Source organism: Mycobacterium sp. 852002-50816_SCH5313054-b, assembly GCF_001667185.1.
Lineage (GTDB): Bacteria > Actinomycetota > Actinomycetes > Mycobacteriales > Mycobacteriaceae > Mycobacterium.
Genome location: NZ_LZIC01000097.1, coordinates 1 through 57,671 on the forward strand (window position 1 = coordinate 1; position 57,671 = coordinate 57,671).

The 57,671-nt window shown below is 68.6% G+C and carries 43 protein-coding genes and 2 pseudogenes (1 of these 45 running past the window's edge); 26 read left to right on the forward strand and 19 right to left on the reverse strand.

What is annotated here, in order from left to right; all coding sequences use genetic code 11:
- Positions 1 to 343, forward strand: a pseudogene (locus tag A5787_RS18950) (hypothetical protein); the annotation flags it as partial.
- Positions 344 to 390: 47 nt separating this feature from the next.
- On the forward strand, positions 391 to 1,194 hold the full coding sequence (locus A5787_RS18955; RefSeq protein WP_066969758.1) for a hypothetical protein: 804 nt from the start codon (positions 391 to 393) through the stop codon (positions 1,192 to 1,194).
- A gap of 3 nt (positions 1,195 to 1,197) precedes the next feature.
- Here A5787_RS18955 and A5787_RS18960 read toward each other — a convergent pair whose 3' ends face one another.
- Together A5787_RS18960 and A5787_RS28290 are read right to left on the reverse strand one after the other, a co-directional pair.
- Positions 1,198 to 2,163 carry an SDR family NAD(P)-dependent oxidoreductase gene (locus tag A5787_RS18960; RefSeq protein WP_231994062.1) on the reverse strand — a complete coding sequence of 322 codons (966 nt, stop codon included), beginning with the start codon at positions 2,161 to 2,163 and terminating at the stop codon, positions 1,198 to 1,200.
- Positions 2,160 to 3,392, reverse strand: coding sequence for a cytochrome P450 (locus A5787_RS28290; RefSeq protein ID WP_066969762.1), 1,233 nt, complete (start codon positions 3,390 to 3,392; stop codon positions 2,160 to 2,162). The genes A5787_RS18960 and A5787_RS28290 overlap by 4 nt, the downstream gene beginning before the upstream one ends.
- A gap of 92 nt (positions 3,393 to 3,484) precedes the next feature.
- On the opposite strand from A5787_RS28290, the gene A5787_RS18970 reads away from it, so the two are divergent.
- Positions 3,485 to 4,114 carry a TetR/AcrR family transcriptional regulator gene (locus A5787_RS18970; protein WP_066969764.1) on the forward strand — a complete coding sequence of 210 codons (630 nt, stop codon included), beginning with the start codon at positions 3,485 to 3,487 and terminating at the stop codon, positions 4,112 to 4,114.
- Positions 4,115 to 4,120: 6 nt separating this feature from the next.
- Here A5787_RS18970 and A5787_RS18975 read toward each other — a convergent pair whose 3' ends face one another.
- From A5787_RS18975 to A5787_RS18985, 3 genes are all read right to left on the reverse strand, one after another.
- Complete coding sequence (locus A5787_RS18975; protein WP_082977319.1) at positions 4,121 to 4,924, reverse strand: mycofactocin-coupled SDR family oxidoreductase; 804 nt, start codon at positions 4,922 to 4,924, stop codon at positions 4,121 to 4,123.
- Positions 4,925 to 6,007 (reverse strand): dihydrodipicolinate reductase, encoded by a 1,083-nt coding sequence (locus A5787_RS18980; protein WP_066969768.1) that lies wholly within the window; start codon positions 6,005 to 6,007, stop codon positions 4,925 to 4,927. It abuts the gene before it with no gap.
- A gap of 65 nt (positions 6,008 to 6,072) precedes the next feature.
- Positions 6,073 to 6,861: an SDR family NAD(P)-dependent oxidoreductase gene (locus A5787_RS18985; RefSeq protein ID WP_066969770.1), complete on the reverse strand. Its 789-nt coding sequence runs from the start codon at positions 6,859 to 6,861 to the stop codon at positions 6,073 to 6,075.
- Positions 6,862 to 7,070: 209 nt separating this feature from the next.
- Here A5787_RS18985 and A5787_RS18990 point away from each other — a divergent pair, with 209 nt between their 5' ends.
- A complete protein-coding gene (locus A5787_RS18990; RefSeq protein ID WP_066969771.1) occupies positions 7,071 to 7,670 on the forward strand; it encodes a TetR/AcrR family transcriptional regulator in 600 nt (199 codons plus the stop codon).
- Positions 7,671 to 7,691: 21 nt separating this feature from the next.
- On the opposite strand, the gene A5787_RS18995 is transcribed toward A5787_RS18990, so the two are convergent.
- Entirely contained in the window at positions 7,692 to 8,792 is a 1,101-nt protein-coding gene (locus tag A5787_RS18995) for a dihydrodipicolinate reductase (protein WP_066969773.1), read from the reverse strand.
- A 394-nt stretch (positions 8,793 to 9,186) separates the two neighbouring features.
- Here A5787_RS18995 and A5787_RS19000 point away from each other — a divergent pair, with 394 nt between their 5' ends.
- From A5787_RS19000 to A5787_RS19045, 10 genes are all read left to right on the forward strand, one after another.
- Positions 9,187 to 9,834, forward strand: coding sequence for a hypothetical protein (locus A5787_RS19000; protein ID WP_156764026.1), 648 nt, complete (start codon positions 9,187 to 9,189; stop codon positions 9,832 to 9,834).
- A 188-nt stretch (positions 9,835 to 10,022) separates the two neighbouring features.
- On the forward strand, positions 10,023 to 11,564 hold the full coding sequence (locus A5787_RS19005) for a nitric oxide reductase activation protein NorD (RefSeq protein WP_066969777.1): 1,542 nt from the start codon (positions 10,023 to 10,025) through the stop codon (positions 11,562 to 11,564).
- 18 nt (positions 11,565 to 11,582) lie between these two features.
- Positions 11,583 to 12,371, forward strand: coding sequence for a CbbQ/NirQ/NorQ/GpvN family protein (locus A5787_RS19010; RefSeq protein WP_066969779.1), 789 nt, complete (start codon positions 11,583 to 11,585; stop codon positions 12,369 to 12,371).
- A 16-nt stretch (positions 12,372 to 12,387) separates the two neighbouring features.
- Positions 12,388 to 12,516: a hypothetical protein gene (locus tag A5787_RS28520; protein WP_255361729.1), complete on the forward strand. Its 129-nt coding sequence runs from the start codon at positions 12,388 to 12,390 to the stop codon at positions 12,514 to 12,516.
- A gap of 89 nt (positions 12,517 to 12,605) precedes the next feature.
- Positions 12,606 to 13,211, forward strand: coding sequence for a hypothetical protein (locus A5787_RS19015; RefSeq protein WP_231994066.1), 606 nt, complete (start codon positions 12,606 to 12,608; stop codon positions 13,209 to 13,211).
- A 13-nt stretch (positions 13,212 to 13,224) separates the two neighbouring features.
- Complete coding sequence (locus A5787_RS19020) at positions 13,225 to 13,668, forward strand: hypothetical protein (RefSeq protein ID WP_066969783.1); 444 nt, start codon at positions 13,225 to 13,227, stop codon at positions 13,666 to 13,668.
- The gene (locus tag A5787_RS19025; RefSeq protein WP_066969785.1) at positions 13,665 to 14,714 is read left to right on the forward strand and encodes a dihydrodipicolinate reductase; all 1,050 of its coding nucleotides are present in this window, start codon (positions 13,665 to 13,667) and stop codon (positions 14,712 to 14,714) included. The genes A5787_RS19020 and A5787_RS19025 overlap by 4 nt, the downstream gene beginning before the upstream one ends.
- Positions 14,711 to 15,133, forward strand: coding sequence for a hypothetical protein (locus A5787_RS19030; protein ID WP_066969787.1), 423 nt, complete (start codon positions 14,711 to 14,713; stop codon positions 15,131 to 15,133). The genes A5787_RS19025 and A5787_RS19030 overlap by 4 nt, the downstream gene beginning before the upstream one ends.
- Positions 15,134 to 15,347: 214 nt before the next feature.
- Positions 15,348 to 16,307 (forward strand): SDR family NAD(P)-dependent oxidoreductase, encoded by a 960-nt coding sequence (locus A5787_RS19040; protein ID WP_066969790.1) that lies wholly within the window; start codon positions 15,348 to 15,350, stop codon positions 16,305 to 16,307.
- Positions 16,308 to 16,351: 44 nt separating this feature from the next.
- Positions 16,352 to 17,578, forward strand: coding sequence for a cytochrome P450 (locus A5787_RS19045; protein WP_066969791.1), 1,227 nt, complete (start codon positions 16,352 to 16,354; stop codon positions 17,576 to 17,578).
- On the opposite strand, the gene A5787_RS19050 is transcribed toward A5787_RS19045, so the two are convergent.
- From A5787_RS19050 to A5787_RS19060, 3 genes are all read right to left on the reverse strand, one after another.
- Positions 17,575 to 20,166: a sugar epimerase family protein gene (locus tag A5787_RS19050; RefSeq protein ID WP_066969794.1), complete on the reverse strand. Its 2,592-nt coding sequence runs from the start codon at positions 20,164 to 20,166 to the stop codon at positions 17,575 to 17,577. The two genes, A5787_RS19045 and A5787_RS19050, sit on opposite strands and share 4 nt — an antisense overlap.
- Positions 20,167 to 20,169: 3 nt before the next feature.
- Entirely contained in the window at positions 20,170 to 32,649 is a 12,480-nt protein-coding gene (locus A5787_RS19055) for a type I polyketide synthase (RefSeq protein WP_066969795.1), read from the reverse strand.
- Positions 32,650 to 32,976: 327 nt separating this feature from the next.
- Positions 32,977 to 33,339: a hypothetical protein gene (locus A5787_RS19060; RefSeq protein ID WP_082977320.1), complete on the reverse strand. Its 363-nt coding sequence runs from the start codon at positions 33,337 to 33,339 to the stop codon at positions 32,977 to 32,979.
- Positions 33,340 to 33,500: 161 nt separating this feature from the next.
- Here A5787_RS19060 and rbpA point away from each other — a divergent pair, with 161 nt between their 5' ends.
- The gene (rbpA, locus tag A5787_RS19065; protein ID WP_066913172.1) at positions 33,501 to 33,836 is read left to right on the forward strand and encodes an RNA polymerase-binding protein RbpA; all 336 of its coding nucleotides are present in this window, start codon (positions 33,501 to 33,503) and stop codon (positions 33,834 to 33,836) included.
- 18 nt (positions 33,837 to 33,854) lie between these two features.
- Here rbpA and lnt read toward each other — a convergent pair.
- The 3 genes and pseudogenes from lnt to A5787_RS19085 form a co-directional block, all read right to left on the reverse strand.
- Positions 33,855 to 36,646: pseudogene (gene lnt / locus A5787_RS19075) on the reverse strand (apolipoprotein N-acyltransferase).
- Positions 36,639 to 38,171, reverse strand: coding sequence for an amidohydrolase (locus A5787_RS19080; RefSeq protein ID WP_066969889.1), 1,533 nt, complete (start codon positions 38,169 to 38,171; stop codon positions 36,639 to 36,641). The pseudogene lnt and the gene A5787_RS19080 overlap by 8 nt, the downstream one beginning before the upstream one ends.
- 128 nt (positions 38,172 to 38,299) lie before the next feature.
- Entirely contained in the window at positions 38,300 to 38,824 is a 525-nt protein-coding gene (locus tag A5787_RS19085; protein WP_066969801.1) for an FxsA family protein, read from the reverse strand.
- 73 nt (positions 38,825 to 38,897) lie between these two features.
- On the opposite strand from A5787_RS19085, the gene A5787_RS19090 reads away from it, so the two are divergent.
- Positions 38,898 to 39,605, forward strand: coding sequence for a dienelactone hydrolase family protein (locus tag A5787_RS19090; RefSeq protein WP_066969803.1), 708 nt, complete (start codon positions 38,898 to 38,900; stop codon positions 39,603 to 39,605).
- Between the two features lie 18 nt (positions 39,606 to 39,623).
- Positions 39,624 to 40,241, forward strand: coding sequence for a hypothetical protein (locus A5787_RS19095; protein WP_156764022.1), 618 nt, complete (start codon positions 39,624 to 39,626; stop codon positions 40,239 to 40,241).
- Positions 40,242 to 40,252: 11 nt separating this feature from the next.
- Here the strand turns inward: A5787_RS19095 and A5787_RS19100 are convergent, their stop codons facing one another.
- Together A5787_RS19100 and A5787_RS19105 are read right to left on the reverse strand one after the other, a co-directional pair.
- The gene (locus A5787_RS19100; protein ID WP_066969807.1) at positions 40,253 to 41,107 is read right to left on the reverse strand and encodes a type 1 glutamine amidotransferase domain-containing protein; all 855 of its coding nucleotides are present in this window, start codon (positions 41,105 to 41,107) and stop codon (positions 40,253 to 40,255) included.
- Between the two features lie 5 nt (positions 41,108 to 41,112).
- Positions 41,113 to 41,499, reverse strand: coding sequence for a PPOX class F420-dependent oxidoreductase (locus tag A5787_RS19105; protein ID WP_066969808.1), 387 nt, complete (start codon positions 41,497 to 41,499; stop codon positions 41,113 to 41,115).
- A 129-nt stretch (positions 41,500 to 41,628) separates the two neighbouring features.
- Between A5787_RS19105 and A5787_RS19110 the strand changes: the two genes are divergently transcribed.
- The 4 genes from A5787_RS19110 to A5787_RS19125 are packed head-to-tail and all read left to right on the forward strand — an operon-like array spanning position 41,629 to position 45,473.
- The gene (locus A5787_RS19110) at positions 41,629 to 42,852 is read left to right on the forward strand and encodes a hypothetical protein (protein WP_197507273.1); all 1,224 of its coding nucleotides are present in this window, start codon (positions 41,629 to 41,631) and stop codon (positions 42,850 to 42,852) included.
- Positions 42,849 to 43,994 (forward strand): sulfotransferase, encoded by a 1,146-nt coding sequence (locus tag A5787_RS19115; protein WP_066969812.1) that lies wholly within the window; start codon positions 42,849 to 42,851, stop codon positions 43,992 to 43,994. The genes A5787_RS19110 and A5787_RS19115 overlap by 4 nt, the downstream gene beginning before the upstream one ends.
- A 4-nt stretch (positions 43,995 to 43,998) precedes the next feature.
- On the forward strand, positions 43,999 to 44,637 hold the full coding sequence (locus tag A5787_RS19120) for a TetR/AcrR family transcriptional regulator (protein ID WP_369829143.1): 639 nt from the start codon (positions 43,999 to 44,001) through the stop codon (positions 44,635 to 44,637).
- Between the two features lie 32 nt (positions 44,638 to 44,669).
- Positions 44,670 to 45,473, forward strand: coding sequence for an SDR family NAD(P)-dependent oxidoreductase (locus A5787_RS19125; RefSeq protein WP_066969817.1), 804 nt, complete (start codon positions 44,670 to 44,672; stop codon positions 45,471 to 45,473).
- Here the strand turns inward: A5787_RS19125 and A5787_RS19130 are convergent.
- On the reverse strand, positions 45,466 to 46,032 hold the full coding sequence (locus tag A5787_RS19130; RefSeq protein ID WP_066969819.1) for a TetR/AcrR family transcriptional regulator: 567 nt from the start codon (positions 46,030 to 46,032) through the stop codon (positions 45,466 to 45,468). The two genes, A5787_RS19125 and A5787_RS19130, sit on opposite strands and share 8 nt — an antisense overlap.
- A gap of 114 nt (positions 46,033 to 46,146) precedes the next feature.
- Between A5787_RS19130 and A5787_RS19135 the strand changes: the two genes are divergently transcribed.
- Positions 46,147 to 46,608: a nitroreductase/quinone reductase family protein gene (locus A5787_RS19135; RefSeq protein WP_066969821.1), complete on the forward strand. Its 462-nt coding sequence runs from the start codon at positions 46,147 to 46,149 to the stop codon at positions 46,606 to 46,608.
- Between the two features lie 78 nt (positions 46,609 to 46,686).
- On the opposite strand, the gene cobN is transcribed toward A5787_RS19135, so the two are convergent.
- Together cobN and A5787_RS19145 are read right to left on the reverse strand one after the other, a co-directional pair.
- Entirely contained in the window at positions 46,687 to 50,262 is a 3,576-nt protein-coding gene (gene cobN / locus A5787_RS19140; protein ID WP_066969823.1) for a cobaltochelatase subunit CobN, read from the reverse strand.
- A 3-nt stretch (positions 50,263 to 50,265) separates the two neighbouring features.
- Positions 50,266 to 50,940, reverse strand: a complete 675-nt coding sequence (locus A5787_RS19145) for a S9 family peptidase (protein ID WP_066969891.1) — start codon at positions 50,938 to 50,940, stop codon at positions 50,266 to 50,268.
- Between the two features lie 110 nt (positions 50,941 to 51,050).
- Between A5787_RS19145 and A5787_RS19150 the strand changes: the two genes are divergently transcribed.
- Positions 51,051 to 51,872, forward strand: a complete 822-nt coding sequence (locus tag A5787_RS19150; protein WP_231994064.1) for an SDR family oxidoreductase — start codon at positions 51,051 to 51,053, stop codon at positions 51,870 to 51,872.
- Between the two features lie 3 nt (positions 51,873 to 51,875).
- Here A5787_RS19150 and A5787_RS19155 read toward each other — a convergent pair whose 3' ends face one another.
- Together A5787_RS19155 and A5787_RS19160 are read right to left on the reverse strand one after the other, a co-directional pair.
- A complete protein-coding gene (locus A5787_RS19155) occupies positions 51,876 to 53,333 on the reverse strand; it encodes an NAD(P)/FAD-dependent oxidoreductase (protein ID WP_066969831.1) in 1,458 nt (485 codons plus the stop codon).
- A 74-nt stretch (positions 53,334 to 53,407) separates the two neighbouring features.
- Entirely contained in the window at positions 53,408 to 55,189 is a 1,782-nt protein-coding gene (locus A5787_RS19160) for a nuclear transport factor 2 family protein (protein WP_066969833.1), read from the reverse strand.
- Between the two features lie 127 nt (positions 55,190 to 55,316).
- Here A5787_RS19160 and cobG point away from each other — a divergent pair, with 127 nt between their 5' ends.
- The 3 genes in view from cobG to A5787_RS19175 are tightly spaced (at most 4 nt apart) and all read left to right on the forward strand, a layout consistent with a single transcriptional unit that may run on beyond the window.
- Positions 55,317 to 56,438: a precorrin-3B synthase gene (gene cobG / locus A5787_RS19165; RefSeq protein ID WP_066969894.1), complete on the forward strand. Its 1,122-nt coding sequence runs from the start codon at positions 55,317 to 55,319 to the stop codon at positions 56,436 to 56,438.
- Positions 56,439 to 56,442: 4 nt separating this feature from the next.
- On the forward strand, positions 56,443 to 57,069 hold the full coding sequence (locus tag A5787_RS19170) for a precorrin-8X methylmutase (protein WP_066969835.1): 627 nt from the start codon (positions 56,443 to 56,445) through the stop codon (positions 57,067 to 57,069).
- On the forward strand, positions 57,066 to 57,671 hold the 5' portion of the coding sequence (locus A5787_RS19175; RefSeq protein WP_066969837.1) for a precorrin-2 C(20)-methyltransferase. The gene runs 876 nt beyond the window's last position; only the first 606 of its 1,482 coding nucleotides appear in the window; the start codon lies at positions 57,066 to 57,068; its stop codon lies off the right edge, out of view. Before A5787_RS19170 ends, A5787_RS19175 begins: the two co-directional genes overlap by 4 nt.

Below are 57,671 nucleotides of genomic sequence, written 5' to 3' on the forward strand. Positions count from 1 at the left end.
AACGACGGCGTGCCTGGTCACCCTCCCCACCCCCCCGCCGCCCCCGCACCCGCCCTCCGGCGACTGGAACGGCGGGTGGGCCGACTTCGCCGGCACCAACCTTCCGGGCGGGGCGGCGCGCGCCGACCCCGGTCCGTTCCTCAACGGCAACGGCCCCGAGCTGGCGAACGGGGATTCGCTGTCATTCGGCGACTACCGCTGCCGCGCCGATCAATCGGGCCTGTTCTGTGTGAACTACGCCCATCAGTCGGCGGTGCGGTTCGCACCCGCCGGCATCCAGCCGTTCGGTTGCCTGAAGCCGGTGCCGCCGCCCGACGGTGTCGGTACGGCTTTCAGCTGCTGAGCGGGCAATTTGCTGCACCCACGGTTTCGGCGTGGGACCATTTGCCGATGAACGCCGACGATGCCGAAAAGCGCATCGCTGACCTGGAACGTCAGCTCGCCGAGCAAAAGCGCATCGCCGAGCTGGAACGTCAACTGGCCGAGGCCAGGGCGGCCGCGGGACAGGATGCCGATTCCGACGATCGGGCACGCCAGTATGCACAGTCGTTGTGGGAGGGCTTGCGCTCCGGCGGTCCGGTGGGCCCCGGCGGGCCGTCCGCGCCCGAAATGGCGCAGCATCGCGAGGCTTTCATGCAAGCCGCGGCCCGGGCGGGCCTTTCGCAGGACCAGATCGACAACATCTTCAAGCACGGCAGGGCGACGTTCAAGGTGGGGCATTCGGTCGTGTATTCCGGGCAGGGCGCCATACCGGACGACGGCGCGGGCGCCGGCATCCGACAGCCACCCGGCTTTCCGCAACAGGTCGGCTCGAAGCGCCACGTCACGCGGGGCCGCCGGCGGCCGTGGGGCATGCGCGGGTGGCCGGACCGAATCGGGGCGATCATCGGGGCCCTCGGCATCTGCATCGGGGCCGCCGCGTCGTTGACCGCAACCATGCCGGCGAGCGCGATGTGGACGAGCCCCTTCGTGTGTGACAGCGGCTACCAGCTGGCGTACAACACCACCAACTACAGCTACCAGCCCGGCCAGTCGGGAACCAGTGTGAGCTTCGAATGCGTCGGCGCCACCGGCTCTTACGAGCCCAGCTGGATCGCGATCGACGCGCTGCAGACCATCCTGGCCACCGTGGTGCTGGGCGCCGCGGTGGGCCTCGGTTTCCTGATCTGGCGAAGCTTCCGCAGGCAGAGCTGACGATCAACCGGGCCGGTTGGCGACGGCGGCGAACAGCTCGCTCATTTCATCGGCGGGCCCGCGCGGAACGGTGTAACCGGCTTCGTCGCGAATCTCCCCGAGGTGATCGCGCACGTCCTCGATGGACAGCCCGGGACTGGAGAAACCCCTTGTCCTGCCGATGAAGAACCGTGCGACGTGCCCGGCGCCGGCCGTGTAGATCTCCCCGGAAACCGGACAGTCCCGATGGGTCAGGAAGGCGGCGACCGGAGCCACGAGTGCCGGATCGAGTTCCCGAAGGTATTGGCCGACAAGGTCGTCCAGCACCGCCCGCGCCGCCGCCGCACCAGGCCGCCCGGCGCCTTGCAGGGATTGCTCGAGCATCCGCGTATAGGCGATCGGGGCGATGGCATTGACCTTGATGTCGTGGGCGGCCCCTTCGGCGGCCAGCACCCGGGTGAAGCCGATCAGCCCGGTCTTGGCCGCCCCGTAGTTGCTCATGCGTTCGGCGCCAAGGATTCCCGCGGCCGAGCAGGTGTTGAGTATCCGGCCGTAGCGGCGCTCACGCATCACCGCCCACGCGGGCCGCGTCACGTAGAACGCGCCCCTGAGGTGCACATCGATGAGCGGGTCGAGCCGGTCGGCGGTCATGTCCTCGAAGGGTGCGTCGCCGACGATTCCGGCGTTGTTGATGACGATGTCCACCCGACCCCAGGTGCGCACGGCGGCGTCGACGATCGCCTCTCCGCCAGCGGGACTCGTCACGCTGTGCGTGTCGGCGACGGCCTGGCCGCCGCCTTGACGGATCTCATCGACGACGGCGCGCGCCGCGGCACCGTCGGAGCCGTCCCCGGTCACCGAACCGCCGATGTCGTTGACGACGACGCGCGCGCCCCTGGCCGCCAGCAGCAGCGCATACTGCCGGCCCAATCCCCCGCCGGCGCCGGTGATCACGGCAACCTGGTCGTCGAACCGCAGATCTTTGCTCACCAACTGACCGGCAACTCTTTCATGCCGTAGATGTTGGCGTCTTTGAAGCTCAGTTCGCCCGGCGTCACTGCTAACTTCAACCCGGGTAGCCGGCGCGCCAGAGTGGTGAACGCAACCTGCATTTCGACACGAGCCAGGTTCGCTCCGATGCATTGATGTACGCCGTACCCGAAGCCCAAGTGCCCGCGGGGGTTTCGGCCGGCCCGGAAGGATTCGGGATCGTCGACGAATTCGGGGTCCCAGTTTCCGGCGAGCAGGTTCATCATGACGAACTCCCCGGCGCGTATCAGCTGGCCAGCGATCAGCAGATCTTCGGTCGCCACGCGATCAACCTGGCTGTGCACGATGCTGAGGTAGCGCATCAGCTCTTCGACGATGTTCGCGACGACCACAGGGTCGTCGGTCTGTCCGAGCCGCTGGAACACCTCCGGATGTTCCAGCAGCGCAACGGTTCCCAAGGAAATCATGTTGGCGGTCGTTTCGTGGCCGGCCTGCATCATGATCACGCTGTTCATGGCCGCGGTGGCGTTGTCGAGTTGACCGATCGCCACATATTCGGTGACCAGGCGGCTGATCAAGTCGTCGCCGGGTTCGCGCGCCTTGCGTTCCACCAACTCCTCGATGTAAGCGTACATGGCCCCGAACGCCTGGCCCTTTTCCGCGTCGGTGGACTTCTGGTCAAGCCCCTTCGTCGTGTTGTGCTGGAAGAGCGCGAGGTCGTCGGGCGGCACCCCCAGCAGCAGCGCGATCACCATTGACGGCACCGGCAAGGCGAATTGACGCACCAAATCGGCCGGCGCACCGTTATCGATCATCTGGCCGAGATAGTGGTCGACCATCTCCTGGATGTGCGGCCGCATCGATTCGCAACGCCGGAAGGTGAAGTTGGTGGTCATCATCCGCCGCAACCGTTGATGCTCGGGATCGTCGGTCCGCGCGAACATCACCGGGACCCTGTTCTCGTCGTCCTTCGGCATGATCGAGTCCGGAATGGTCTTCGCGGACAAGCGCGGATCGACCAGCGCCGCTCTGATGTCGCGGTAGCGGCTGACCACCCAGACCGGGTTGCCCTGGAACATCGCCCTTCGCAGCCCCGGTTGGTCCCGCCACTGCACGAACTCGGCCGGGGGCGCGAGCGGGCATCGCCCCGGCCGCGGGAGGGGCAGCACCGGAAGATCGGCATCAGGGCGGGAGTCGGCGGTTCCGAACGATTTGGAAGTTGTTGACATAAACCGCGTTTCCCATTAAGTGGCAGATGTCTGACAGTTGTAGAGCCTAAAGCCGGTCCGGGTGGCAGTCAACTGTCGGTTAGGCTGTCGGCATGTCCGGGGTTGAAGACCGGCCATTGCGGGCGGACGCGGCGCGCAACGTCGAGCGCATACTGCGCGCGGCGCGGGACGTCTATGCCGAGTTCGGGCCCGACGCACCAGTGGAGGCCGTCGCGCGCCGGGCGGGCGTCGGTGAGCGAACCCTCTACCGCAGGTTTCCGGCGAAGGCCGACCTGGTTCGTGCCGCCCTCGATCAGAGCATCGCCGAGGACCTCACGCCGGTGATCGACAAAGCCCGGCGCGCCGAGGACCCGCTGCGCGGGCTCACCCAGCTGATCGAAGCGGCGATATCGCTGGGCGCCCGTGAACACAGCCTGCTGACCGCGGCCCGCCGGGCCGGGTCACTCACATCCGACATCTCGGTTTCGCTCAACGAGGCGCTCGGCGAGCTTGCCCGCGAGGGCCAGCGAGTCGGCAGCATCCGCGCAGACCTGGTCACCGACGACCTACCTCGCCTGATCGCGATGCTCTTCAGCGTGTTGGCGACCATGGATGCGGACTGCGACGGCTGGAGACGCTATGTCGCCCTCGTCGTCGATGCGGTATCGGTCAACGAGCGACAGCCGCTGCCTCCGGCCGCGCCGCTGCGCTATGAGGTCGGGCCGGATAGCTGGCCGCTGTAAGCGTTCTTAGTTGATGGTGACCCCGGCGTCGACCTTGAACTGCAGCCCCGTCACGTATCGGGACTCATCGGATAGCAAGAACAGCACCGCGCTGCTGACGTCGGCCGGCTCCACAGCCGGGGTGGGCATCGCGTTGACGAAGATGGGAATCAGGTCGGACCGTTGCTCACCCAGAAGAGGCCCGAACGACGGCGGAACCATCCCGGTGGGAACGCCGGTGGGAAGCACCGTGTTGACGCGCACGTTCTGGGCCGCCAATTCATTCGCCAAGGCCAGCGTCAACCCGACGACGCCGTACTTCGCCGAGGTGTAGGGCGTCTGCAGCGGGAAGCCTTTGATGGCACCGGCAGAGCTGACGTTGACCAGGCTGCCACCACCCTGGTCGAGCAGGTGCGGTATCGCGGCCGCGCAGGTGTTCCAAACGCCGATGAGGTTCACGTCGACCACCGTGCGCCACTGATCGGCGGTCGTGGTGTCCCAGGACGCCACCGTGAGCACACCGGCGTTGGCGACCGCCCCGTCGAGACCTCCCAGCTCGCCCGCGCCCTCATCGACCGCACAGCGCAGTCGCGCTTCGTCGCGAACATCGACGATGCGACTCACGCAGCGGCGGCCGAAATCCCGGACCAGTTCTGTCGTTTCGGCCAGGTCGCCTTCGGTGGCCAAGGGATACTCGATCTGCGGCAAGGATTGGCAGATGTCGACCAGGATGAGGTCCGCACCCTCCTCGGCTAGTCGTAGCGCATGACTGCGTCCCATGCCGCGGGCAGCACCGGTGATCAGAAAGCGTTTACCGGCAACGCGTCCCACCTACTGCTCGTTCCACATCAGGCCGCGCATCGTCGCGGACAGCGGGATGTCCTCCACGCCGATCAGTCCCTGGGGCGCGCGGCACACCCAGTCGACCGCGTTGACGACGCGACCCGCCGTGGAGATGCAGCCGGCGTCGGTGGCATCGAAAAGCGGGTGCGAAACATGGGTGTTGATTTCCACCCGCGGTTCACCCTCCACGACGACACGATGAACGCCGGTGTGGCCCACGGGCGGGAATTCCCAGTCGGGGGCCGCGGCCTGGGTGAGCCTCGTGACGTGCTCGAGGGTGATCACCGGCTTGCCGTCGCGGACGCCCTCGGTGGCGAACCGCACCGCGGCCATCCCTCCCGGCTGCACCGTCATCATGGTGCAGTCGATGCGCTCGGGTGTGAACCAGCGTTCGATGCGCTGGCGCACGTCCTCGAGCTTGATGTCGAGATGGTCCGCCAAGCTGCGGACCTGGCCACCCCACATCGCCACGATAACCCCGGGCAAGAACATCATCGGCGAGTCGTCGTCCGCCGTGGTTCCGAACCCCATTGCGGCGCCAGTGAATTCGGCGTCGTCGTAGTTTCCGTAGTCGAAAATCTCTTGCACGGTGATCGACTCGACCCGAGTGGTCAGGCTGGCCGCCGAGTGCACCAGCGTATCGCCGGAGAAACCGGGGTCGATGCCGTTGACGTACAGCGAGGTGTTGCCGGCCGCACAGGCGCGCTGCAGGGGCTCCCGCAACCAATCGTCGGCGTGGCGGGGCGTGACCAGCCAGACCATCGACGTACCGACGACGTTGCTGCCCGCCGCGAGGAACTTGGCCATCTGTTCGATGGCTTCCATCGGCCGGGTTTCCCCCTGAGATGTGTACACCACGCAGTCGGCGCCGAGGGCCACGAGGGCGTCGATGTCGTCCGTGGCGATGATGCCGGTCGGCCGCTTTAGCCCGCAGAGCTCGGCGGCATCCCGGCCGATCTTCCCGGCGCCGGCGGCGTGCACGCCGACCAGTTCGAGGTCCGGCCTGCCGATGATGGCCCGCAACGAATGCCTTCCAACGTTTCCGGTGGAGAATTGGATCACTCTGCGCATTGTTGCTCTCACCCTTTCAGCGATGACCGATGACCCATCATGACGCGTTCAATCGCAACGCAGGGTCAGTAGTCGGGAATGGGCAGCGGCGAATTGTTGGAGTCGATGCCCCCGTCGACGTGGAAGGTCGCGTTGGTCGCGTAACAATCGCGCGTGCACAGATACACCGCGAGCCGCCCGAGATCCTCCACGTCGCCGAGTCGATGCAGCGGCGTCGCCTCTTGCATCTTCTCCAGCGACCCCGGCATCAAGTCCAGGCTGCCCCGCAGACCGTCGGTGGCGAACGAACCCAGGGCGATGGCGTTGACGCGAATCTTCGGAGCGAGTTCCTGCGCCATGGCGCGGGTGAGCGCTTCGAGGCCGCCCTTGGCGACGCAATAGGCGGTCAGCGCCCGGATGCCGAATCGCGCCGAGCCCGACGAGATGTTGATGATGGAACCGTGTCCGGCACTGAGCATGTGCGGCGCCGTGAGCTGACTCATGATGAAGGCCGAGGTCACACACCAGTCGAACGTGTGCCGGAAGTCTTCGTCGGTGATGTCCAAAAATCGCGCGTAGGTCGACCCACCGACGTTGTTGACGAGAATATCGATGCGGCCGAAGCGATCCATGGCCGTGTTCACCACGCGTTCCCCGTCGGGACGCCTCATCGCGTCGGCGACGAGCGCCAGACCCTTGCCGCCCGCGGCCTCGATACCCTCAATCGTGTCAACGATATCCGCCTCGGTGCGCGCGGTCCCCACGATCGTGGCTCCAGCCTCCGCCAAGACCCGGGCGATGCCTGCCCCGACACCCTTCCCGGCGCCCGTGACGATCGCGACCTGTCCGTCCAACCGGAATTGCTCCAGTGCCATGCCGGGCTCCTTCGATCGCGTGCGGTATGCGCCGTTCAATCTAGGAATCTTGCTGACTAAAGTCAACGACTTTGCGGGATCAGGATCTCTGGCGACCGGTGTGAGACAACAATGATCAAGTTGTACAACCATTTCTGGCCGGAACACGGCATAATGGGCGGGTTAGCCTCGCAACTCTTACAAGAGTCGGGTCAACCGTGAGGAAAGAAATGGCTGTGACGGATCGGCTGTCGGCTCGAGAAGCCAAGCGCCTGCAGACGAGGGAGCGTTTGATGGGCGCCGCGATCGCGGAGTTCGCCCGCGCCGGGATGGCCGAGGCCGACGTCAGTGCCATCGTGGCCGCAGCGGGAGTCGCCCACGGCACATTCTTCTTCCACTTCCCTACCAAGGAGCATGTGCTGCTGGAGTTGGAGCACCGCGAAGAGGAACGCATAGCCAAGCAGTTCGCACATTTCCTGAAGTCCAAGCACGATCTTGCGTCCGCATTGAACGAGGCGGTCCGCCTGGTGGTGGGATTGGAACGCAGACTGGGCGATCTGCTCTTCAATGACTTTCTGGCGCTGCACTTCTCCCAAACCCGCCCGCAGACCGAAGACGGCAGGGATCACCCCTTGATCGTTTTGGTCGCCCAGGAAATCGCGCTTGCCCAAGAGCGCGGCGAGGCGGATACGCAAGTGATTCCCATGAACAGCGCCGTGTTCTTCCTGCTGGGTCTCTACGCCCTGTTGATCACCACCAACCACTGGCCGACCGGCCACGCCCTATTGGAAGACTACGTTGCAAGGACGTTGCGCAGTCTGAAGCCCTGATTCCGCAACGCCTCAACGCTACTAACGCACCACGCCACGCAACGGCACCAAGCCGAGTTCCTTATGGGTCAGGAACCCCGGCGCGGCCTCGCACACGGCGGGAACCGTGTTCGCCGGGCCCATCGCAGTCCACGTGTAGCCGGGCTTGGGGTAATTGCCCTGCGGATCCGCCGGCGCCTGCAGGATCAACTCGGTGGGCTCGTCGCCCTCGATCACGATGCGGTAGTGATAGTGGCCGCCCCAATCCGGCTGCGGCTCAATGGCATCGTATTCGTCCATGGTGTACATCTCGTGGAAGGTGATGAGGGGCTTGCCGTCGACCCACGTCGTCCATTTGTGATGCTGGGAGGCGACGGTGCCCTTCTTGATCGAGCCCTGGAAGCCCGGCATGTCGCTGGTCGGGCCGCCTTCGTACGGGATGTCGCGAATCGCCGTTCCCAGCTCGACGTCCGTCGTGTATCGGTCGACGGTCTTCCCGAGGCCGTCGACCACCATGGCCATCGATTGGGCGAACAGCGGCCAGGCGTTACCCAGCAGATTCGGCCCGGCCATGAACTCTTCCGGGGTGTTACCCATCCCCATCTCGTGCAAGTACTTCAACGTGTCCTTGCCGAAGTTCACCACCTCGTAGATGTGGATGGCGTCGATCCGGCTGACGATGCGGGCCAGCGTCAGGACGAGCAGGTCTCCGGCAAATCCAGGGTTGACGCCGCCCGCATGAAACGACGTTCCGCCCTCGTGGCAGGCCGCATCGATCTTGTCGATGTCCGCTTGGCTGTGCTCGGTTCGAAACCACCACGCGCCACCCGAGGCGACGACGTTCTTGCCTGCGCGCAGCAGGCGGCAGACCTCGTCGGGATCCGACCAGAGCGGCGCGTAGAACACGCAATCCGCGTCGAGCGCCTCGATCGCCGCCTTGTCGGTGGTGGCGAGCACCCCGATCGGCGCGACACCGACGAGCTCGCCGGCGTCCTTGCCCACCTTCTCCGGGCGATTGCACAGCACCCCGACCACCTCGAAAGCCGGGTTATGTGCGAAATGACGGAGCGCCACGGTCCCGACGTTGCCCACGCCCCACTGGATCACGCGATACTTCTTCTCGGCCGGCGATTTGAGCGTCATCGCTACTCCTTTGCATGCACCGACACGGCTGAGCGCCCGCTGAGCGTAGGCGCGCCTTGAACCGTGTGTCAACGATTAGCAGCCTGACTTCTGTCAGTAGGACGGTCTGTCCCGGGCGCACGCGGCAGGCGGCGTCACGTCCGAATCCTGCCGTTGTGCCCCGCAATAACACCATGAAGCTCCGGGAGCGGCAGCGGATCGCCACCAGCTCCGCAGCAACTCCGCCGACTCTTCTGCTGACTACAGTCAGCCTGTTATAGTGCACACGCCGATCTAATCAGCATGACGGGGAGAGTTCGTGAATCTGCCGAAGCTGCGCCAGCGTGCTGCCGGCATTGACACGGCAGCGGGATCAAGCGGCGCTGCCACACCGAGTTTGACGATCGACGAACACATGGAGCGGTCGCGGCTGGCGCAGCGTGAGGCCGACAAGTGGCTCATTTCCGGCAGCCTCCTGATCGGCACCGCCGCCCTCGGCGTCTTCGGCTTGCCGCTATTCCTGTGGGGGGCGCGGTTGCTGCGCCGGGCCCAACGGGATGGCCTCTCCGTCCGCCCGATGCTGGTCACGTTGCTCGGCTACCTGGTCATCATCGACGCCGCGATCAACACCGTCGGATGGGCGCTCGACCTGGTGGCAAATCACACGCTGCTGGCGCGCGTGCTGCTCAACGGGTGGGGCAACATGTTCGACGCCGGCTACTTCTGGCACTACAACGAACTGTGGGTCGGCGGGGCGGCCGGCCCCGGCGAAAAGGCCATGGAAGTCGGTCTGATCCTGACCGTCTTCACCATGCGCATCGCCGCCGCCATCGGCTTCCTGCAGATGAAACGCTGGGGCCACCAGTGGATGGTCATCACCTGCTGGATGGGCGTGGTGATCTGGATTACCTACGTCTTCAACATGACCATGTTCGCCGACGTGCGATTCGCCGGGGTCGTGCTGCCGGTCGTCGGCTGGTGGCTCTACGACATCTTCTACATCACGCCGTTCCTCGCCATTCCGTACCTGCACACCGTCAACCGCGAACTCTTCTCCGACTGAGATGGGCGAGCCGAAATTCATTACGTCACCAAGGAGGTCACATCGTGGGCTATCTGTGGGAGATCCTTCGCTACGTCGCAGCTTGGGGCGGCACCGGCCTGATCATCTGGTTCTGGTACTGGCTGTTCTCCAACATCGGTACGTTCTGAACCGCGGGCCGGGTAGGCGCAACATGCTGGATTCGGCCGATGGCTGAGTATTCCGATGCCCATGCGATGGCGCTGGAACGGAGTTGCGCCGTGACGGCGGTCGCGCTGAGCGAGCGACGTCGCGAAGGCGTCCGGCTCGTCACGGGCGAACGACGCGGATTCGGCTTGAACGCGGCGCTCACCTTCGTTCATATCCCCTACCCCGCCCCCGGGCTATCGCAGTCCGATTGGACACGCAGAACCCTGACATGCGGTGTGGCCCTCCAATGTTCGCCCTCGAAAGAACGCATCACCGAATATCGCCTGAACGAGCTATCCGCACGCGAGCTCCGCGCGCTCACGCTTGTCGAGGCCGGCGTCGCCCTCGGCTGGATCGCGTCGCGCTGGCCGGGGCTGCTGTCCGAGGTCCGACAAGCGCTACCGGAGCTCCACGCCGAAGCCGGTGACATGGACGCCGCGCGGATGCTGAACAGAGCCATGGCGTTGGCGGCCACCGGCCAGGCGTTGACGGTTCATCCGCTGCTGGGCACTTTGCCACGGGCCTACACGACGCCGCGCGGATTGGCCGACAGGTTGCGACGCAGCTTCGGCAGGATGCCGTGGACGACGATGCAGAAACGTCTTCCGCGGCCGTACTCGGTTCCCGTCGGCGGAGACGGGGGTGTCCGCAATCCCAACCTGCCGCCACCGAGCCGGCCGCAGGACAACGATCTCGACGTCACGCCGGACCACCGGCCCGGGATCCCCTATCCCGAATGGAACATGTGGACACAGCGATTCATGCACGACCATGTCGCGGTCATCGAGCATGCCGACGGTCGGCGCATCCGCCGTCCGGCGCCGGTGACCGTCGACGTACGCAAGTGGTTCGAAGAACACACCCATCGTGCGATGAAGAACCGCCTCGAAGACGGCTGCGACCTCGACGTCGACCAATACGTCAACCATTACATCGACCTGTCTACCGGCAAGGCGAAGGAGCCGAGGGTATTCCGTGACTTGCTGCCCAGCGGCCGCGACGTCACCACCGCACTGCTGCTCGACGGCAGTTCGTCGCTGGGGGTACACGGCGGTCGAGTTTTCCAGCTCGAACTGGCCTGTGCCGATGCACTTTCGCGCGCCATGACGCTGGCACGCGAGCCTCATGGTGTTTTCGTGTTCACCGGCAACACGCGTCATCGAGTCGACGTGCGGTGTCTGAAGGACTTCGAAGACCGCCATTTCGTACCGCCGAGTGGGCTCGGCCTGGCCGCGCGGGGATACACCAGACTCGGTGCGCCGCTTCGGCATTTGACCAGCCGACTGCTGGCGCAGCCCTCCGAGCGACGCCTGCTGATCGTCATCGGAGACGGGCTGATCTCCGATGAAGGCTACGAGGGCCGTTATGCCTGGGCTGATGCCGCGCACGCCGTCGAGGAGGCCAACGATGCCGGGGTGTCGATGTACTACGTGGGCGTGGGACCGACTCGAGTCGATCCACTTCCCGAGGTGTTCGGCCCTCGCCGGTCGCAACGGATCCGGCGCATCGAGGAGCTGCCCCGGGTGCTGGCCCATGTCCACCGTGAACTGGTCGCCGCGTGACCGCCGACTGAGGAAGAGATGACCACCGAGACATATTTCGCTAACGGCAACGAAATTCAGCTGTTCGAGCGGGCCTTCCACCGGCGCATTCCGGTAATGCTGACCGGTCCAACCGGATGCGGCAAGACCCGTTTCGTCGAACACATGGGCTCACTGTTGCAGCGACCCGTCGTCACCATCAGTTGCCACGACGATCTCACCAGCTCCGACCTCGTCGGCCGCTTCATGGTGACCGGAGGCGACGTCGTCTGGACCGATGGCCCGTTGACGCGGGCCGTAAAAGCCGGTGCGATCTGCTACCTCGATGAAGTCGTCGAAGCCCGGCACGACTCGTTGGCGATCCTGCATTCGCTCACCGACCACCGACGGTCGCTGTACCTCGACCGCGCCGGCGAAGTGGTGAAAGCACCGCAGGAGTTCATGCTGGTGTGTTCGTACAACCCGGCATACCGCAGCTCGCTCAAAGAGCTCAAACCGTCGTTCCGCCAGCGGTTCGTCACGCTGGCGATGCGGTACTTGCTGCCGGACCGCGAGGCCGAGGTGATCGTCGCCGAATCCGGCATTCCCGTGGCGACGGCCCAACGGCTGGTCGGATGCGCGGTCGCGATCCGCACTGCCGACGAAGTCTTTCACTTCGAGCCGCCGTCGACCAGGGTGCTGGTCACGGCCGCGCAGCTGATCGCCGCCGGTGCAACCGAATTGGATGCGGCCGACGCTTGCATACTCGCGCCGCTGAGCACCGACGGCGCGGTCACCGACGGTCTACGCGAAGTCGCGGCAGCCAGCCTGGCCACCAGTTCGTCTTAGGAAGGGAGCAACCGGCATGGACCGACAGGAGCAGAAGCGCAAGAGGGCGCTCATCGTCTTCCAGATATTCATCTACGGCTACTTGCTGGTGATGTTTGGAATCCAGCTCTACATGTCGTTTGCGCGGGGGTGGTGGGAGCTGTGAGTCTTCTTCCTACCCCGACGGGTTCCTCGGTCAGCCTCGAGGATCACCACGACGAATCCCGCCAGGCCCAGCGCCGCGCCGATAAGTGGATGATCGTCGGCGCCGCCCTGATGGGCATGTGGGCGCCGGGTCTGATCGGATTTCCCATTTTCATGCGTGGGGTGTGGCTGCAGCGCCAAGCGCTGCGCGCCGGCCTGTCGGTGCGGCCCATGATCGTGACTCTCATCGGTTATCTGGTCCTGATCGACGGAATGCTCAACAGTCTGGGCTGGGCCCTGGACCTGGTCGCCAACCACACCTTGATCAACCGGGTGCTGATGGTCGGGTGGGGCAACATGTTCGACGCCGGTTATTTCTGGCATTACAACGAACTCTGGGTCGGGGGCGCTGCGGGGCCGGGCGAGAAAGCCTATGTGGCGGGATTGATCCTGACGGTGTTCTCCATGCGGGTGGCCGCGGCGATCGGGTTTCTCCAGATGAAGCGGTGGGGCCACCAGTGGATGGTCGTCACCTGCTGGATGGGCGTGGTGATCTGGTCCGCCTACGTGTTCAACATGACCATGTTCGCCGACGTGCGCTATGCCGGTGTGGTTTTCCCGGTGATCGGCTGGTGGCTCTACGACATCTTCTACATCACCCCGTTCCTCGCCATTCCGTACCTGCACACCGTCAATCGCGAAATCTTCTCCGACTAGAAGGGGCAGTGCCATGACCAATCCTTCTGTACCGCCAACCGCCGAAGACAACGACCCGGCCACCACCGACCTGGAGCCTGGGACAACCCCCTACTACGCGCGAATGCACAAATGGATCAAGCGCGCCGTGTTGGTGTGCCTGGTGGCACTGGTGATCGAGGGCGCGTTCACGTTGCCGTTCATGGCGGTCTATTACGGCTACCCCACGCTGAGCCTCACCGAGATCTGCAGCGAGCTGCTCAAGATCCGCTACTCCAACGACACCTTGGAGTGCAAGTACCCGTACCCGCCGTTTGGACCACCGGAGGGCGCCGAGGGCAAGCCGACCGCGCAGGACGTGTGGGGCATCCAGCCGATCCCGAAGTACCACCGGCTTGGGTTCCGCGAACTCGTCAGGATCCACGACGAACGACTCGCCCGCCAGGCCGCCCAACAGCACGCGGCGCCGCACCCGTGACCTACCGGGTGGTTCAGTGGACGACCGGTAACGTCGGCAAGAGTTCGGTCCGGGCGATCGCCGCAAACCCGACGCTGGAGCTGATCGGGTGCTACGCCTGGTCGCCGGCGAAGGTCGGGCGCGATGTCGGCGAACTGTGCGGCATCGAAGCGCTCGATGTGAAGGCCACCAACGATATTGAGGCGCTGCTCGCGCTGAAGCCGGACTGTGTGGTCTACAACCCGATGTTCGCCAACGTCGGCGAGCTGGTCCGCATCCTCGAGGCGGGCGTCAACGTCGTGGGCACGGCCGGGTTCATCACCGGCCACTTCCTCGGTGCGGGCCGCGAGCGCATCGCACGGGCGTGCGAAGCGGGCGGATCGACGATCTTCGGCACCGGCATCAACCCCGGCTTCATCCAACTGCTGACCATCGTGTCGGCGGGGCTCTCGGATCGCGTGGACAAGGTGTCGGTGCTGGAATCCTTCGATACCACGATCTACGACTCGCCGGCGACCGAAATCCCCATGGGCTTCGGCTATCCCATCGGCCAGCAGGATCTGCCGGCGATCACCGAGAAGGGGTCCGGCGTCTTCCGGGACGCCGTGTTGCTGCTCGCCGATGCCCTCGGCGTCGAGCTCGACGACGTCCGTTGTGAAGCCGAGTACGCCCAGACCACCGAGGATCTGCCCCTGCCCGGAGACTGGACCATCGCGACGGGTTGCGTCGCGGGCGTCCACGTTCGCTGGAAAGGAATCTTGGCTGGCCGAGAGATCATCGAAATCGGTGGTCAATGGCGCAAAGGGCAAGCGCTGGAACCGGATTGGCCCCTGGACATGGGCTACACGGTCGAGGTGCAGGGCCGACCGACCATCAAGACCACGCTGAGCTTCCTTCCGCCGCCGGACTTTGAAGGCACGACGCTGGACGACTACATCATGTTGGGGCTCACCATCACCGCCGTGCCGGCGATCACCGCGATACCCGCCGTCGTCGCCGCACCGCCCGGCATCGTCACCTACAACGACCTGCCCCTACTGCTTCCTCGTGGAGTCCTGACAACATGACGGCAACACAACAGCCTTCGCTCCATCACGTCGTGTTCGCTGTGGCGCCGGAACGACATGCGGCCGCGGCACAGATGTTCAGCGATCTGGGGTTTGTCTTCGAGCCCCTGCAACTGGCCGAGCTCGGCCTGGACATCCATCTTGACTGGAATCGAGGCATCGAGCTGATCAGCCCCATACCCGGGTCGGCCGGGGAGGTCGCCGCTTCGGTGACCGAGTTCCTCGAGCGTCACGGTGACGGCGTGTTCACCGTGGTAATCGGGGTTCCGGAAGCGGCTTCGGCCGACGCCGTCGCCGAGCGCTACGGCGCCACAACGCGGTTCCGGCAGCGACTGGAAGGCGGGGGCACCTACCTCGACGAAAACGACGTGTCGATCCTGGGTCTGCCGCTGACCTTCCTGGCAACCAATATTCCGTGATCGGAGGCGGCGTGGCCGAGGCTGGTGACCCACGAGAAATTCCTGAGCTCGACTTGAACGATCTGCCGATGGCGCTCTACCGCGGCGTCGGTTCGCGTTTGGCGCGCACGGAGAACGTTGTTGCGACCGAATGGCCACGGCGCATACCCGATTTCGAGCTCGCGCCCGGGTATCGACCGCTGTTGCCGCTGCGGATCCCAGCGACGGCGGCATCATGAGCGAACTCCGATTCGACGGCAGGGTCGCGATTGTCACCGGCGCCGGGGGGCGGGAGCCGAGCCTTGGGCGCTCGCACGCCAAGCTGCTCGCCGAGCGGGGAGCCAAGGTCGTCGTCAACGACCTCGGTGTCGGCCCCGATGGGCGGAACCTGCTGCGGGCCAACGCCGAACAGGTAGCGGACGAGATCCGCGCGGCGGGCGGCGAGGCGGTCGCGGATACGCACAGCGTCGCCCACCCGGACAGCGCACGCCACGTCGTGCAGACCGCGCTCGATGTGTGGGGTCGCGTCGACATCCTGGTGAACAATGCCGGAATCTGCTTCATGACACAGTTCGACGAGATCTCCGACGCCGACATCCGCGACGTCATCGACGTGCACCTGATGGGGACCGTGTGGATGTCCCGGGCGGCATGGCCCCACATGCGGGAGGCCGGTTACGGCCGCATCGTGAACACCACATCCGGAGCGATGTTCGGAGTGGAATATCTGTCCATCTACGGTGCCGCCAAGGGCGGAATCTTCGGGCTGACCCGCGGTCTCGCCCTAGAAGGGGCTCCGCTCGGCATCAAGGTCAACGCGTTGGGGCCAGCAGCAAATACCAGTGCCGTGCGGCATTTCAACAACCCGTCCGCATTCACGAAACTGATGGAAGATCACTTTCCGGCCGGCCTGGTGTCACCGGCCGTGGCCTATTTGGTTCACGAGAGTTGTCCCGTGTCGGGCGCCAACCTCGAGGCGGGTGGCGGAAACGTGGGCATCCGGGTGTTCGGTCAGAACACTGGCCACTACGACGCCGACCTCACCATCGAGCGAGTGCGAGACAACTTCACCACAATCGTCGACACCTCGACGGCGCGGTTGATGCCCGATCTGCCGGATGCCGGCGAGCTGGCCCCGGGTGAGGCCATTTCGGCCCCGATCGAAGTTCTCCCGAAGCGCTATCAACCACGCTGATCGGGTGTGGCTCACACATGCAATGTGCAAAACAAGGAGACACGATGACCGTCGACACCGCAGCACCCAGCGTCTTCGACGCCGGACTTCCGGCGCTGCACTACGACATCACCGAGACCGTGCACGAGGTCGGCCCGCGGATCCACGAAGTGCGACAGCAATCGCCGATCGCAATCGGTCCGTTGGGACCGGAGGTGCTCGGCTACGAGCTTGCCCGCGGGATCCTGCGCGACCCCCGGTTCGTGTTCCCGCCCGGCCTGCACATGTCGGCTCGCGGAATAACGGATGGCCCGCTCCACGAACGGGTGCTGGGCACCATCCTCGGCATGGAAGGCGAGCAACACCGCCGGCTGCGTAGCCTCGTGTCCAAAGCCTTCACGCCGCGGGCGTCCGCCCGCATGGAGCACACCATCGAGACGGTGATCAACGAGCTGATCGATCAGGTCGCCGAGGCGGGCGGGTGCGACTTCGTCCGCGACATCGCCCGGCCGTACCCGATTCCGATCATCTGTGCGCTGCTGGGCGCACCCCCCGAGGACTGGGAGAAGTTTTCCGTGTGGGCGGAGGACATTTTCAAGATCGTGAGGCTGGACTCCAATCTGCTGGACGAGCAGGACATCGTCATCCGGGCGTGGGATGAATTCGATGCCTACATCGACGACATGATCGCCGAACGGCGCAGCCGGCTGACCGACGACCTGATCTCCGAACTGATCCGCGCCCAGGACGACGGCGACCGACTCAGTAACGCGGAGATGCGCATGCTGGCGTTCAGTATCCTCAGCGCCGGCACCGACACCACCCGCAATCAACTCGCCGCGTCCATGCACGCGCTGTGCGATCATCCCGACCAGCTGGTGATGCTCCGCGACAATCCCGACCTCGCCATGCGAGCCGTCGAGGAATGTATGCGGCATTCGCCGGCCGTGTGCGTCACCCTCCGCACGGTCCTCGAGGACGTGACGTTCGCCGACTACACATTTCCGGCCGGCACCTTCATCTCGGTGAATACCTTTGCGGCCAACTGCGATCCAGAGGTCTATCCGCATCCGGACCGGTTCGACATCTCCCGCGACGATCCGCCACCCATTCTGACCTTCGGCGGCGGAGCGCACTACTGCCTTGGAGCGAACCTCGCCCGAACCGAGCTTGCCGGAGCCCTCACAGTGCTCGCCCGGCGCATGACCAACCCGCGTCGTGTGGCGGCGGCACGCTGGAAACCGATGTTGGGATTGAGCGGGCCGTTGGACTTGGATATGGAGTTCGACTAGCTCGGCAGCGCGCCATCCGGGGCCAGTTCGAGCACGCGGATCTCTCCGGTCGTGCCGTCGACCTCGACGAGGGCGCCCGGCGGCAGGGACCGGGTGGCCCCCTGGACGTCCACCACGCAGGGGAACCCGAACTCGCGCGCCACGACCGCGGCGTGCGACATCGGGCCACCCAGCTCGGTCACCACCGCCGCGGCGTAGCAGAACGCGGCGGTGTAGCCGACGTCGGTGACCTCCGCGACGAGGATCTCACCGGGCTGCAGGTCGTCGATGGTCTCGGGCCGCACGATTCGCACCCGGCCACGTATTCGTCCGCCGCAGACGCCCACCCCGTGCAGGGTGTCCCCGCTGCTGAGAGCGGCCGCCGTCGTCATGGTTGGCTGCCAGGTGCCGCTGAACACCGGCGGTGGGACGACCGCGGCCAACCTGCGTCGTTCGGCCCGGCGCCGGGCCACCAGGCCCACGACATCTGCCGGGAGCGCATCCAGCTCGTCGACCAGCAGATAGAACACATCGTCGGCGGTCTGCAAGATTCCGGTTTCGACCAACCTGCGCCCGTACTCGCGCATCAGGTTGCGCAGCACCCAGTTGGCCCGCACCACTTTGTCGCGACGGACTTCGCGATCGCGCAGCTGGTGTCCCGCCAGGCGCGCAATCGGCCTGGCCCGCACCGGAATCCGGGTACGGTCTGGCTGCGGCGCGGAAGCTGCGCTCATCGCTTTGGTCACCATGCGTACGAGCAGCTCGGGATCGTCGGCGTAGCTGGTTGAGAGCATCTCGAGTTCGGCCGGGCCGCGATGTCCGATCAGCGCCAGCTCGGCCAGCACCGCGGCGTGAAACTCCGGCGCCTCGACGGCCAGCTTGCCCAGCCGCTCCCCCGGTTCAGCCAGCAGCGCCGTCACTTTCGGGTCGCGCTGTGCGGCGACCACCAACCGCTGCATAGCCTCGACCGATCGCGCGCTGACTAATTCCGGTCCCGCGGGCGCGGCGGTGTCTCGCCCACACAAACCCCGCAACAACACATTGAACGCGGCGCACAGCATGAACGACGCCGAGGCCAGCACCCAGCCCTGCACCACCTCGTCGCGCGCCAACGCGATCAGGCTCAACAGCCGGCGATCGTCGAGGCGAGTGACGTCGTCGCCGGCGAGGCGTTCCAGGCGATCGACATCGGCAACGAACTCGTGGGTGTCGCCGGCCGACCCGGCGGACAGCCCGATCAGGTTGACGCCGAATATCCCGATGTTGCGGACGGTCCGCAGTTGCCTTCGCAGACGGCTGGTTTCGGAGCGTGGACGCTCCGCACCGAAGATCGGCAACGACGCCATACTGGGGCCGAAGAATCCGCTGTTGCTGACGATCGTCGCGGGTTTGGCGAAGGGCACCGTTTCGGCCATGTAATGCGCCGAGGTGATGGCGCCATAGAGCCGGTTGGCGAACACCGCGACCGTGCGCATCGCGATTTCGCGCTGGATGATGCCGCCGGGCCGCAGCCGCTCGGCGATGGCCACGCCGCCGGCACGCAGCCCGCGCACGGTCACCGATGCCGACGCCGGCGAGAACGGGCCGGGCAGTGCCTCCGACAAATTGGTGGCCAGAAAAGTGGGAAAGCGCGGGTCGATAGGGGTGTCGAACTCCCCGTTATCCCCTGCCGGGCCAGCCCAATTGGGTTTCACGCCGTCCTCGCTCGGTGCGTCGACCGCGGGCAGGTCGCCGATGCTGGTCATCCGCCAGGGCAGCGATACCACCCGCTTGCCCACGGTGACTCGGCCGCGTACCACGACCGCGAAATCCTCGACACATTCAACCGAGCGCCATGCCGGCCGGAATTCCCACTGCTCGCGCAACCGCGCAGTATCCATGAAGGGAGCGCCCTGCAGCATTCGCAGCTCGGCCGGCCGTACGCCGAACCGCACGATCGGGCGCCCGAGCGCAGCGGCGACCCGCCGGAAGGTCAGTTCGCCCGGTGCGGCGAGATTGACCGGGCCGCTGCCGACTTCGCTGTCCACGATCGCACGGTTGAATAGCCGAAGCGCGTCGTCGACGTGGACGACCTGGACGCGACGATCGGCTGCCCCGCCGGGAAACGCCGGCAACGCCAACGCCCGGCGTACCCAGTTGTCGACACTCCGGCCGAGAATCAGCGCGGAGCGGACGACCACCCATTCCAGGTCCGAATCCTCCAGCATCTGCTCGACGCGGGCCTGGTGCCGGCCGTCGGCGCCGACGGGGGTTCTCGCGTCATGCTCGGTCTTGGGCGCGTCTCCCCCGCCGTAGACGTGCGCCGACGACGGGAAAACGATGCGCCGGGTTCCGGTTTCGGCGATCGCCTCGAGGACGTTGAGCGTTCCCCCGATATTGACCTGCTCGCTGCCGCGTGCCCACGCGCAGTGCGCGACGACGTCCGCACCGGCGATGGCGCGCCTGACCGCTTGCGCGTCACGGATGTCCGCCTCGACGAAGTCGGCCGCGGTCGGCCAACTTTCGGGCCGGTGCCGGGCGATGCCGGCAACATCGTGGCCCTCGCTGAGCAACCGGCCGGCGAGGCCGCGGCCGAGTACGCCGCTGGCCCCGGTAATCGCGATTCTCACTGGCTACTCGTCGTCCTCGTTCAGCAGGGCCGCGTTGACCAGCGCGTCGAGGTCCATGCCCGCGATGTCGGTTTCGGTGGTCGCCGCGGCGGGTGCCGGGCCGCCGCTGTCGGCCTCGTTCGCCAGCGCGAGCAGCAGTTCGAGCACTCCGGCCTGGCGCAGCCGCTTGACGGGGATGGACCCCACCACGCGCTGGATTTCAGCCTCTCCGGGCGCGGCGGCCGGGGCCTGCTGTTCCGACGAGCCGACGAGCTCGCGATACATGTAGCCGGCCAGCGCGGCCGAGTTCGGATAGTCGAAGATCAGCGTCGGCGAAAGCGCGAGTCCCGTCGCGGATTTCAGCCGGTTGCGCATTTCGACGGCGGTCAGCGAGTCGAAACCCAACTCCTGGAACGCCCGGTCCGGGTGGATGGATTCGGGACTCGAGTTGCCCAGCACCGTGGCGATGTTGGACCGCACCAAGTCCAGCAACACCTCCTGCTGCTCGTCTTCGGGCAGCCCTTCGAGGCGCTGCAGCAGAGCCGATTTCGACTTCGCCGCGGCCAGTGAGTCGTCAACCTGCCGTCGCGTCGGCGCGTTGATCAGGTCGACGAACATGGGCGGCAACGTGCCGTTGTCGAACTTGACCCGCAGTGCCGCGAGGTCGATGTGGGCGGGCAACATGAACGGCTCGTCGACGATCAGGGCGGTGTCCATCAAATCCAGCGCCTCATCGGAGGACATCGCGACGATGCCGTCCCGTCCGAACCGGGCACGGTCCGCGGTGCCCAGCGCGCCGGTCATGGCGCTGGTCTGATCCCACAGGCCCCAGGCCAGCGATATCGCCGGCAACCCCTGCCTCCGCCGGTGCACGGCCAACCCGTCGAGGAAGGAGTTGGCCGCGGCGTAGTTGGCCTGGCCGGACGCGCCCGCCAGCCCGGCCATCGACGAAAACAATACGAACGCAGACACATCGAGGTCGCGGGTGAGCTCGTGCAGGTTCCACCCCGCGTCGACCTTGGCGCGCAACACCGCGTCGACGCGTTCCGGCGTCAGCGACGAGATCACCGCGTCGTCGAGGACCCCGGCCGCGTGGATCACTCCGGACAGCGGTCGTTGCACCGGGATATCGGCGAGCACCTTCGCAACGGCCTCGCGGTCCGCCGCGTCGCAGGCGATCACCTGCACCTGGGCGCCGGCGGCGGTCAGCTCGGTCACCAGCTCCGCGGCGCCCGGCGCGTCCAGCCCGCGCCGGCTGATCAGCACCAGGTTGCGCGCGCCGTGCCGGGACACGACGTGGCGCGCCAACGCCGTACCCGCCATGCCGGTGGCACCGGTGATCAGGACCGTGCCCGCCGCCCAGGCGTCGGGCATGCTCATCACGACCTTGCCGACGTGGCGGGCCTGGCTCAGGTACCGCAGGGCCGCGGGTGCGCGGCGCACGTCAAACCTGGTGACCGGCAACGGTTGCAGCACGTCCTCGCCGAACAGCGCCGTCAACTCGTCGAGCAGCTGCGCGATGCGCTCCGGTCCGGCCTCGAAGAGATCGAAGGCGCGATAGCGCACACCGGCGTGGTCGCGGGCGACGGCCTCGGGCTCGCGGATGTCCGTCTTGCCCATCTCCAGGAACACCCCACCGGGGGCAACCAGCCGCAGTGAAGCGTCGACGAAATCGCCGGACAGCGAGTCGAGCACCAGGTCCACGCCTCGCCCACCGGTGACCGCGCGGAACTTTTCCTCGAATTCCAGGGTGCGGGAGTCCGCGATGTGGTCGTCGTCAAAGCCCATGGCCCGCAGCGTGTCCCACTTGCCACGGCTGGCCGTCGCGAAGACCTCCAGACCGAGATGGCGGGCCAGTTGCACGGCGGCCATCCCGACCCCACCGGCGGCGGCGTGCACCAACACCCGCTGGCCGGGCCGCGCGCCCGCCAGGTCGACCAGCGCGTAGCGGGCCGTGGCGAACACGACCGAGGCGGTCGCGGCAGCGGTGTCCGACCATCCGGCCGGCACCTTGGCGAGCAGTCGCTGGTCGGTGGTGGCGATCGTCCCGGTGCCGTCCGGGAAGAGGCCCATGACGCGGTCGCCCACCGCGAAACGCCCCTCAGCCGAGGTGATCTCGATGACGACGCCGGAGCCCTCGATGCCCATGACCGCCTCGGGGTCGGGATAGAGTCCGAGCGCGATCATGACATCGCGGAAGTTGGCGGCGATGGCCGACAAGGCAACCCGAACCTGACCGGGGGCCAGCGGCGCGTCGGCATCGGGGATCCGCTCCAGCCGCAGGTTCTCGATGGTGCCGTAACTGCTCATGCCGAGCCGCCACGGCCCGTCGTCGGGCGGCACCAACAGACCGCCGACCGCGCGGCTGCCGTGCACCCGCGCGGTGTAGACCGTCGCATTGCGCAGCACCACCTGCGGCTCGGCCGCCGCCAGCACCGCGGCGACCGCGTCGGCATCCAGCGGGGCATCGGTGTCGACGAGCACGATTCGGCCGGGATGCTCGGTCTGCGCCGACCGCACCAGACCCCACACCGCGGCGCCGGCCAGATCGGTGACGTCCTCCCCCGGCAACGCCATTGCGCCGCGGGTCGACACCACCAGCGTCCCCGCCCCGTCGCGGGCCAACCACGACTGCAGCACCGGCAGCACCGCGCGCGTGGCCGCGTATACCTCCGTCACGACGTCGCCGGCCACCGGCGCCGATTCGAACAGCACCGCCGCCCGTTCGGCCTCGGCGCTGTCCAATTCCGCTGTCCCCCAGGCTGACACCGAGACCGGCTGCACCGCGGACAGCGGCTGGGCCGACCAGGTGACCTCGAAGAGCCGGTCCGGCCCCGAGCTCGACACCGCGGCCAGCAGCTGCTGATCGGTCACCGGCCGGGCCACCATCGACGCCACCGACAGCACCGGCAGCCCCAACCCGTCGGCCAGCTCGATCGACACGGCCGACTGGCCCACCGGCACGATCCGCGCCCGCACCGCCGCCGCGCCGGCGGCATGCAACGACACCTGCTGCCAGGAGAACGGCACCAGCATCGAACCCGCTGCGAGCTCGCCATCGTCCGACGCCAGGATCACCGCGTGCAGCGCGGCGTCGAGCATCGCGGGGTGGACCCCGAACCCGGTCACCGACACCGCGGCGTCCTCGGGCAGCGCGACCTCGGCGAAGACTTCGTCGCCGCGGCGCCACATCGACGTCAGGCCGCGGAATGCGGGCCCGTACCTGTAGCCGCGCTCGGCCAGTTGCTCGTACCCGTCGCCGAGATCCACCGGGACGGCCCCCGCCGGCGGCCACGCCGACAGGTCCGCGCTCGGCTGCACCGACCCCGCACGCAGGACACCCTCGGCGTGCAGCGACCAGCCGGACCCCGCCTCGGCGCGTGAGAACACCGACACCGCGCGGGCACCCGCATCGTCCGGGCCGCCGACCAGGACCTGAACCGCGACCGAGCCACCGGCCGGCAACACCAGCGGCGCGGCCAAATTCAGCTCGTCGACGATTCCGCAGCCCACCTCGTCGCCGGCGCGGATCGCCAGCTCGACAAATCCCGCACCGGGGAACAGCACCACGCCACCGACGGCGTGATCGTTGAGCCAGCCCTGCGCGGTCGGGGACAATCGACCGGTCAGCACCACGCCGCCGGAGCCGGGCAGCTCCACCACCGCCCCCAGCAAGGCGTGTTCGCCGGCGGCCAGCCCCAGCCCGGCGGCGTCGGCCGGGGCGCCATCGCCGGCAAGCCAAAAGCGCCGCCGTTCAAAGGCGTACGTGGGCAACTCGACGAAGCTGCCGGTCCCCAGTGCGGCGCGCCAGTCCACGTCCATCCCGGCGACGAACCCTTGCGCGACGGCGTTGGTCAGGGTCGCCGGCTCCGGGCGGTCCCTGCGCAGCGCCGACATGATGGTGATCGGGGCATCCGGGAGCGACTCTTCGATCGCCGCCGTCAGCCCGCCGCTCGGGCCGACCTCGAGGAACCGGTTGGCACCGGCCGAGTGCACGAAGCGCACGCTGTCGGCGAATCGCACCGCCTCCCGGACGTGCCGCTTCCAGTACGCCGCCGAGGCGAAGTCGTCGCCCGCCAGCTGCCCGGTGACGTTCGAGACGATCGGGAGCGTGGGCTTGCCGACGGCCAGTCCGGCCGCGACGGTGCCGAATTCGTCGATCATCGGGTCCATCAATGGGGAGTGGAAGGCGTGGGACACGGCGAGTTGGTGCACGCGGCGCCCGTCGGCGCGGAGCCGATCGGCCACCGCGGCCACTGCTTCTTGCGCGCCCGAAATCACCACCGAAGCCGGCCCGTTGACCGCCGCGATACCCACGCTGGGGGTCAGCAGCGGCCGCACCTCCGCTTCGGCGGCCTGCACGGCGATCATCGCCCCACCCGCCGGCAGCGCCTGCATGAAGCGGCCCCGGGCGGCGACCAGGACCGCCGCGTTCTCTAGCGACAGCACGCCGGCGACGTGTGCGGCGGAGATCTCACCGATCGAGTGGCCCAGGACGAAGTCGGGCCGCACACCCCAGGATTCGAGCAGCCGGAACAGGGCGACTTCGATGGCGAACAAGGCCGGCTGCGCGTATTCGGTGGTGTGCAGCAGGTTTTCGTCCCCGCCCCACACGACGTCCCGCAGCGGCCGCAACAGGTGCTGGTCCAGCTCGCCCAGCACGGTGTCGAACGCCTCGGCGAATACCGGATATGCGGCGTGCAATTCCATTCCCATGCCGAGCAGCTGGGAGCCCTGGCCGGGGAAGACGAAGATAGTCTTGCCGGGCGTCGCCGTGCCCTGGACGACCGTGGCGGCCCGGCCGGCGGCCAACTCGTCGAGGCCGGACAGCAATTGGTCGCGGTCGGCACCGACGACCACGGCCCGATGCTCGAAGTGTGAGCGGCCCGCCAGCGAAAACGCGACGTCGGCCACGTCGAGCTCGCCGTGCTCGCGTAGGTGCCCGGCCAGCCGGGCGGCCTGAGAGCTCAACGCCGACAATGACTTCGCCGAGACCGGCCACGGCAGCACCGGTAGCCCGGGCCGTTCCGGGGCGGGCGCGGCCTCGACCGGGGCGGCCTCGATGATCACGTGGGCGTTGGTGCCGCTGATGCCGAACGACGACACGCCGGCGCGCCGCGCTCGGGTAGCCGGCCAGGGTTGGGCCTCGGTCAGCAACGACACCGAGCCCACCGACCAATCCACATGCGGGCTGGGCTCGTCGATATGCAATGTGGCGGGCATCAGTTCGTGGCGCATCGCCAGGACCATCTTGATCACCCCGGCGACGCCCGCGGCGGCCTGCGTGTGACCCATGTTCGACTTGATCGACCCCAGCCGAAGCGGCTCGCTGCGATCCTGACCGTAGGTCGCCAACAACGCCTGGGCCTCGATGGGATCGCCCAAAGTCGTTCCGGTGCCGTGGCCCTCGACCGCGTCGACCTCGGCCGCGGACAACCCGGCGTTGGCCAGCGCGGCGCGCACCACCCGCTGCTGCGAGGGGCCGTTGGGGGCGGTCAACCCGTTGGAGGCGCCGTCCTGGTTGATCGCCGAACCCCGCACCACCGCCAGCACGGGATGCCCGAGCCGCTGCGCGTCCGACAACCGCTCCACCACGAGCATGCCGCCGCCCTCGGAGAATCCGGTGCCGTCGGCCGCGCCCGCGTAGGCCTTGCAGCGGCCGTCCGCCGACAACCCGCGCATGCGGCTGAACTCCACGAAGATGTCCGGCGTGGCATTGACCGTGACGCCGCCGGCCAGGGCCAGGTCGCACTCGCCCGAACGGAGCGATTGGGCCGCCAGGTGCAACGCCACCAACGACGACGAGCACGCCGTGTCCACCGAGACGGCCGGGCCCTCCAGCCCCAGCGCGTAGGAAATACGCCCCGACGCGACGCTCGACGACTGCCCGGTGAGCCGGAAGCCCTCCGCGGCCGGCGCGGCGCCGATGCCATAGCCCTGGGTGTACACCCCGGCGAACACGCCGGTGGCGCTGCCGCGCAAGCCACCGGGCTCGATTCCGGTGCGCTCCAGGGCTTCCCAGGACAACTCGAGGAACAGCCGTTGCTGCGGATCCATCGCCAGCGCCTCGGTGGGCGTGATGCCGAAGAAGGCCGGGTCGAAATCGGCGACACCGTCCACGAAGCCGCCGGTGCGGGTGTAGCAGGTGCCCGGAACGTCGGGGTCGGGGTGGTACAGCCCGGCCAGGTTCCAGCCGCGATCGCTCGGGAATTCGGAGAGCACGTCGCGGCCCCCGGTGAGCATGTCCCACAGGTCGTCGGGGGAATTCACTCCGCCCGGATAGCGGCAGGACATGCCGACGATCGCGATGGGATCGTCGGCGGTGGCGCGAACGGCGGGGGCCTGTTTGATTTCCTGCGGCAGTCCGGCGAGTTCGCTGCGCATGTAGCTGGCCAGGCCGTTGGGCGTCGGGTAGTCGAAGATGAGCGTTGGCGAAAGGGCCAGCCCCGTCGCGCTTTTGAGCCGGTTACGCATTTCGACCGCCGTCAGCGAGTCGAAGCCCAACTCCTGGAACGCCTTGTCCGGGTCGATCGCCTCGGGGCTGGTGTTGCCCAGTACCGTGGCGATGTGCGAGCGCACCAGGTCCAGCAGCACGGCGTGCTGCTCGGCTTCCGGCAGCCCGTGCAGGCGGTGCGCGAGAGCCGATTTCGACTTCGCGGCGGCCAGGGTGTCGTCGACCCGGCGCCGGGTCGGGGCGTTGAGCAGATCGGCGAACATCGGGGGTACGGCGACGGCGTGGGCCCGCAGCGCACCGAGATCGATGCGGGCGGGTGCCAGGAAGGACTCGTCGACGATCAACGCGGTGTCGAACAACTCCATGGCCTCGGCCGACGACAGCGCCAGGATCCCGTCGCGACCCAGCCGAGCGAGGTCGGCGGCGTCCAGCCCACCGGTCATGGCGCTGGCTTGATCCCACAGCCCCCACGCCAGCGACATCGCGGGCAGCCCGTGCGCCCGCCGATGCGCGGCCAGCCCATCCAGGAAGGCGTTGGCCGCCGCGTAGTTGCCCTGACCCGACGAACCCACCAGTCCGGCCATCGACGAAAACATCACGAACGCCGACAGATTCAGATCGCGGGTCAATTCGTGCAGGTTCCACGCCGCGTCGACCTTGGCCCGCAACACCTCGTCGATGCGCTCCGGCGTCAGCGACGTGACCATCGCGTCGTCGAGCACGCCCGCCGCATGGATGACACCCGAGAGCGGCATATCGGCGATGACCGCCGCCAGCGCGTCGCGGTCGGCCGCATCGCATGCGACCGCCCGCACCCGGGCCCCGGCCGCCTCCAGCTCGACGATCAGTTCGGCGCAGCCGGGCGCGTCGGCGCCGCGACGGCTCAGCAGCGCCAGGTCCCGAACGCCGTGGTGCGCCACCAGATGACGGGCCAGTGTCGAACCCGCCATGCCGGTTCCGCCGGTGATCAGCACGGTGCCGGCAGCCAGCCCGGCGCCTGGCCCGGATGGCACGGTCATGACGACTTTGCCGATGTGGCGGGCCTGGCTCAGGTAGCGCAGCGCGGTGCGCGCGCGTCGCACGTCAAACGTCGTGACCGGCAACGGCTTGAGGATCCCGGCGTCGAACAACCCGGCGAGCTCCAGCATCCATTGCTGCATCCGGGGACGGCCGGGCTCGAACAGGTCGAAGGCGCGGTAGCGCACACCCGGGTATTCCCGGGCGACGGCACCGGGGTCGCGGATGTCGGTCTTGCCCATCTCCAAGAACATGCCGCCGGGGGCGACCAGCCGCAGTGAGGCATCGACGAATTCGCCGGCCAGGGAGTCCAGCACCACGTCCATGCCTCGGCCGCCGGTGACGACCCGGAACTTGTCCTCGAACTCCAGGCTGCGGGAGTCAGAGATGTGGTCGTCGTCAAAGCCCATGGCCCGCAACGTGTCCCACTTGCCGCGGCTGGCGGTGGCGAACACCTCCAGGCCCAGATGCCGGCCCAGTTGAACCGCGGCCATCCCCACGCCGCCGGCGGCGGCGTGCACCAGCACCCGCTGTCCCGGCTGAACCTCGGCCAGGTGGATAAACGCCATGTATGCGGTGGTGAAGACCGCCGAGATGCCGGCGGCTTGGGCGTAGGACCAGTCGTCCGGCATCGGCACCAGGAGGCGCACGTCGCCGGGCACCAACGTGCCGCTGCCGTCGGGGAAGAATCCGTACACCGAGTCGCCGACCGCGAACTCGGTGACGCCGGGCCCGACCTCGACCACCACACCGGCGCCTTCGCCGCCGAGCAGGGCGTCGTGGGTGAACATGCCCAGCGTGATCATGACGTCGCGGAAGTTGGTGGCGATGGCGCGCAGCGCCACCCGAACCTGGCCCGGCTCCAGCGGGGCGTCGGCGTTGGGAACCGGCTCCAGTTGCAGGTTTTCGAAGGTGCCCGCGCTGCTGATGCCGAGCCGCCAGGGCCCGTCCGCGGGCGGGGCCATGATGCCGTCGACCGCGCGGCTGCCCCGCACACGCGCGAGATAAGCGGTGCCGCCACGCAGCAACACCTGTGGCTCGCCGACCGCCAGCACGGTGACTATCGCGCCATCGTCCAGCGGCGCGTCGGAATCCACCAGCACGATGCGGCCGGGGTGCTCGGTCTGCGCCGACCGCACCAGCCCCCACACCGCCGCGCCGGCCAAATCGGTGACGTCCTCACCCGGCAACCCCACCGCCCCCCGGGTCGCCACGAGCAGCACGCCGGAGTCGTGCTCGGTCAACCACGATTGCACGGCGGCCAGCGCCTGGTGCGTGCGCTCATACGTCTGCGTTACCGGATCCCGACCGGTGGCAAGGGATTCCAACACTTCGTGGGCGGGCGGCTTGTCGTTGGAGACGATCGCTTTCGCCGGCGACCAGCTCACCTCGAACAGCCGGTCCGGGCCCGCGCCGGACACCGCGGCCCGCAGCTGCTGCTCGCTCACCGGACGGGCCGCCATCGCCCGCACCGACAGCACCGGCAGTCCGAGCCCGTCGGCGAGTTCGATGGACACCGCTGAAGCTCCCGCCGGCGCGATGCGCGCGCGCACCGCCGACGCGCCCGCGGCATGCAACGACACGCCCTCCCACGAGAACGGCAACACCACTTCGTCGGTCTGGCCCGCGATTTGGCGGCCCATCACCAGGGCATGCAGCGCTGCGTCGAGCAAAGCCGGGTGCACACCGAATCCGTTGACGTCCCCGGCGGCGTCCGGCAGCCGCACCTCGGCGAACACCTCGTCGCCGCGCACCCACGTCGCGGTCAGTCCCCTGAACGCCGGGCCATAGCCGTACCCGCGCGCCGCCAGCCGTTCGTAGCCGTCGGCCGGATCGGCCGCGACCGCGCCCGCCGGTGGCCACACCGACAGATCCGTTCCCGGCTCGACCGACCCGGTGCTGAGGATGCCCTCGGCGTGGCATACCCAGCCGGAGCCGGCATCGTGGCGCGAAAAAATCGACACGCTGCGGCGGCCGTCTTCTTCCTCGGTCCCCACCACCACTTGCACCGCTACCGAGCCGGATGCGGAATCCTTGGCGGGCAACATCAACGGCGCCCGCAGGGTCAGTTCATCGACCGTCGAGCAACCGACCTCGTCGCCGGCGCGGATCGCCAACTCCACGAACCCCGCACCCGGGAACACGGCGACACCGGATACGGCGTGGTCGGCCAGCCACCCCTGCAGGCTCGGCGCCAACCGGCCCGTCAGCGCCACCCCGCCCGAGGCCGGCAGCTCGACGACCGCGCTCAGCAGTGGGTGCTCGCTGGTCGCCAGTCCCAAGCCCGCGGCGTCGGCGGCGATACCTTCCCCGGACAGCCAAAACCGCCGCCGGTCAAAGGCATACGTCGGCAGCTCCACGAAGCCTGCCCCGTCGAGCACGCCCCGCCAATCCACGCTCACTCCCGCGACGAACGCAGTGGCCGCGGAGGTCAGGAACCGCTCCAGCCCGCCGTCGTCGCGACCCAAGGTGGGGACGACGATGGCCTCGGTGTCGCCGGCTGCGCAATCATTGGCGGTGTCTTCGATCCCGGCGATCAACGCGGGATGCGGGCTGGATTCGATGAAAGTCCGGTACCCGTGCTCGCATGCACTGCGCACCGCCTGGTCGAACTGAACGGTCTGCCGGATGTTGCGGTACCAGTATTCGCCGTCCAATCCCGCGGTTTCCAAACGGTTTCCGGTCACGGTCGAGAAGAAGGCCGTGCGCGACGAGCGGGGCTCGATACCGGCCAGCGCCTCCGCGAGCTCACCGCGAATCGCCTCGACCTCGACCGAATGCGACGCGTAGTCCACGTCGATCCGCCGCGTGCGCAGCTCCAGGTCGGCGCAGAAGGCGACGAGTTCGTCCAGGGCGGCCACGTCGCCGGACACCACGACGGCGGACCGGCCGTTGACGGCGGCGATGCTGACCCGATTGCCGTAGGGCGCCAGCAATTCCCGGGCACGCTCGGTGCTGCACGCGATGGACAGCATGCCGCCGGGGCCGGCCAGCGACCTCAGCAGCTTGCTGCGCAGCGTGACCACCCGCGCGGCGTCGCGCAACGACAATGCGCCGGCGACATAAGCCGCGGCGATCTCGCCTTGCGAGTGCCCGATCACGGCATCGGGATTCACGCCGACCGACTTCCACAGTTCGGCCAGCGACACCATCACCGCAAACAGCACCGGCTGCACGACGTCCACCCGATCCAGGCCCGGGGCGCCGGGCGCGCCACGCAGGACATCGGTCAGCGACCAGTCGACGAACTCGGCGAAAGCCTCCGAACACGCCTCGATCTGGCGCGCGAACACCGGTGCGGCGTCGAGCAATTCGATACCCATGCCCAGCCATTGGGAGCCTTGTCCGGGGAAGACGAAGACGGTCTTGCCCGCCGGCGCGGCGGCGCCGCGAACGACCGACACGGGCTCGTCGGTGGCCAGCTCGTCGAGGCCCGCCAGCAACCGATCCCGATCGCCGCCGACAACGACGGCCCGATGCTCGAAGCTCGACCGGCCCGCCAGCGTCCACGCCACATCGGCGATGTCGAGATCGCCGTGGGCGCGCACATGCGCGGCCAGCCGGCCGGCCTGAGATCGCAACGCCGAGGCCGACTTTGCCGACACCACCCACGGCAGCGCCCCGCGCCCGGGGGGTGCCTGCCGCGGCTCGACCGCGGGCACGGCCTCCACGATCACGTGCGCGTTGGTGCCGCTGATCCCGAACGACGACACACCCGCCCGGCGAGCCCGGCCGCCGGCCGGCCAGGGGCGCGCCTCGGTCAGCAGCGACACCGACCCCGCCGACCAATCCACGTGCGGGCTGGGCTGATCCACGTGCAGCGTCGCCGGTAACGTCTCGTGGCGCATCGCCTGCACCATCTTGATGACGCCGGCCACGCCCGCGGCGGCCTGCGTGTGGCCCATGTTCGACTTGATCGACCCCAGCCACAGAGGTTCTCCGGGCTCCGCCCTATCTTGGCCGTAGGTGGCCAGTAGCGCCTGGGCCTCGATCGGGTCCCCCAATGTGGTGCCGGTGCCGTGGCCCTCGACCACGTCCACGTCGGCCGTCGACAATCCCGCGTTGGCCAACGCGGCACGCACCACGCGCTGCTGCGAGGGGCCGTTGGGCGCGGTCAACCCGTTGGACGCGCCGTCCTGGTTGACCGCGGAGCCCCGCACCACCGCGTACACCGGGTGACCCAACCGTTGGGCGTCCGACAACCGCTCGACGACCAGCATGGCGCCGCCCTCGGACCAGCCCACCCCGTCGGCGGCGCCGGCGTAGGCCTTGCTGCGCCCGTCCGGCGCCAGCCCGCGGTGCCGGCTGAATTCCACGAAGACGGTGGGCGTGGCGTTGACGGTCGCGCCGCCGGCCAGCGCCAGGTCGCACTCCCCCGTCCGCAGCGACTGCACCGCCATGTGCAACGCCACCAACGACGACGAGCACGCCGTGTCCACCGACACCGCCGGGCCCTCCAAGCCGAGCACATACGAGACCCGCCCCGAGGCGACGCTGGAGGTCATCCCGGTGAGCCGGTAGCCCTCGATCTCCTCGGCCAACATGCCGTAGCCCTGCACGATGAGCCCGGCGAACACCCCGGTGGCGCTGCCGCGCAGCCCGGCCGCATCGATCCCGGCCCGCTCCAAGGCCTCCCAGGACAGCTCCAGCAGCATCCGGTGCTGGGGATCCATCGCCAGCGCCTCGCTGGGCGCGATCCCGAAGAATGCCGGATCGAAGTCCGCGACTCCGTCGACGAAACCCCCGGTGCGGGCGTAGGTCTTGTGGCGCGCGTCGGGATCCGGGTCGAACAGTCCCGCGACGTCCCAGCCGCGGTCGGTGGGAAACTCCGTGATCACATCGCGGCCGTCGGCAACCATCCGCCACAGGTCTTCCGGGGTCTCGACCCCGCCGGGGAAGCGGCACGACATGCCGACGATGGCGATCGGCTCGCTCGACCGCTCCAGCAGCGCGCGGTTGGTGCGCTTCAGGCGTTCCACCTGGACCAGCGCTTTGCGCAGCGCCTCGGTCGCATGCTGGAGTTGGTCCACCATCTAGTAACCTCGCCTAACCCTCACCCGGCAGGTGGCCGTCGTGTCGCCGCCGGATGCGGCCTTGCCGAACGTCCCGGCCGAGCGTCCCGGCCGAGTCACGGACGTTGCTGCATGATTCGGTCTCGTGGATTTTTCGACCAGCGTCGTGCTGCTCTCCGACCCGAGAATGTCGCTCGTGAGTATGGCCAACTCCGGCACGATTTCAAAAACGTCCGACGCTCCCGGCTGCTAGAGGAGGACCGGCTTCGCCTGTACGCCCGCGTACGGCCGGTCCGCCGCCCATGGCGCGACTGTACTCGGCTGCCCATCGGTGGTGGTCAAACCGGGTTAGACGGCCGCTCGGCGCCATCCGTCGGCGGCGCGGGCGGCCCGGATCAGCACGTCGCACAGGTCGCGCAGTTCCCTCGCCCCGGCCCCCTCGTCCAGTGCGGTGGCGACGTCCTCGGCCGCGCATCGCACCTGGTAGACGCGATCCGACAGGTCGGCCGCATCGTCGGCCGACAGCACCACCGCGTCGGCGGGCAGGGCGCCGGCCCCTTCGGCGGTCAAGCCCCGGGTCAACGAGGCGCGTTGCTCATAGGCGCGTTGCCGGCACGACTGGCGGCAGTACTGGCGGCGGCGCCCCATGCCGGCGTCGGTCACGTCTCGACCACACCAGCGGCACGGTTGGGGGTGGGAGCGGCGGGTCACGCCTGCCGACTGTAGTCGGCCGCCTTTCACATCCCCGGTATCATTGAAGGTCGCGTCGCGTATGCCGCGTGTCGGCCCGGGAACTACGCCGACCGTCATATCGTTTGCTTAAGCGGAACTGAATTGCACCACAGCCCGTAGCACCCAAAGGAGTAGCACGCATGGCCGATCGCGTTCTGAGAGGCAGTCGCCTTGGAGCCGTGAGCTACGAGACCGACCGCAACCACGACCTCGCGCCGCGCCAGATCGCGCGGTATCGCACCGAGAACGGCGAAGAGTTCGAGGTCCCCTTCGCCGATGACGCAGACATCCCCGGCACCTGGCTGTGCCGCAACGGCATGGAGGGCACCCTCATCGAGGGCGACCTGCCCGAGCCGAAGAAGGTCAAGCCGCCGCGCACCCACTGGGACATGCTGCTGGAACGTCGCTCGGTCGAAGAGCTCGAAGAGCTGCTCAAGGAGCGCCTCGACCTGATCAGGTCGCGCCGCCGCGGCTGACCTGCGGCCGCGCCGCCGCTAACTGCGGTTGTTGGCGCGGATCGCGCGAGGACGGTTCGTTCGCCCCTCGATGCCCCATCGGGTGACCTTGACCAGCGCCTCGCGGATGTTCGATCCGCTCATTTTGGAGACACCGAGTTCCCGCTCGGTGAAGGTGATCGGCACCTCGGCGATGACGAACCCGCTGCACACGCTGCGCCAGGTCAGGTCGATCTGGAAGCAATAGCCCTTGGAGTCCACGCCGTCGAGGCCTATCGTCTCGAGGACTTCGCGGCGGTAGGCCCGGTAGCCGGCGGTGATGTCGTGGACGCCGACGCCCAGCGCCAGCCGCGCGTAGGTGTTGGCCGTCCAGGACAGCGCCCAGCGCCGCCACGGCCAATTTCGCACCGCGCCCCCGTCGACATAGCGCGAACCGATCGCCACGTCGGCACCGGCGTCGACCGCATCCAGCAGCAGGTGCAGCTGTTCGGGCGCGTGGCTGCCGTCGGCGTCCATCTCGACGAGCACCGAATAGTCCCGGCCCAAACCCCAGGCGAATCCCGCCAGGTACGCCGCCCCCAGGCCGTCCTTCGCGGTGCGGTGCATCACGTGCACGCGCTCGGGGTCGGCCGCCGCGAACTCGTCGGCGAGCTGCCCGGTGCCGTCGGGGCTGTTGTCGTCGACGACCAGCAGGTGCACGCCCGGGCACGCGGCCGTGAGCCGCCGATGGATCACCGGCAGGTTCTCCCGCTCGTTGAACGTCGGGATGATCACCAGGACGCGCTCGCTGGGACGGCTGCCCGGGACCCGGGGCGCCGGCTGGCCGGTGGTCATGTAGCTCCTCTGTCTCGCCCGAAATCGGGTTGCCCGCCCTCGTCGGGCGGAGTGTCGTCACCGCCGCCCTCGTCCGGCGCAGCGTCTTGCGCGGTCTGGGCGTCGCCCTCGTCGGGCGGGGGTTCGCCGGCGTCTTCCGATCCACCGCGGGGCCGCGACCTCAGGCGGACCGGACGCACGAACCATCCATTGTGCCGTATCCCTACCAGGATCGCCGCTCCGGCCGCCAGCACCAAAGCCCACTGCAAGATCGGGGCCCAGCGGGTTGCCGGCGTCAGCTTGGTCTTGAGGCGCACCTGCATGTCCAGGTAGGTGGGCTCGAAGAAGTCGGTGCGCGCCAGCTCGCCGCCGTCGGGGGCGATGACCGCGCTGATCCCGGTGGTGCCGGCGACCACGACGTAGCGGTCGTGCTCCACCGCGCGGACCTTGGCGAACGCCAGCTGTTGTTCGCTCATCGTCTGGTTGAAGGTGGCGTTGTTGCTGGGGACCGCCAGCAGCTGGGCGCCGTTCAGGACCGCCTTGCGCGGGGCCCGATCGAAGATGACCTCCCAGCAGGTGGACACCCCGACCGGCACCCCCGCGATGTGCACCACTCCGCTGCTCTTGCCGGGCACCATGTGGCCGGCCCGGTCGGCATACCCGGAGAGATGCTTGAACAGCCACGGCATCGGCAGGTACTCACCGAACGGCTGCACGATTTCCTTGTCGTGGCGGTCGGCCGGCCCGCTGACCGGGTTCCACACGATGACGGTGTTGGTGTAGGTGTAGGTGTCCGGCTTGCCCCCGGGCACGTCGAGCACCGTGCCGATCAATATCGGCGCGCCGATCGCGGCGACGGCCCGCGCGACCTGCTCGGCGGCGTCGGCGTTGGTGAGGGGGTCGATGTCCGAGGAATCTTCCGGCCAGATCACGAACTGGGGTTGCGGGGCCGCCCCCGAACGCACGTCCTCGGCCAGCCGCAGGGTCTCCCGCACATGGTTGTCCAGCACCGCGCGGCGCTGCGCGTTGAAGTCCAGACCCAGCCGCGGCACATTGCCCTGTACCGCCGCGACGGTGACCGAGGGGTCCCCACCCGCCCCGGCGCCGGCGTGGCGCACCTGCGGCCAGACGAGGACAGCGGCGAACAACACCAGGCAGATGCAGACGCCCGGCAGCACCACGGCGGGTGGCGGCCCCGGGGTTTGCGTGCCTTGGGGGCCGTGACCCGTTTTCCACCACTTGACAATCTCCAGCGCGATCGCGGTGGCACTGAACCCCACCAACATGACCGCGGTGGACAGCAGTGCGACCCCGCCGAGCTGGACCAACGGCAACAACGGACCTTGAGTCTGACCGAACGCCACCGCACCCCAGGGAAAGCCGCCGAACGGGAAGACCGACTTCAGCCACTCCTGGCCGGCCCAGAGCAGCGCGAACCAGACCGGCCAGCCGGGCAGCCGCCGCACGACGACGGCGCCCAACCCGAAGAGACCGGGAAAGAGCGCGCACGTCGTCGCCAACGCCAGCCAGGGGACGGCGCCCACCAGCAGGCTGATCCACGGCACCAGCGGGACATAGCAGGCCAGGCCGAAGACGAATCCGTAGCCAAAACCACCCGCCGTTGTGGTGGCCGGACGCGTCAGCACCCACCCCAGCAACGCCGCGGCGACGACGGCGCCCCACCACCAATTCATGACGGGGAAGCTGGTGAACAGCAGCAGGCCACCCATGATGGCGAGCGCAAGTCGCGGCAGCCGCGGCAGCAGCGCGGCGCGGGCCCCGGGCAGCCGCGCTGCCGCAGCCGCGGCCAGCCCCGCCAGCGCCCGGCGCGTGAGCTTGCCCAGCCGATCGGCCCGACTCGGTGCGTCGGACGCCGCTTCCTCCGGCGCGACGCGGACCTCGAGCGGCTCTTCGTCGCGGTCGGATTCGGCCTCCTCGCTGATCGGGTCCTCGGAGACCGGCGTGGGCTCCGGATCCTGGTCGGGTCGCTCCTCGCGTCCGAACCACTCCCTAGCCATGAACGACGGCGCCTCGGTGGACGGTTCGACGGCAGCGCGGCAGGGCGTCGGAGGGCCCCAGGCGCGGCAAAGCGGGCACCCGGGAGCGCGGATCGCTCGACCAGCGCTGAACGGCGTCGCTGGGCGCGTGGACGTTCAGGGTCCCGGCGTCCCACACGGCGTACGAGGCCGGCGCGCCGGGCGCCAGGGTGCCCGTCTGCCCGTCGCGGACGCCGGCCGCCCGCCAGCCGCCGCGGGTGGCGGCGGCGAATGCGGCCCGCGCCGACACCGCGCTGCCGGGGGTGTGGTGGTTGACCGCCGCGCGCACGCTCGCCCACGGGTCAAGGCCCGTCACCGGGGCGTCGGAACCTAGCGCGAGGGGCACGCCTTGGGATGCTAACAGCGCAAGCGGGTTGAGCAGCGCGCCTCGTTCGGCGCCCAGTCGCCGCGCGTACATGCCGTCGGCGCCGCCCCACAGCGCATCGAAATTGGGCTGCACGCTGGCGATGACGCCCCACGCACCCAGTTTGGCGGCCTGCTCGGCGTCGACCATCTCCACGTGCTCGAGGCGGTGCCCGCAGCGCGCGACGGCGGCGACCCCGAGGTCGGCAACGACCCGTTCCAATGCGGCGAGGGCCGCCGAGACCGCGGCGTCGCCGATGACGTGGAAACCGGCCGTCACCGCCGCCTCGGTGCACGCCCGCAGATGGGCTTCGATGGCGTCGGGGTCCAGGTAGCAGGTGCCGACGCGATCCGGCGCGTCGGCGTAGGGCTCGTGCAGCCAGGCCGTGTGCGATCCGAGCGCCCCGTCGACGAACAGGTCGCCGGCCAACCCGCGCGCCCCCGTCTCGTTCGTCAGCGCCCGCGCCTCGGCGGCCGTGGTCACCGCCTGGCCCCAGTAGCCGATCACCTCGACGCCGTGGGCGAGTTCACGCAGCCGCAGCCAGTCGTCGAGCCCGCCGATCTCCGGGCCCGCGCATTCGTGCACCGCGACGATGCCGGCCGCCGCGGCGGCCTGCAGGGCGGCGGCCCGGGCTTCGGCCAGCTGCCCGGGCGTCAGCAGGTCGCGGGCGACCGCCCGGACCAGGTGGTGGGCGTCGCCGACCAGCGGCCCCGCGGGGGCGAAGCCGGCCGCCGCGGGCAGGTCCGCGACCAGCCGCCGCAGCCCCGTCGAGGCCAGCGCGGAGTGGACGTCGACGCGGGCCAGGTAGGCCGGACGGTCCCCGAGGACCGCGTCCAGTTCGGCGGTGGCCGGCGGGGTGTTGTCCGGCCACGACGATTCGTCCCAGCCGTGCCCCCACACCGGCTGGCCGGGGTGGGCCGCGGCGTAGTCGGCGACCATCTGGATGCACCGGGCGCGCGACGCGGCGGTCCGCAGGTCCAGGCCGCTGAGCGTGAGGCCGGTCGCGGTGAGGTGGATGTGGCTGTCCACGAATCCCGGCGCCACGAAGCCGCCGTCCAGGTCCTCGACCTCGGCGCCGGGAAACTGGCCGCGCCCGACGTCGTCGCTGCCCAGCCAGGCGATCACGCCACCGCGCACCGCCATCGCGGTCGCGTCGGGGTGGGTCGGGCTGTGCACCCGGCCGTTGACCAGCAGCGTGGTGGACTGCTGAGGAGGCGGACGATCAGCAGATGGCACAGGCCAAAACTACGTGCGGCGACCGCCGTTTGCGGTCAATCCCACCCCGGGTGTCCGGGGAATCCCCCGCGCATCTCGGTCGGCAGGGCGGGCGCCCGGAACTCCCGCACGTCGACGACCTCGCCGTCGATGTAGTCGGCGGGGCCGTCGCCGGGATAGCCCCGGCGGCCGTCGGTGCCGAACAGCCTCGCGTCGGTGATCAGCGGCATCCGCCGCCGCAACCCGCGCACCCCGAGCGCGGCCAGGCCGGGGCGCGCGAGCTTGCGGATCGGCGGAACCAGCAGCAACAGCCCCAACGCCGTGGTCACCAGCCCCGGGACCAGGATCAGGACGGCGGCCAGCGTGACCATCGTCCCGTCGCTCAGCGCGCTGGGGTCCGAGCGCAGCTGCCGGAGCTGGCGGACGAGTTGCGATCCCGCCATCGGCGCCAGCACACCCCACGCGAGCAGGGAGGTGGCTAGCAACGCCAGCAGAGTCCAGCCCCATCCGACCGTCGAGACCAGGGCGATGACCACCGCCAGCTCGACGACCGCGTAAATCAACAACAGCCGGGACAACATGTCACGGCAACGTCTGCGGGCGGTCCCGGAGTTCCCCTGGTGGCGTCCGTCCCGGCTGCAGTTAGATGACGCTATGACAACGATTGAGATCGACACCCCCGACGGACCGATCGATGCGCTGCTGGACGTTCCGCAGGGACAAGGCCCGTGGCCGGGCGTCGTGGTGATCCACGACGCGTTCGGCTACGGCCGGGACAAGCAGGCGACCAACGCGCGCATCGCCCGGGGCGGGTACGTGGCCATCACTCCGAACATGTACGCCCGCGGTGGCCGCATCCGCTGCATCACCCGGGTCATGCGGGAGATGCAGGCGCAGCGGGGCCGCGCCCTGGACGACATCCTGGCGGCGCGCGATTACCTCAAGGCGCTGCCCGAGTGCTCGGGGCAGGTCGGCATCGCGGGCTTCTGCATGGGCGGCCATTTCGCCCTCGTCATGTCGCCCAAGGGTTTTGGTGCCTCGGCGCCGTTCTACGGAACTCCCCTGCCGCGCAACCTCGACAAGACCCTGGACGGCGCATGCCCGATCGTCGCGAGCTTCGGCGGCCGCGACCCGCTGGGGCGCGGAGCGCCGGAGAAATTCCGAGCGGCGACCGAGGCCAAGCAGATCACCACCGACACCAAGGTCTACCCCGGCGTCGGGCACAGTTTCGCCAATACCCTTCCCGCCCAACCGCTGCTTCGCATCACGGGTTTCGGCTACGACGAGGCCGCCACCGACGACGCATGGAACCGCGTCTTCGCGTTCTTCGGCGAGCATCTGGCGGCCGGGGCGACGACGTAGCGCCTTTAAGGTACGACGATGCGCGGGTTGGCGATTCGGCGACGCGCCCTATGGGTGGGCCTCGGCGCGGCGCTGCTTGTGCTTGCCGTCCTGATCGGCCTCGGACGCTTCGCCCTCTGGAACCGAGACGCCCGTGCGCCCACCCAGGGCGCCGCGAGAACGGTTGCGTCCCAGGCTGGTTCGGCTAAGAACTTCAGCCCGTCCGAGCAACAGATCCTGGGGTTACTGCCGCCGGGCTACACCGCCGCAGCGTGCGCGCGGGCCACCGACCCGTTCCCGACCGCCGTCGCCAGCCTGGACTGCAGCCAAAGCGCCGACTCGGGCACCCCGACGTACGCGCGGTTCACCCTCTACGACGACCTGGACGCGCTGACCGGCGATTTCCAGACGACCGCCAGCGGCATGCTGGTCTCAGCGTGCCCGGCCGACAACACCTTCCCGTTGCCCGGCACCTGGAGCTATGGGTCCAACCCCAGCCAGATCGGCGGCAAGGTGGTCTGCGGCAGCGTCGCGGACCGCGCCAACATCGCCTGGACCCGCGACGCCCAGCTGCTGTTGGCCACCGTCAACGGCGGGCCCAACCTCGACAGCCTGTACCAGTGGTGGCAACGCTACGGGATCCTGACCCAGCACTGAAAAACCGCTGGTTACTTCAGCTTTCGCGATACGACGGTCGCGAACGTGTGCGTGTCGCCTGGCCAGCGCGCCGACACGTAGCTGCCGTCGTCGACGACGAATGCGGGGCGCGAGTCGGCGGCGGTATCACGCACCATCCCCGATGACTTGAGCCACCGGTGCGGCGAGCCGCGCTCCACGTCGCAGAAATCGGCCGGATCCGCAAGGGCGCGAGTGACTTCCGACTGCACGGACATGTACCCACCGGGCTGGCCGGGCTCCTCGGTATAGGTCCGGTAGTAGTTGCGATCCCAGAATCGGGTGAGGCGGGTGAGATTCCAGGCGGTGCGCTCCATCGCCCAGGTCAACGCCGTGGTCTTGCGCCCGTAGAGCACCGAGCGACCGGTGGCGGGATCGACGCTGCGCGCGGCGAGCAGCACGCCGTGACAGATCGCGGCCACGACCAGCCCGCGGGCGAAGGCGTCCACGACGAGCCGCTGCAGTGTGTCGCTGTCGACGTAGCCCCGCATTCCGCGGGCGCGGTGGCCGCCCGGCAGCAGCAGCGCGTCGATGCCGTCGAGCCCGGCCCGCGACCAGCTGGCCGGATGCCGGTATTCGGCCGATGCCGCCATGTCCCGGTACGCGCCGCGGCCGTCCTTGTTGGCCCGCAGCGCCAGCCCGACGAGCGGCACGGCGCCCACCACGGGCAGCCTCGACCAGACGTCCAGGCCGCGACCGGTCACCATGATGTCGTCGGCGACGCCGGGGGTGCCGCTTTCGGTGGCGAAGACCACCCGATGCCCGTTCCGGGTGAGCACGCGCCAGCTGACGGCGACCTCGGTCGGGTCGAAGTCGCGATCCGGAATCGGGATCAGTACGGTGCCCATTTGTTCTAGCTTGCGGCCACTTTCAGCTCGAGGCCGACGTTGTTCTGCATGCCCCCGCGCAGCTTGCTGGCGAAGTTGAAGACCTTGCCCACGATGCCGTACCGCTTGCCGATCGCGTCGTAGACGGCGGCGGTTTCCGACGTGTCGAGGATGCCCGCGGTGCCCTCGACGGCCTCGCTGGTCGGGCGGCCGCGCATGGTGCAGGTGGCCAGCGTCACTCGCGGCGTGTTGCGGATCCGCTTGACCTTCCACGATTTTGCTTCGGTGATCACGAGCAGCCGGTCGCCGTCGGCCGCGGCCCAGATGGGAACCGGCTTCGGCTTTCCGTCTTTGGTGAAGGTGGTCAGCAGGATGTACTGCGACTTGGCGAGGTCGGCGAAGGTGGGTGTCACGGTGTCAACCTACCGCTGAGCGGATGCGGCGTTGACATTCGCGTCCATGGGCTGCGATAGTCAGCGGGCGTTAAACGTAAACCCAGTTTTCATTTAAGGGCTCCGTAGCAACGACCGAAACGGGGATATGTGAGCGACCCGAGGAAGCCGATGGCGTGGTTGCCGTTTTCGATTGCCGAAGCTGCGCTGTCCGGTGACCCCGGCGACATCGACCTGGCACAGGCGTGGTCACACCTGCTAGAGAGGCTCCGCGAGGCCGCGCGGGTCGTGGAATCCGAGTCGGCGAGTCGAAATCGAATCGACCTCGCCGCCGGATTCCGGCATCTGCTGGTACTGCTCACCGCTGGTATCGATGAGGTGCTGCGGTTCGACCGGGATCCGATCCTGGCCGTGCAACGCACCAGCACCGACGACGTCGTGACCTGGGGGATGGAGTGTCCGGACTGCATTTACGCGCGTGCGGTGCTGCGCGGCGGCCACAGTTACCGACTGTTCGGCAATCGCGGCACCGCCCGCTACGTCGGGCTGCAGACGATGAACGGCATCGCGGCAACGGCGAACGCACTGGTCGACGAACTCGAAATCGATGCCGACGGAAACTTCGAGGTGGTGCTGTCAGCCACTGAGCAGGCGGGCAATTGGATGCGTATCGACGGCGAGCATCCCACGCTGACGGTGCGGCACTTCTTCTACGACTGGGACACCGAGGTGGCGTCGTCGCTGCGCATCGCGCGGCTCGGCCACGCGGCGGAGGCCACCGGCCGGCAGGTCGATACGGACCGGGCGGTGACGAGGCAACTGGTCGCCCTCGGCGACTTCGTCGAGGAAAACCTGGCGTTCTTCTTGCAGTTCGGTGCGGCGGCCCCGACGAACGGGTTCCTGCCACCCGTCGATCGCACCGATATCGGAGCCGCCGCGGAGAACAGGCCGGTGATCGGCCGGTGGGAGCTGAACCCCGGCGAGGCGCTCATCGTCGAAGTGGAACCGCCGGAAGGGATCTACTGGAGCTACTCCATCGGCAACCCGTGGTGGGAAACCATCCACTACGGCCGCCACCAATCCAGCCTGAACGCCCATCAGGCGGCGGTGGATTCCGATGGCCTCGTGCGCGTGGTGTTGTGCGCGGAGGATCCCGGGGTCGCGAATTGGCTCGACACCGCCGGCCACAGCAACGGTCCCATCATCCTGCGCTGTGTGCGCACCACAACGGCGCCGACGCCGACGACGCGAGTCGTGCCCGTCGCCGAAGTTGTGGCGCAATTGCCCTCGGACACAACGTTGGTCACCCCCGACGAGCGGAAATCCATCCTCGCGGCCCGCCGCCGCGCCGTGCGTGAAAGGTTCGGACGATGACCTTCGACGCTGACGAGCTCGAGGAAGGTGCCTGCGCCGCAACCGGTCTCGATGACTTCGGTTCGCCCTACTACCGCGAGGGCCTCGAACGCATCGTCGAAGCCCTGAACACCGAGGCCGACCTCAACGACACGGGCCGGGTCATCCAGCACGCCACCGTCAGCAACGCCCTGATCCAGCGCCTCAAGGTCGAAGAGGCCTACGCTCGGCACCCCGAGATCGACGACCAAGTGGTCGGCGGACCCGTCTTCGTCATCGGGTTACCCCGGACCGGGACCACCGCGCTCAGCCAACTGGTGGCGGCCGACCCCCAGTTCCGGTCGTTGCGCATGTGGGAGTCCCAGGCACCGACCCCGCCGCCGGAGTCGGCCACCGAGCACAGCGACCCGCGAATCGCGCAGGCCGAGGCCGGCCTGAAGATGCTCGACGACATGTTTCCACTGATGAAAACGCTGTACAACTCCGAGCCCACGGCACCGACCGAATGCCAGGACTTGATGGGAATGAGCTTTCGCACCTTCCACTTCGACGGCGCCGTCCGCGCTCCCCGGTATCTGGCGTGGCTGATGGATTGCGACATGCGCGGGACGTACACGTTTCACCGGCGGGTGCTCAAGCTCTTGCAATGGCACTGCCCACCGGTTCTGTGGCACCTCAAGACGCCCGTGCACATGTTCGCCCTCGACGCGCTCGTCGAGGCCTACCCGAACGCCAAATTCTTGTGGAGCCACCGCGATCCAGCCATGGTGATGGGCTCGGTGTGCAGCCTCATCCAGTACGTGCGCAGTTGGAGCAGCGACCGTAACGACGCCAGGGAGCTTGGCGCCGAGCAACTCGACAGCTGGGTCGAAGGTGTGCGGCGGGCAATGGATTTCCGTCACCGCATGGGCGATGACCGATTCGCCGACGTCTCCTTCGCCGACTTGCAGACTGATCCGGTACGCACCCTGCAAACCAGTTACGAGTCTTTGGGTTTGACCTTCACCGACGCCACGTTGGATGCGGTCAGACGATGGGCGCAAGGACACCGACCGGGCTCGCGCGGCACCCACGACTATGAGCTGGCCGACTACGGCCTGACCCCCGAGGGTGTTCGTGAGCGGTTTGCGGACTACCTCGCCGCCTACGATGCGACGGCCTGACCCCGTGAGCACCCCTCGCACGCGCCGACGCGACAAACTTCCTCCAGACCCGACGGTGCGCCGCGAGATTCTGGCCGCCGCGTCGACGGCGGTGCGGGAGCAGGGAGTCCGCGGCCTCAGCATCGCCGCGGTTCTCGAACGCGCGTCTTTGGGCACCCGCGCGTTCTATCGGCATTTCGAGTCCAAGGACGCACTCGTGGCCGCGCTCTTTCTCGAAATGGCGCGGGTCGAGGAACGGCGACTGCGCCGGCGAATGGCTGCCGCCACCACGGAGATCGGCGCGGTGGCGGCGTGGATCGACGGACGACTCGACCTGGCGTTCGACGACCACATCAAATCCGACTTGCGCCGGGTGTCGATGGAGGCCCAATCCCAGATGTTCGCCTCCCCCGAACTCGTTCAGCCGGCCTACGAGCAGTTGCTCAAGCCGCTGGGCGAAGCGCTTGAACGCGGCCTGCAGCGCGCGGTATTCCGTCACATCGATCCGGTGACCGACGCGCAGGCCATCCACGCCGTGGTGTGGGCGGCCATCGAACGGCAATGGGCGACCGGCGATTGTGACCGCGACAGCGTCCGCCAACGCGCGCTCCGTTTCTGCTTGGGCGGCCTGGGCGTGACGGCAAAAGCGATCGCCCAGGTTTAGCCAACCGCACCACAAACCGGAGGGAGACACGAATGGACCTGGGCTTCGCGGGATCGACCGCCGTGGTCACGGGCGGCAGCAAGGGTATGGGGCTGGCTATCGCCGAAACCCTTGCGGCCGAGGGAGCCAGCGTGGCGGTGATGGCCCGAGGCCAAGGAGCGCTGGATGCCGCTGTCACCTCACTGCGCGAGGCGGGGGCCCCGGATGCTGTGGGCATCAGCGTGGACATGGCCGATGCCGCGTCCATCGCGGATGGCTTCGCCGCGATCGCCGAGCGTTGGGGCGGACTCAATAGTCTCGTCCACACGATAGGACCGGGTGACGGGTATTTCGAGCAGCTGGACGACGCGCAATGGAGCGACGCCTTTGCGCTCGGCACGATGTCCGCCGTGCGATCGATCCGCTCCGCCCTGCCGTTGCTGCGTTCGGCGGATTGGGCGCGCATCGTGACGCTGTCGGCGCACTCGATCCAGCGGCAGAACCCGCGCATCGTCGCGTACACGGCCTCGAAGGCGGCCTTGGCCAGCATCACCAAGAACTTGTCCAAAAGCCTTGCCAAAGACGGCATCCTGGTCAATTGCGTGTGTCCCGGGACCATCGTCACTGCCAGCTTCACCGAGGTACTCAAAGACATCCTCGCCGCCGACGGCCTCGACGCCACCAACCCGGTGGACGTCATGACCTGGATCGACAACAACTTTCACCAGCCCTGCGACCTGGGTCGCGCCGGACTTCCCCAAGAGGTCGCGTCGATTACCGCCTATCTGGCGTCGCGGCGGAACGGTTACGTCACGGGCGCCACCGTCAACGTCGACGGCGGGTCGGACTTCATCTGACAGGCTTAACCGACGGAAATTGGGCGGAGAGCACCCGCCTTACCCGTCGCAGTGGGGTCGGCGACCGTTGCGCCACGGACAGGATGACCGCGCCCTCCACCGCGGCAACCGCGGTGGTGGCCAGATCGGCGGCCGCCGATCGCTCGACGCCGGCTTCGCGGAGGAGCTGGGCCAGCAGGCCCTCCCATGTGCTGAAAGCCGCGGCCGCGGAGTCGGCGGCGCCGGGCGCCTCCGCGCGGCCCAGCGTCGCCGCGACGATCGGGCAGCCCGCCGAGTAGTCACTGTCGGCCAGCATCGCTTCCCACCTCTGCAGGAAGGCCGCCACCGCGCGCGCCGGATCGGCGTCTTGGACGCTGGCCTCGAGGACGGCGGTGAGCTCGGCGCCGGCGGCGTCGGTGGCCGCCTGCACGAGTTCTGGTTTGCCGCCCGGGAAGTTCAGATAGAGCGTGCGGCGCGCCAGGCCGGAGTGGTCGAGCAGCGCCGACACGCTCGCGCCGGCGACCCCGGCGGTACGAACCAGCGCAATTGCGCTGGTAATCAAGCGCTCCCGTGCAGACATCGACCGTCCTCACACTCCCGTTCAGCACCCACTTGCGGTAGACCGATTATTCTACTAGATTGGCCTCGAACTGGTAGACCGATCGATCTACCTCGACAGGACCGGAGGCTTGCGATGTCGAGCGACGCGGCTGACCCCAGCACCACCCGGCAGGCCGTCCGGAAGTTCCGCAGGGAGCGCCTGATCGGTCGCTACCTCGCCAATCCCGCCGTGGCTTTGCTCGGTCGCCTCGGCATCCGGACGACGTTCGCGACCGAACTCGAAACGACCGGACGGAAATCCGGGGCCCGTCGCCGCGTTCCGGTTTCGGCCAACTTCGACGATGAAGGCGCCTGGGTGATTTCCCAGCACGGGCGACGCTCCGGGTGGGCCCTGAACATCGCGGACGACCCTAAAGTGCTCATCCGCCAACGGAACCGGTGGCGTTCCGGCATCGCCCGGTTCGAACCCGATGACGATCCGGCGAAGCGGGCCAGCACCTTCGCGACATCGCGGCTGCTGTCACCGGTCGTCGCCGCAACTTTCCGCGCCCTGCAGTCCGACCCGATCAGCGTCCGGATCGACTTCACGGACTGACACCGGCGAGCAGACACAGAATCGCACGAGAATAGTCTTGTTTATGCGATTCTGCGTCTGCTCGCCAACTTACGGCGGTCAGCCTTCCAGCTCGCCCTCGGTCTCGAGCAGCGCCTGACGCAGGCGAGAGAGCGTTTCCGGTTGCGGCTGCGCCCACATGCCGCGGCCCGCGGCCTCGAGCAGCCGTTCGGCCATGCCGTGCAGCGCCCACGGGTTGGATTCCGCCATGAATTTGCGGTTCTCGGCGTCCAGCACGTAGCTCTCGGTCAGTTGCTCATACATCCAGTCGGCCATCACCCCCGCGGTGGCGTCGTAGCCGAACAGGTAGTCCACCGTCGCCGCCATCTCGAACGCGCCCTTGTAGCCGTGCCGGCGCATCGCCGCCATCCAGCGCGGGTTGACCACGCGGGCGCGGAACACCCGGGTGGTCTCCTCCGACAGCGTGCGGGTGCGGATGGCGTCGGGCCGGGTGTTGTCGCCGATGTAGGCGGCGGGCGCCTGACCGGTCAGCGCGCGCACCGTGGCGACCATCCCACCGTGGTACTGGAAGTAGTCGTCGGAGTCGGCGATGTCGTGCTCGCGGGTGTCGGTGTTCTTGGCGGCCACCGCAATCCGCCGGTACTGGCGGTTCATGTCGTCGACGGCCTCGCGCCCGTCCAGGTCACGCCCGTAGGCGAATCCGCCCCAGGCGGTGTACACCTGCGCGAGGTCGGCGTCGTCACGCCAATTGCGGCTGTCGATCAGTTGCAGCAGCCCGGCGCCGTAGGTTCCCGGCTTGGACCCGAAGATCCTCGTGGTGGAGCGGCGCTGGTCGCCGTGCTGGGCCAGGTCGGCCTGGGCGTGCGCGCGCACGTAGTTGTCGTCGGCGGGTTCGTCGAGGTCGGCGACCAGTCGCACCGCGTCGTCGAGCATGGTGACGACGTGCGGGAAGGCGTCCCGGAAGAACCCCGAGATCCGCACCGTCACGTCGATGCGCGGGCGCCCGAGCTCGGGCAGCGGAATCGGCGTCAGGCCGACGACGCGCCGCGACGCATCGTCCCAGACCGGCCGGACGCCCAGCAGCGCAAGGACTTCGGCGATGTCGTCGCCGGCGGTGCGCATCGCCGAGGTGCCCCACACCGACAGGCCCACCGATTGCGGCCATTGCCCGTGGTCGGTTCGGTACCGGGTCAACAGCGAATCCGCGAGGGCCACACCGGCTTCCCAGGCCAGCCGGGACGGGACGGCCTTGGGGTCGACGGAGTAGAAGTTGCGCCCGGTGGGCAGGACGTTGACCAGGCCGCGCAGCGGTGACCCCGACGGGCCCGCGGGGATGAACCGCCCATCCAGCGCCCGCAGCACCTGGTCGATTTCGGCGGCGGTCCCGGCCAGCCGGGGCACCACCTCGGTGGCCGCGAACCGCAGCACCGCGGCCACGTCGGCGTCGTCGGTGAGCCCATCGGCGGCGCCGGGATCCCAGCCGGTGGCCTGCAGCGCCCCGACCAATTCCCGGGCCGCGGCCTCGGCGCGGTCGACCGACGACCGTTCGTCGGTGCCGTCCTCGGCCAGACCCAAGGCCTGCCGCAGTCCGGGGAGGGCGAGCTCGCCGCCGAACAGCTGCCGCGCCCGCAGGATGGCCAGCACGAGATCGAGTTCGGGCCCGCCCGTTGGCTTTTGCCCGAGGATATGCAGCCCGTCGCGGATCTGCACGTCCTTGATCTCGCAGAGCCACCCGTCGACGTGCAGGATCATGTCGTCGAACGCGTCCTCGGCGGGCCGTTCGGTCAGCCCGAGGTCGTGGTCCATCTTGGCGGCGCGGATCAGCGTCCAGATCTGCTGACGGATGGCGGGCAGCTTGCCGGGATCCAGTGCGGCCACGTTCGCGTGCTCGTCGAGCAGCTGCTCCAAACGCGCGATGTCGCCGTAGGTTTCGGCGCGCGCCATCGGCGGGATGAGGTGGTCCACGAGCACGGCGTGCGCGCGCCGCTTGGCCTGGGTGCCCTCGCCGGGGTCGTTGACCAGGAACGGGTAGATCAGGGGCAGGTTGCCCAGCGCGGCGTCGGGCCCGCAGGCCGCCGACATGCCCAACGTCTTGCCGGGGAGCCATTCGAGGTTGCCGTGCTTACCGAGGTGGACGACCGCGTCGGCGTGAAACCCGGCATCCAGCCAGTGGTAGGCGGCCAGGTAGTGGTGGCTGGGCGGCAGGTCCGGGTCGTGGTAGATGGCGACCGGGTTCTCCCCGAAGCCGCGTGGCGGCTGCACCATCAGGACCAGGTTGCCCGCTTGCATTGCGGCGATGACGATTTCACCGTCGGGGTCGCGGCTGCGGTCGACGAACAACTCGCCGGGCGGCGGGCCCCAATGCGTCTGCACGGCGCTGGTGAGTTCGGCGGGCAGGGTCGCGAACCAGGCCCGGTAGTCCTTGGCGGACACCCGGACCGGGTTGCCGGCCAGCTGGCCGTCGGTGAGCCAGTCGGGGTCTTGGCCGCCGCGTTCGATGAGCGCGTGGATCAGGGCGTCGCCGTCGCCGGCCTCGACACCGGGCAGGTCGCCAACCTGATAGCCGCGTTCGCGCATCGCGCGCAGCAGCGCGACCGCGCTGGCCGGCGTGTCCAGTCCGACGGCGTTGCCGATGCGGGCGTGCTTGGTGGGATACGCCGAAAAGACGAGTGCCACCCGCTTGTCGGAGGGCGCGACGTGGCGCAGCCGCGCGTGCCGGAGCGCCAGGCCCGCGACGCGCGCGCAGCGTTCCGGGTCGGCCACGTAGGAGATCAGCCCGTCGTCGTCAATCTCCTTGAACGAGAACGGGACCGTGATGATGCGGCCGTCGAACTCGGGCACCGCCACCTGGCTGGCCACGTCGAGCGGGCTAACGCCGTCGTCGTTGTCGCGCCATTGATCGCGGGCGCTGGTCAGGCACAGGCCCTGCAGGATCGGGATATCCAGGGCCGCAAGGTGTTCGACGTTCCAGGTGTCATCCTGACCGCCGGCCGCCACCGTCGAGGGCCGCAGCCCCCCGGCGGCCAGCACGGTGACGACCATGGCGTCGGCGTCGCCGAGTCGGTGCAGCAGTTCGGGTTCGGCCGTGCGCAGCGAGGCGCAGTAGACCGGCAGCGCGCGCCCGCCGGCGTCTTCGATCGCCTGGCACAGCGACTCGATGTAGGCGGTGTTGCCGGCCAGCTGCTGGGCGCGGTAGTAGAGCACCGCGATGGTGGGGCCGTCGGTGTGCTTGGTACCCGGCCGGTCCAGCTCACCCCAGGTCGGGGTCACCTCCGGCGGGGCGAACCCGAAGCCGGTCATCAGGACCGTGTCGGAGAGGAAGGCGTGCAGCTGACCCAGGTTGTCCACGCCGCCGTGGGCCAGGTAGATGTGCGCCTGCACCGCGATGCCGGCGGCCAGGGTGGACAGGCCGGTCAGTTCGGCGTCGGCGGCCTGTTCGCCGCTGACCAGCACCGTCGGGACGCCGCTGGCGATCACGGTGTCGATGCCGCTCTGCCAGGCGCGGTATCCGCCGAGGATGCGGACCACCACGACCTCCGCACCGGCGAGCAGGTCCGGTAGTTCCTCATCGGACAGGCGGGACGGGTTGGCCCACCGATAGTTCTTGCCGCTGGAACGGGCGCTGATCAGGTCCGTATCGGACGTCGACAGCAGCAGGATGGTCGGCTCAGCCACCCATCATTCGTACCGCAGGGTCGCCGCGATGCGAGCGGCGACCTCGCCGGCCACCTCGAGCCCCCGTCCGCCCCGCGCGGGCTCGTAGCGGTCCGCGACCGGGTCGTAGTCGGCGCCGGCGATCGAGCCGTGCTCGGCGCTCAGCTCCACCAGCTCGACGGGCCAACCGATCCGCAGGAGGTCGGCGGCGAAGGCCCTGCTCGCGGCCACCGGCACGGCGTCGTCGGCGAGGCCGTGCAGCAATGTGAACGGCGCACCGATGCGGTCGGCGGACAGCATGTCGCTCGGCGGCCGACCGGAGATCGGATCGGGGACCATGAAGGCGCCGGCCAGGCAGACCGTATGCGCCAGGGTGAGGTCGAAGCGCGCGGCATCGAGCGTCAGACCCGCGGCGGCGCACCCGCCCAGCGACCACCCGGCGAGCACGAGGGCGGCGTCGGTTGCGAAGTTGCGGGCGAAGTCGAGCGATCGCAACAGGTCAGCGCGTCCGCCGTCGTCGGCGTGCGAATTCCAATCGGGCGCCACCACCGCCGCGCCGCGGTCGGCGAGCATGCCGGCCAGGGGGCGGACGGCGGCGCGGGCGTCGGTCTGCATGCCGTGCCACAGCAAGACCGTGGGCTGGGATGAGTCGCCGAACACGTCGACCGAACGCCCCGGGGCGTATTCCTCCGTCCTCACGGGAACGAGTGTGCCCGGGGTGACGTGGATCCAATCGCGCCGAACGTATACCGGCGCGGAAATTCGCGCGAACATCACCGTGGATGCACGCTTGGCGCAACACTGTGGTGATGAACGTCTCCGGAAAAACAGTGGCCGTCACCGGCGGTGCCCGAGGGATCGGCCTGGCCATCGCCACGGCGCTGCATGGATCGGGCGCCAAAGTCGCCATCGGGGACATCGACGAGGCGGCCGTGCGGGAGGCCGGCACCCGGTTGGGGCTGACCGTGTGCCGCCGATTGGACGTGACGGACCGCGCATCCTTCGCCGGCTTTCTCGACGCCGTCGAGGACGAGCTGGGCCCCCTTGACGTGCTGGTGAACAACGCCGGGGTCATCGCCGCGGGCAGCGCGGTCGACGAGCCCGACGACATCACCCAGCGGGTGCTCGACGTCAACATCGGCGGCGTCATCCTGGGCACCAAGCTGGCCGCGCAACGGATGATGCCGCGCGGGCGCGGTCACATCGTCAACATCGGGTCGATGGGTAGCGTGCTGCCGTGCGCCGGGATCGCCACCTATTGCGCCACCAAGCACGCGGTGCTCGGGTACACCGACTCGGTTCGCATGGAGAACCGTGGCCGCGGCGTCCACTTTTCGACGATCATGCCGACCCTGACCAACACCGAAATGATCGCGGGTGTCGGGCACGCCCGGGGCTTCAGGAACGCCGAGCCGGAAGACGTCGCCCGGGCCGTCGTCGGCGTGATCGCCAAACCGAAACGGCGCGTGGTCGTTCCGCGTTCGATGGGCATCATGGCGTCGGCGCAGCGACTGATGCCGCAAGGCATGGCGGAGGCGATCGGGCGCGCCGTGGGCACGGACCGCGTCTTCACCAGCGACCTGGAAACCGACAAGCGCCAGGATTACGCGCGGCGGACGGGAACGTCCTGACGCTCAGGTGGTACGCACGTCGAAATCGGCGAGCCGGGGTTCGCGCAAGAGCTCACGATGGGTCTCCGGTGCCCACGGGAACAGCTCGGGCAAGCCATCCTTGCCGAGGTACCAACTGCTGCACCCGGTGACCCAAATCGTCTGCGGCATCGCGGCTTTCATGCTCTCGTTGTACTCCTTGGTGGCGGCTTCCGTCGGCGCCGCGGCGCGCACCACGCCGTCGCGCAACTGCTTGATCCACCACATCACGTAGTCGGCCTGGTCCTCGGCGATCGGTACCAGTGACTGGTTGCCGATCGGTGAATGCGGGCCCATTAGCATGAACAGATTCGGGAACCCCGGCACCGCGACGGACCGGTACGCGATCGGGCCGTCCGCCCAGGCCTCGTCCAGGGTGAGGCCGCCCTCCCCGATCACCTCCAATGGGCGCACGTAGGCGCGGGCGTCGAAGCCGGTGGCAAAGACCAGCAGGTCCACTTCGTGCAGGTTGCCGTCGGCGGTGACGATGCCGCGGGGCTCGATGTGGTCGATCGGCTCGGTGACCACCTCGACGCCGGGCTTTTGCACGGAACGGTAGAAATGGCCCGCCATGACCTGCCGCTTGCACATCGGTTGGTAGGTGGGGGTGAGCTTGGCCCGCAGTTCCGGGTCGCGCACCGAAAGCCGCAGGTTCAAGTGACATTCGGCCTGCACCAGTCGGCGCTGCCACCCCGGGCGGATCGGCGCACGGCCCAACACATACCGGACGAAAAATCCCCAGAAGCGATACGGCACACCGTTCAGCGCGGGCCACCGGGCTAGCGCCGCTTGGGTCAGCTTGGAGTAGCGCGGGTTAGGCAGCGGGTAGATCCACTGGGCGGTGCGCTGAAAGATCTTCAATTGCCGCACCTTGCCGCCGAGTTCCGCGGTGATCTGCACGCCGGTCGAGCCGGTGCCGATCAAACCGATCCTCTTGTCCGGCAGCGAAACGGAGTGGTCCCAGCGGGCGGAATGAAATGCCGGTCCGGCGAACGTGTCCCGCCCGGGGATCTCCGGATAGCGAGGCACTCGCAGGACGCCGGTCGCGGTGACGAGGACGTCGAAAGTCTCCTCGCCGTCGGGGGTGGTCAGCCGCCAACGCCCATCGTCGTATCGGGCTGCGGTGACGGCGGTACCGAACCGGATGTGCGAACGGATGCCCCGTTCCTCTGCCACCCGCTGGAAATACGCATGGATCTCCGGGCCCGGCGGCAGCCAGTGCGACCAGCCGGGGTTCGGCCGGAACGAGTAAGAGTAATAGCGCGACGGCACGTCGCAGGTGAGCCCGGGATACGTGTTGTCGCGCCAGGTGCCTCCGACGTCGTCGGCTTTCTCGAAAATGGTGAACGAGTCGATGCCGGCGTCCTGCAGTTTGGCGGCCATGCATATGCCGGACATCCCGGCGCCGATGATCGCGACCTTCAGTGGGCGCTTCGGCGTCATGCAATCACCTGACCTCTCGTTGGCCTGCACGCTACGCCGGTCGGGTCGGCGTAGCGACAGGTTCCAGCCACCGACTACCCGGTCGCTACCCGCTTGCTGCCGAACACGCGTTCCTGCATGGCGGTGTCGCCGAACGAGTGGGCCTTGACGACCTTGCCGTCGCGGAACTCGAACACATCGGCTTCGTCGGCGCTCTCGTCGCCGGCGGTGACTCGGGTGAGGACCATGACGACGTCACCGTCGGCCAGGTAGCGCTGTGTATCGACCTTGGTCGCCTTCTCCGACAGCCGCATGAACAGTTCGGTCAGCTCGTTTTTGCCCCGATACGTCCCGCCAATCATGCTGTCGCCGTTGATGGTCCACTCGGCCGAGTCGCTGAAGACATCCAACGCCGCTTCCAGGTCACCCGCGGTAAATGCCTCGTAGCCCTTCTTCGTCACCTCGATGTTGTCGTTCGACATCTGAATTCCCTTCTCTTCCTTGTGGTTAACTTCGGCCTCGGCTGTCAGGCTGCCGCAGGACCGGCGGCCCCGGGCTCGGGCGACGCGCCGCAGAATCGACGGACGGAACAACCGGCCCGGCGGGTCGACCATCGCCGTGACCCGCATGAACTGCCCGGCGACCACCGGGTCGACCTCGACGGCGGTCAGCACCCGCTCCAGGAAGGCGTTGCTGATGCGCATCGACATCGGCCTGCGCCCTTGCACTTCGGGAAGGGCCAAGTCGGAACCCGCGGCGGTCTGCCAGGCCACCCGGACGGTTTTCGCCGACGAGCGGAAGAAGCGTCGCGGCAGGCCACGATCCCCGCGGAGCAGGCAGTCGCGCAGCACCGTCGCCTCGATCGCGGCGATCGTCATCCCCTGCCCGTAGATGGGATTGAAGCTGCACACCGCGTCACCGACCACCAGCAGGCCATCGGGCGTGCGCCGCATCTTGTCGTAACGCCGCCAGCGGTTCGAGGGCACGCGATGGTGTACCACCCCGCCCAGCGGTTCGGCCGCGCGCAGCGCGTCCAACACGTGTGCAGGCACGAAATCCTCGGCGTATTCGATCATTTCGGCGGTCTCACCCGGCGGCTGCAGCCCGGCCATGGCTCCGACACCGAACATCCAGGTGTCGTTTTCGTTTCTGATCAAGCCGAACATCTTGGGCCGCCCGGGCTCGGGGAAAAGGGCGATCATGTGTTGGCGGATCGCGCCGGGCTCCAGGCGCAGCAGCTGACACGCGTAGGCGAGCTGCACCGTCACCTCGTCCTCCCGCGGACGGCCGTAGCCGAGTTCCTCCAAGAAGACCGGCATCCGAGACCCCCGGCCGGTCGCGTCGACCACGAGGTCGGCGGGAAGCGCCTTGCCCCGCTCCAGGACGCGGTCCACGACCCTGGCCCCGATGACGCGGTCGCGGGTCGGCGTGGTGATCAGGCCGACCACGTCGTGGCATTCGAGGAACGTGATGTTGGGAAACGACTTCACCCGCCGGCGCACGTTCCATTCCAGCAGCGGCCGGCTCGGGAAGAGAACCACGGGCGGATTCGGCGCCCTGCCGGATCGCGGGGTGGTGTGCCCCCCGACCGATATCGACACCTTCGAAAAGTCGCCGTCATCCCAGATGCCGGCGCCATTGGCGGTGAGTTCGTCCACGAATCCGGGGAACAGTTCGTCGAGAACCTGCGTGCCGCGCGCGGCGAGGGCGTGGATCAGCCTGCCCTGCGGAACGCCGCGGCGGTTGATGGGATGGAGGGGCAGGATGTCTCGCTCGATCACCGTGACCCGGTCGTAGAAGTCGGCGAGCACCCGGGCGGCCAACAGGCCGCCCATGCTTGCTCCCAGCACCACCGCATGACCACCGCGCTGTTCCATTCCACGCTCCTGACCTGGACGAAATGGGGCAATCGCAGTGTCCGGCCCGGCGTTGCCGGGCGGCTAGCGTAGTCGGCTACTCAACTGTCGCGGCCGGCCCCTTGCCCGGCGGTCGTACGGTGTGGTGATGGCCCGAGACCGCGCCACCGACGCCTGCCCGGGTGCGCTGCAGGTGCATCAGGCCGCCGACGGCGCGCTCGTGCGGGTCCGGCTGCCCGGCGGCAGCGTTTCCGCCACCCAGCTGGCGACGTTGGCGGGCGTCGCGACCGAGTGCGGCTCGGGCACGCTCGAGCTGACCGCACGGGGCAACGTGCAGGTGCGCGGCATCACCGACGTCACGGCCGTCGTGGAGGCGATCGCGGCCGCCGGGTTGTTGCCGTCGCCGACGCACGAGCGGGTCCGCAACATCGTCGCGTCACCGCTGTCCGGCCGGGTCGGCGGGGCCGCCGACGTGCGCGGGTGGGTGGACGAGCTGGACGCGGCGATTTGCGCCGAGCCCAGGCTCGCGGAGCTGGGCGGCCGGTTCTGGTTCAGCGTCGATGACGGCCGCGCCGACGTGTCCGGGCTGGGCGCCGACGTCGGCGTGCATGCGCTGGACGACGGCGTCGCGCTGCTGGTGACCGGCCGGGACACCGGCGTCCGGCTGGACGTCGGCGACGTGGCGCAGGCACTGGTCGCGCTGGCCGTGCGGTTCGTCGAGATCCGCGGAAAGGCTTGGCGCGTCAGCGAATTGGCCGATCTTGCCGACTTGCTGCCCGATGCGGACCTCAGCGCCGCACCGTTCCCGCCCGTCACGAAGGGCCCGGTGGGGTGGATCAACCAGCACGACGGCCGGGTGACGCTGGGCGCAGCGGTGCCACTGGGCGTGCTGCGCGCGCGGGTCGCGGAGTTTCTGGCCGCGCTCGAGGCCCCGCTGGTGGTCACGCCGTGGCGCTCGGTGCTGGTGTGCGATCTCAGCGAAGAGGTCGCGGACACCGCGCTGCGGGTGCTGGCGCCGTTGGGGCTGGTCTTCGACGAGAACTCCCCCTGGCTGAGTGTCAGCGCCTGCACCGGCAGCCCGGGGTGCGCGCACTCGACGGCCGACGTGCGGGCGGACGCCGCGCTGTCGCTGCAGGCGCCGGACGCGGCTCCCGGCGAGCACCGTCATTTCGTCGGCTGCGAGCGGGCGTGCGGCAGCCCGCCGGCCGGTCAGGTGCTGGTCGCCACCGGGCAGGGCTACCGACTGCTTCGCGACCAGCCCTTAAGGTGAGCGGGTGCTCGACTACATCCGCGACGCGGCCGAGATCTACCGGCAGTCGTTCGCGGCCATCCGCGCCGAAGCCGACCTGGCGAGATTTCCGGACGACGTCGCGCGGGTGGTGGTCCGGTTGATCCACACGTGCGGGCAGGTCGACGTCGCCGACCACGTCGCCTACACCGACGGCGTCGTCGCGCGGGCCGGCGCCGCGTTGCACGGCGGCGCCCCGGTGCTGTGCGATTCATCGATGGTGGCCGCCGGCATCACCACCGCCCGGCTGCCCGCCGGCAATCAGGTCGTATCGCTGGTCGCCGATCCGCGCGCGGCCGACCTGGCCGCACGCCGGCGCACCACCCGTTCGGCGGCCGGCGTAGAGCTGTGGGCCGAGCAGCTGCCGGGCGCGGTGCTGGCGATCGGCAACGCCCCCACCGCACTGTTCCGGCTGTTGGAGCTGATCGACGAGGGCGTATCCGCGCCGGCTGCCGTGCTCGGCGGGCCGGTCGGGTTCGTCGGGTCGGCGCAGTCCAAGCAGGAACTGATCGACCGTCCGCGCGGGATGTCCTATCTGGTGGTGCGGGGCCGCCGCGGCGGTAGCGCGATGGCCGCGGCCGCGGTCAACGCGATCGCGAGCGACGCCGAATGAGCGCGCGGGGCACCCTATGGGGCGTCGGGTTGGGGCCCGGCGACCCGGAGTTGGTGACGGTCAAGGCCGCCCGGCTGATCGGCGAGGCCGACGTGGTGGCCTACCACAGCGCCCGGCACGGCCGCAGCATCGCCCGAGGAATCGCCGAACCCTACCTGCGGCCCGGTCAGATCGAGGAACATCTGGTCTATCCGGTGACCACCGAGGCGACCGACCATCCCGGCGGCTACGCGGGCGCGCTCGAGGACTTCTACGCCGAGGCGACGCGGCGCATCGCCGCGCACCTCGACGCCGGTCGCGACGTCGCGCTGCTGGCCGAGGGCGACCCGCTGTTCTACAGCTCCTACATGCACCTGCACACCCGGCTGACGGAGCGCTTCGACGCGGTCATCGTCCCGGGCGTCACGTCGGTGAGCGCCGCCTCCGCGGCCATCGCCACGCCGCTGGTGGCCGGCGACGAGGTGCTGTCGGTGCTGCCGGGCACCCTGCCGGTGGCCGAGCTGACCCGCCGGCTCGCCGACGCCGACGCCGCGGTCGTGCTGAAGCTGGGCCGCTCCTATCCGGCTGTGCGCGAAGCCCTTTCGGCGACGGGGCAGCTGGAC

Coding starts and splice junctions, on each gene's coding strand:
- A5787_RS19010 (WP_066969779.1), top strand. CDS start 11,583: ATGACCACCGAGACATATTTCGCTAACGGCAACGAAATTCAGCTGTTC.
- A5787_RS19005 (WP_066969777.1), top strand. CDS start 10,023: ATGGCTGAGTATTCCGATGCCCATGCGATGGCGCTGGAACGGAGTTGC.
- A5787_RS19045 (WP_066969791.1), top strand. CDS start 16,352: ATGACCGTCGACACCGCAGCACCCAGCGTCTTCGACGCCGGACTTCCG.
- A5787_RS19130 (WP_066969819.1), bottom strand. CDS start 46,032: ATGTCTGCACGGGAGCGCTTGATTACCAGCGCAATTGCGCTGGTTCGT.
- A5787_RS18970 (WP_066969764.1), top strand. CDS start 3,485: ATGTCCGGGGTTGAAGACCGGCCATTGCGGGCGGACGCGGCGCGCAAC.
- A5787_RS19015 (WP_231994066.1), top strand. CDS start 12,606: ATGATCGTCGGCGCCGCCCTGATGGGCATGTGGGCGCCGGGTCTGATC.
- A5787_RS19125 (WP_066969817.1), top strand. CDS start 44,670: ATGGACCTGGGCTTCGCGGGATCGACCGCCGTGGTCACGGGCGGCAGC.
- A5787_RS19135 (WP_066969821.1), top strand. CDS start 46,147: ATGTCGAGCGACGCGGCTGACCCCAGCACCACCCGGCAGGCCGTCCGG.
- A5787_RS18995 (WP_066969773.1), bottom strand. CDS start 8,792: ATGACGCTCAAATCGCCGGCCGAGAAGAAGTATCGCGTGATCCAGTGG.
- A5787_RS19115 (WP_066969812.1), top strand. CDS start 42,849: ATGACCTTCGACGCTGACGAGCTCGAGGAAGGTGCCTGCGCCGCAACC.
- A5787_RS19080 (WP_066969889.1), bottom strand. CDS start 38,171: ATGGCGGTGCGCGGTGGCGTGATCGCCTGGCTGGGCAGCGACGACGTC.
- A5787_RS18980 (WP_066969768.1), bottom strand. CDS start 6,007: ATGCGCAGAGTGATCCAATTCTCCACCGGAAACGTTGGAAGGCATTCG.
- A5787_RS18990 (WP_066969771.1), top strand. CDS start 7,071: ATGGCTGTGACGGATCGGCTGTCGGCTCGAGAAGCCAAGCGCCTGCAG.
- A5787_RS19040 (WP_066969790.1), top strand. CDS start 15,348: ATGAGCGAACTCCGATTCGACGGCAGGGTCGCGATTGTCACCGGCGCC.
- A5787_RS28520 (WP_255361729.1), top strand. CDS start 12,388: ATGGACCGACAGGAGCAGAAGCGCAAGAGGGCGCTCATCGTCTTCCAG.
- A5787_RS19020 (WP_066969783.1), top strand. CDS start 13,225: ATGACCAATCCTTCTGTACCGCCAACCGCCGAAGACAACGACCCGGCC.
- A5787_RS19000 (WP_156764026.1), top strand. CDS start 9,187: ATGGAGCGGTCGCGGCTGGCGCAGCGTGAGGCCGACAAGTGGCTCATT.
- A5787_RS19150 (WP_231994064.1), top strand. CDS start 51,051: ATGAACGTCTCCGGAAAAACAGTGGCCGTCACCGGCGGTGCCCGAGGG.
- A5787_RS19095 (WP_156764022.1), top strand. CDS start 39,624: ATGCGCGGGTTGGCGATTCGGCGACGCGCCCTATGGGTGGGCCTCGGC.
- A5787_RS19055 (WP_066969795.1), bottom strand. CDS start 32,649: ATGGTGGACCAACTCCAGCATGCGACCGAGGCGCTGCGCAAAGCGCTG.
- A5787_RS18985 (WP_066969770.1), bottom strand. CDS start 6,861: ATGGCACTGGAGCAATTCCGGTTGGACGGACAGGTCGCGATCGTCACG.
- rbpA (WP_066913172.1), top strand. CDS start 33,501: ATGGCCGATCGCGTTCTGAGAGGCAGTCGCCTTGGAGCCGTGAGCTAC.
- A5787_RS19160 (WP_066969833.1), bottom strand. CDS start 55,189: ATGGAACAGCGCGGTGGTCATGCGGTGGTGCTGGGAGCAAGCATGGGC.
- A5787_RS19090 (WP_066969803.1), top strand. CDS start 38,898: ATGACAACGATTGAGATCGACACCCCCGACGGACCGATCGATGCGCTG.
- A5787_RS19030 (WP_066969787.1), top strand. CDS start 14,711: ATGACGGCAACACAACAGCCTTCGCTCCATCACGTCGTGTTCGCTGTG.
- A5787_RS19155 (WP_066969831.1), bottom strand. CDS start 53,333: ATGACGCCGAAGCGCCCACTGAAGGTCGCGATCATCGGCGCCGGGATG.
- A5787_RS18955 (WP_066969758.1), top strand. CDS start 391: ATGAACGCCGACGATGCCGAAAAGCGCATCGCTGACCTGGAACGTCAG.
- A5787_RS19085 (WP_066969801.1), bottom strand. CDS start 38,824: ATGTTGTCCCGGCTGTTGTTGATTTACGCGGTCGTCGAGCTGGCGGTG.
- A5787_RS28290 (WP_066969762.1), bottom strand. CDS start 3,392: ATGTCAACAACTTCCAAATCGTTCGGAACCGCCGACTCCCGCCCTGAT.
- A5787_RS19100 (WP_066969807.1), bottom strand. CDS start 41,107: ATGGGCACCGTACTGATCCCGATTCCGGATCGCGACTTCGACCCGACC.
- cobG (WP_066969894.1), top strand. CDS start 55,317: ATGGCCCGAGACCGCGCCACCGACGCCTGCCCGGGTGCGCTGCAGGTG.